Annotated in this window: 60 protein-coding genes (2 of these 60 running past the window's edge); 38 read left to right on the top strand and 22 right to left on the bottom strand. The window is 63.3% G+C overall.

From position 1 onward, the window contains the following. On the top strand, window positions 1-322 hold the 3' portion of the coding sequence (locus tag KUV26_RS14260) for a murein L,D-transpeptidase family protein (protein ID WP_222508834.1). 209 nt of this gene lie to the left of the window's left edge; only the last 322 of its 531 coding nucleotides appear in the window; the start codon falls outside the window, past its left edge; its stop codon occupies window positions 320-322. Between the two features lie 9 nt (window positions 323-331). Here KUV26_RS14260 and KUV26_RS14255 read toward each other — a convergent pair whose 3' ends face one another. Next, window positions 332-700 carry a hypothetical protein gene (locus KUV26_RS14255; RefSeq protein WP_222508833.1) on the bottom strand — a complete coding sequence of 123 codons (369 nt, stop codon included), beginning with the start codon at window positions 698-700 and terminating at the stop codon, window positions 332-334. Between the two features lie 213 nt (window positions 701-913). Here KUV26_RS14255 and KUV26_RS14250 point away from each other — a divergent pair, with 213 nt between their 5' ends. From KUV26_RS14250 to KUV26_RS14235, 4 genes are all read left to right on the top strand, one after another. Further along, a complete protein-coding gene (locus tag KUV26_RS14250) occupies window positions 914-1,888 on the top strand; it encodes a glutathione S-transferase family protein (RefSeq protein WP_222508832.1) in 975 nt (324 codons plus the stop codon). Window positions 1,889-1,996: 108 nt separating this feature from the next. Beyond that, the gene (locus KUV26_RS14245; protein WP_222508831.1) at window positions 1,997-2,959 is read left to right on the top strand and encodes a threonine-phosphate decarboxylase; all 963 of its coding nucleotides are present in this window, start codon (window positions 1,997-1,999) and stop codon (window positions 2,957-2,959) included. Continuing rightward, window positions 2,956-3,867, top strand: coding sequence for an adenosylcobinamide-phosphate synthase CbiB (cbiB, locus tag KUV26_RS14240; protein ID WP_222508830.1), 912 nt, complete (start codon window positions 2,956-2,958; stop codon window positions 3,865-3,867). The genes KUV26_RS14245 and cbiB overlap by 4 nt, the downstream gene beginning before the upstream one ends. Before the next feature lie 46 nt (window positions 3,868-3,913). Continuing rightward, complete coding sequence (locus tag KUV26_RS14235; protein WP_222508829.1) at window positions 3,914-5,083, top strand: lytic murein transglycosylase; 1,170 nt, start codon at window positions 3,914-3,916, stop codon at window positions 5,081-5,083. Here KUV26_RS14235 and KUV26_RS14230 read toward each other — a convergent pair. The 4 genes from KUV26_RS14230 to KUV26_RS14215 form a co-directional block, all read right to left on the bottom strand. Then, on the bottom strand, window positions 5,080-5,424 hold the full coding sequence (locus KUV26_RS14230) for a hypothetical protein (protein WP_315900118.1): 345 nt from the start codon (window positions 5,422-5,424) through the stop codon (window positions 5,080-5,082). The genes KUV26_RS14235 and KUV26_RS14230 overlap by 4 nt on opposite strands. 69 nt (window positions 5,425-5,493) lie before the next feature. Further along, the gene (locus tag KUV26_RS14225) at window positions 5,494-5,961 is read right to left on the bottom strand and encodes a YbjN domain-containing protein (RefSeq protein WP_222508827.1); all 468 of its coding nucleotides are present in this window, start codon (window positions 5,959-5,961) and stop codon (window positions 5,494-5,496) included. A gap of 61 nt (window positions 5,962-6,022) precedes the next feature. Further along, window positions 6,023-9,478 (bottom strand): chromosome segregation SMC family protein, encoded by a 3,456-nt coding sequence (locus KUV26_RS14220; RefSeq protein ID WP_222508826.1) that lies wholly within the window; start codon window positions 9,476-9,478, stop codon window positions 6,023-6,025. Between the two features lie 165 nt (window positions 9,479-9,643). After that, entirely contained in the window at window positions 9,644-10,852 is a 1,209-nt protein-coding gene (locus KUV26_RS14215) for a PLP-dependent aminotransferase family protein (protein ID WP_222508825.1), read from the bottom strand. A gap of 157 nt (window positions 10,853-11,009) precedes the next feature. On the opposite strand from KUV26_RS14215, the gene KUV26_RS14210 reads away from it, so the two are divergent. Further along, entirely contained in the window at window positions 11,010-11,780 is a 771-nt protein-coding gene (locus KUV26_RS14210; RefSeq protein WP_222508824.1) for a FadR/GntR family transcriptional regulator, read from the top strand. Window positions 11,781-11,918: 138 nt separating this feature from the next. Here the strand turns inward: KUV26_RS14210 and KUV26_RS14205 are convergent, their stop codons facing one another. From KUV26_RS14205 to KUV26_RS14180, 6 genes are all read right to left on the bottom strand, one after another. Further along, window positions 11,919-12,476: a F0F1 ATP synthase subunit B gene (locus tag KUV26_RS14205; protein WP_222504852.1), complete on the bottom strand. Its 558-nt coding sequence runs from the start codon at window positions 12,474-12,476 to the stop codon at window positions 11,919-11,921. A 4-nt stretch (window positions 12,477-12,480) separates the two neighbouring features. After that, window positions 12,481-13,029 (bottom strand): F0F1 ATP synthase subunit B', encoded by a 549-nt coding sequence (locus tag KUV26_RS14200; protein ID WP_222508823.1) that lies wholly within the window; start codon window positions 13,027-13,029, stop codon window positions 12,481-12,483. An 89-nt stretch (window positions 13,030-13,118) separates the two neighbouring features. Continuing rightward, window positions 13,119-13,355, bottom strand: coding sequence for a F0F1 ATP synthase subunit C (locus KUV26_RS14195; RefSeq protein ID WP_008553903.1), 237 nt, complete (start codon window positions 13,353-13,355; stop codon window positions 13,119-13,121). A gap of 87 nt (window positions 13,356-13,442) precedes the next feature. Further along, entirely contained in the window at window positions 13,443-14,246 is an 804-nt protein-coding gene (locus KUV26_RS14190) for a F0F1 ATP synthase subunit A (RefSeq protein ID WP_222508822.1), read from the bottom strand. Window positions 14,247-14,286: 40 nt separating this feature from the next. Continuing rightward, window positions 14,287-14,631: an AtpZ/AtpI family protein gene (locus KUV26_RS14185; RefSeq protein WP_261399897.1), complete on the bottom strand. Its 345-nt coding sequence runs from the start codon at window positions 14,629-14,631 to the stop codon at window positions 14,287-14,289. 195 nt (window positions 14,632-14,826) lie between these two features. After that, the gene (locus tag KUV26_RS14180; RefSeq protein ID WP_222508820.1) at window positions 14,827-15,723 is read right to left on the bottom strand and encodes a DMT family transporter; all 897 of its coding nucleotides are present in this window, start codon (window positions 15,721-15,723) and stop codon (window positions 14,827-14,829) included. Window positions 15,724-15,813: 90 nt separating this feature from the next. On the opposite strand from KUV26_RS14180, the gene KUV26_RS14175 reads away from it, so the two are divergent. Then, the gene (locus KUV26_RS14175) at window positions 15,814-16,158 is read left to right on the top strand and encodes an ArsR/SmtB family transcription factor (RefSeq protein ID WP_222504847.1); all 345 of its coding nucleotides are present in this window, start codon (window positions 15,814-15,816) and stop codon (window positions 16,156-16,158) included. Window positions 16,159-16,168: 10 nt separating this feature from the next. Here the strand turns inward: KUV26_RS14175 and KUV26_RS14170 are convergent, their stop codons facing one another. The 3 genes from KUV26_RS14170 to KUV26_RS14160 all read right to left on the bottom strand — a co-directional run bounded on the left by KUV26_RS14170 (window position 16,169) and on the right by KUV26_RS14160 (window position 18,451). After that, window positions 16,169-16,579, bottom strand: coding sequence for a universal stress protein (locus tag KUV26_RS14170; protein WP_222504846.1), 411 nt, complete (start codon window positions 16,577-16,579; stop codon window positions 16,169-16,171). Between the two features lie 100 nt (window positions 16,580-16,679). Continuing rightward, window positions 16,680-17,576: a DMT family transporter gene (locus KUV26_RS14165; RefSeq protein ID WP_222508819.1), complete on the bottom strand. Its 897-nt coding sequence runs from the start codon at window positions 17,574-17,576 to the stop codon at window positions 16,680-16,682. Further along, entirely contained in the window at window positions 17,573-18,451 is an 879-nt protein-coding gene (locus KUV26_RS14160) for a LysR family transcriptional regulator (RefSeq protein WP_222504845.1), read from the bottom strand. Before KUV26_RS14160 ends, KUV26_RS14165 begins: the two co-directional genes overlap by 4 nt. A gap of 119 nt (window positions 18,452-18,570) precedes the next feature. On the opposite strand from KUV26_RS14160, the gene KUV26_RS14155 reads away from it, so the two are divergent. Together KUV26_RS14155 and KUV26_RS14150 are read left to right on the top strand one after the other, a co-directional pair. Further along, the gene (locus tag KUV26_RS14155; RefSeq protein WP_222508818.1) at window positions 18,571-19,152 is read left to right on the top strand and encodes an FMN-dependent NADH-azoreductase; all 582 of its coding nucleotides are present in this window, start codon (window positions 18,571-18,573) and stop codon (window positions 19,150-19,152) included. A 122-nt stretch (window positions 19,153-19,274) separates the two neighbouring features. Beyond that, the gene (locus KUV26_RS14150) at window positions 19,275-20,027 is read left to right on the top strand and encodes an aspartate/glutamate racemase family protein (protein WP_222508817.1); all 753 of its coding nucleotides are present in this window, start codon (window positions 19,275-19,277) and stop codon (window positions 20,025-20,027) included. On the opposite strand, the gene KUV26_RS14145 is transcribed toward KUV26_RS14150, so the two are convergent. Both KUV26_RS14145 and KUV26_RS14140 read right to left on the bottom strand, forming a co-directional pair. Next, the gene (locus KUV26_RS14145; RefSeq protein WP_222508816.1) at window positions 20,024-20,551 is read right to left on the bottom strand and encodes a prolyl-tRNA synthetase associated domain-containing protein; all 528 of its coding nucleotides are present in this window, start codon (window positions 20,549-20,551) and stop codon (window positions 20,024-20,026) included. The two genes, KUV26_RS14150 and KUV26_RS14145, sit on opposite strands and share 4 nt — an antisense overlap. A 139-nt stretch (window positions 20,552-20,690) precedes the next feature. Next, complete coding sequence (locus KUV26_RS14140) at window positions 20,691-22,598, bottom strand: elongation factor G (RefSeq protein WP_222508815.1); 1,908 nt, start codon at window positions 22,596-22,598, stop codon at window positions 20,691-20,693. A 477-nt stretch (window positions 22,599-23,075) separates the two neighbouring features. Here KUV26_RS14140 and ffh point away from each other — a divergent pair, with 477 nt between their 5' ends. The 13 genes from ffh (at window position 23,076) to KUV26_RS14075 (ending at window position 33,715) form a co-directional block, all read left to right on the top strand. Then, the gene (gene ffh / locus KUV26_RS14135; protein ID WP_222504840.1) at window positions 23,076-24,596 is read left to right on the top strand and encodes a signal recognition particle protein; all 1,521 of its coding nucleotides are present in this window, start codon (window positions 23,076-23,078) and stop codon (window positions 24,594-24,596) included. A 243-nt stretch (window positions 24,597-24,839) separates the two neighbouring features. Next, complete coding sequence (locus tag KUV26_RS14130; RefSeq protein ID WP_222504839.1) at window positions 24,840-25,406, top strand: GNAT family N-acetyltransferase; 567 nt, start codon at window positions 24,840-24,842, stop codon at window positions 25,404-25,406. Between the two features lie 61 nt (window positions 25,407-25,467). Further along, window positions 25,468-26,070 carry a GNAT family N-acetyltransferase gene (locus KUV26_RS14125; RefSeq protein ID WP_222508814.1) on the top strand — a complete coding sequence of 201 codons (603 nt, stop codon included), beginning with the start codon at window positions 25,468-25,470 and terminating at the stop codon, window positions 26,068-26,070. A gap of 114 nt (window positions 26,071-26,184) precedes the next feature. Further along, complete coding sequence (locus tag KUV26_RS14120) at window positions 26,185-26,493, top strand: chorismate mutase (protein WP_222504837.1); 309 nt, start codon at window positions 26,185-26,187, stop codon at window positions 26,491-26,493. A gap of 59 nt (window positions 26,494-26,552) precedes the next feature. After that, window positions 26,553-26,921 carry a 30S ribosomal protein S16 gene (gene rpsP, locus KUV26_RS14115; RefSeq protein WP_222504836.1) on the top strand — a complete coding sequence of 123 codons (369 nt, stop codon included), beginning with the start codon at window positions 26,553-26,555 and terminating at the stop codon, window positions 26,919-26,921. Between the two features lie 4 nt (window positions 26,922-26,925). Beyond that, a complete protein-coding gene (bluB, locus tag KUV26_RS14110) occupies window positions 26,926-27,564 on the top strand; it encodes a 5,6-dimethylbenzimidazole synthase (protein ID WP_222504835.1) in 639 nt (212 codons plus the stop codon). Window positions 27,565-27,717: 153 nt separating this feature from the next. Further along, the gene (rimM, locus tag KUV26_RS14105; protein WP_222504834.1) at window positions 27,718-28,221 is read left to right on the top strand and encodes a ribosome maturation factor RimM; all 504 of its coding nucleotides are present in this window, start codon (window positions 27,718-27,720) and stop codon (window positions 28,219-28,221) included. 225 nt (window positions 28,222-28,446) lie between these two features. Next, window positions 28,447-29,256: a tRNA (guanosine(37)-N1)-methyltransferase TrmD gene (gene trmD, locus KUV26_RS14100; RefSeq protein WP_222504833.1), complete on the top strand. Its 810-nt coding sequence runs from the start codon at window positions 28,447-28,449 to the stop codon at window positions 29,254-29,256. Window positions 29,257-29,363: 107 nt separating this feature from the next. Then, entirely contained in the window at window positions 29,364-29,699 is a 336-nt protein-coding gene (locus tag KUV26_RS14095) for a YegP family protein (protein WP_222508813.1), read from the top strand. Between the two features lie 339 nt (window positions 29,700-30,038). Next, complete coding sequence (gene rplS / locus KUV26_RS14090; RefSeq protein ID WP_039186829.1) at window positions 30,039-30,413, top strand: 50S ribosomal protein L19; 375 nt, start codon at window positions 30,039-30,041, stop codon at window positions 30,411-30,413. A gap of 11 nt (window positions 30,414-30,424) precedes the next feature. Then, window positions 30,425-30,646: a 50S ribosomal protein L31 gene (gene rpmE / locus KUV26_RS14085; protein WP_027235636.1), complete on the top strand. Its 222-nt coding sequence runs from the start codon at window positions 30,425-30,427 to the stop codon at window positions 30,644-30,646. 113 nt (window positions 30,647-30,759) lie between these two features. Continuing rightward, complete coding sequence (locus KUV26_RS14080) at window positions 30,760-32,796, top strand: DEAD/DEAH box helicase (RefSeq protein WP_222508812.1); 2,037 nt, start codon at window positions 30,760-30,762, stop codon at window positions 32,794-32,796. 109 nt (window positions 32,797-32,905) lie between these two features. Further along, on the top strand, window positions 32,906-33,715 hold the full coding sequence (locus tag KUV26_RS14075) for a division plane positioning ATPase MipZ (protein ID WP_222504829.1): 810 nt from the start codon (window positions 32,906-32,908) through the stop codon (window positions 33,713-33,715). A 12-nt stretch (window positions 33,716-33,727) separates the two neighbouring features. Here the strand turns inward: KUV26_RS14075 and KUV26_RS14070 are convergent, their stop codons facing one another. Both KUV26_RS14070 and KUV26_RS14065 read right to left on the bottom strand, forming a co-directional pair. Next, window positions 33,728-34,972, bottom strand: a complete 1,245-nt coding sequence (locus KUV26_RS14070; RefSeq protein ID WP_222508811.1) for an adenylate/guanylate cyclase domain-containing protein — start codon at window positions 34,970-34,972, stop codon at window positions 33,728-33,730. A gap of 50 nt (window positions 34,973-35,022) precedes the next feature. Beyond that, window positions 35,023-35,463, bottom strand: a complete 441-nt coding sequence (locus KUV26_RS14065; protein ID WP_222508810.1) for a MarR family winged helix-turn-helix transcriptional regulator — start codon at window positions 35,461-35,463, stop codon at window positions 35,023-35,025. Between the two features lie 71 nt (window positions 35,464-35,534). Here KUV26_RS14065 and hmgA point away from each other — a divergent pair, with 71 nt between their 5' ends. The 7 genes from hmgA (at window position 35,535) to maiA (ending at window position 42,417) form a co-directional block, all read left to right on the top strand. Further along, window positions 35,535-36,890, top strand: a complete 1,356-nt coding sequence (gene hmgA / locus KUV26_RS14060) for a homogentisate 1,2-dioxygenase (protein ID WP_222508809.1) — start codon at window positions 35,535-35,537, stop codon at window positions 36,888-36,890. Between the two features lie 106 nt (window positions 36,891-36,996). Then, window positions 36,997-38,253 (top strand): fumarylacetoacetase, encoded by a 1,257-nt coding sequence (gene fahA, locus KUV26_RS14055; protein WP_222508808.1) that lies wholly within the window; start codon window positions 36,997-36,999, stop codon window positions 38,251-38,253. A gap of 12 nt (window positions 38,254-38,265) precedes the next feature. Next, entirely contained in the window at window positions 38,266-39,216 is a 951-nt protein-coding gene (locus KUV26_RS14050) for an MBL fold metallo-hydrolase (RefSeq protein ID WP_222504824.1), read from the top strand. Between the two features lie 139 nt (window positions 39,217-39,355). Further along, window positions 39,356-40,966, top strand: a complete 1,611-nt coding sequence (locus KUV26_RS14045) for an FAD-dependent oxidoreductase (RefSeq protein ID WP_222504823.1) — start codon at window positions 39,356-39,358, stop codon at window positions 40,964-40,966. Between the two features lie 5 nt (window positions 40,967-40,971). Continuing rightward, window positions 40,972-41,187: a DUF2783 domain-containing protein gene (locus tag KUV26_RS14040; protein ID WP_261398855.1), complete on the top strand. Its 216-nt coding sequence runs from the start codon at window positions 40,972-40,974 to the stop codon at window positions 41,185-41,187. Then, the gene (locus KUV26_RS14035; RefSeq protein WP_222504821.1) at window positions 41,184-41,726 is read left to right on the top strand and encodes a VOC family protein; all 543 of its coding nucleotides are present in this window, start codon (window positions 41,184-41,186) and stop codon (window positions 41,724-41,726) included. The genes KUV26_RS14040 and KUV26_RS14035 overlap by 4 nt, the downstream gene beginning before the upstream one ends. A gap of 58 nt (window positions 41,727-41,784) precedes the next feature. Continuing rightward, window positions 41,785-42,417 carry a maleylacetoacetate isomerase gene (gene maiA, locus KUV26_RS14030; protein WP_222508807.1) on the top strand — a complete coding sequence of 211 codons (633 nt, stop codon included), beginning with the start codon at window positions 41,785-41,787 and terminating at the stop codon, window positions 42,415-42,417. Between the two features lie 24 nt (window positions 42,418-42,441). On the opposite strand, the gene KUV26_RS14025 is transcribed toward maiA, so the two are convergent. Both KUV26_RS14025 and KUV26_RS14020 read right to left on the bottom strand, forming a co-directional pair. Further along, entirely contained in the window at window positions 42,442-43,164 is a 723-nt protein-coding gene (locus KUV26_RS14025) for a hypothetical protein (protein ID WP_222508806.1), read from the bottom strand. Window positions 43,165-43,252: 88 nt separating this feature from the next. After that, window positions 43,253-45,064: a calcium-binding protein gene (locus tag KUV26_RS14020; protein WP_222508805.1), complete on the bottom strand. Its 1,812-nt coding sequence runs from the start codon at window positions 45,062-45,064 to the stop codon at window positions 43,253-43,255. A 502-nt stretch (window positions 45,065-45,566) separates the two neighbouring features. Here KUV26_RS14020 and ettA point away from each other — a divergent pair. From ettA to KUV26_RS13995, 5 genes are all read left to right on the top strand, one after another. Beyond that, on the top strand, window positions 45,567-47,222 hold the full coding sequence (gene ettA, locus KUV26_RS14015; protein WP_222508804.1) for an energy-dependent translational throttle protein EttA: 1,656 nt from the start codon (window positions 45,567-45,569) through the stop codon (window positions 47,220-47,222). After that, on the top strand, window positions 47,219-47,830 hold the full coding sequence (locus tag KUV26_RS14010) for a DMP19 family protein (RefSeq protein WP_222508803.1): 612 nt from the start codon (window positions 47,219-47,221) through the stop codon (window positions 47,828-47,830). Before ettA ends, KUV26_RS14010 begins: the two co-directional genes overlap by 4 nt. Window positions 47,831-48,093: 263 nt before the next feature. Next, the gene (locus tag KUV26_RS14005) at window positions 48,094-48,468 is read left to right on the top strand and encodes a DUF4157 domain-containing protein (RefSeq protein ID WP_222504815.1); all 375 of its coding nucleotides are present in this window, start codon (window positions 48,094-48,096) and stop codon (window positions 48,466-48,468) included. Window positions 48,469-48,604: 136 nt separating this feature from the next. Next, on the top strand, window positions 48,605-48,826 hold the full coding sequence (locus KUV26_RS14000) for a hypothetical protein (RefSeq protein WP_222508802.1): 222 nt from the start codon (window positions 48,605-48,607) through the stop codon (window positions 48,824-48,826). A 156-nt stretch (window positions 48,827-48,982) separates the two neighbouring features. Continuing rightward, on the top strand, window positions 48,983-49,234 hold the full coding sequence (locus KUV26_RS13995) for a hypothetical protein (protein WP_222508801.1): 252 nt from the start codon (window positions 48,983-48,985) through the stop codon (window positions 49,232-49,234). A 34-nt stretch (window positions 49,235-49,268) separates the two neighbouring features. Here the strand turns inward: KUV26_RS13995 and trxC are convergent, their stop codons facing one another. Then, window positions 49,269-49,694, bottom strand: a complete 426-nt coding sequence (gene trxC, locus KUV26_RS13990; RefSeq protein ID WP_222504812.1) for a thioredoxin TrxC — start codon at window positions 49,692-49,694, stop codon at window positions 49,269-49,271. 145 nt (window positions 49,695-49,839) lie between these two features. Here trxC and KUV26_RS13985 point away from each other — a divergent pair, with 145 nt between their 5' ends. Next, entirely contained in the window at window positions 49,840-50,412 is a 573-nt protein-coding gene (locus tag KUV26_RS13985; protein WP_222508800.1) for a L,D-transpeptidase, read from the top strand. Between the two features lie 207 nt (window positions 50,413-50,619). Next, window positions 50,620-50,829: a cold-shock protein gene (locus tag KUV26_RS13980; RefSeq protein WP_027236435.1), complete on the top strand. Its 210-nt coding sequence runs from the start codon at window positions 50,620-50,622 to the stop codon at window positions 50,827-50,829. 52 nt (window positions 50,830-50,881) lie between these two features. Here the strand turns inward: KUV26_RS13980 and KUV26_RS13975 are convergent, their stop codons facing one another. After that, complete coding sequence (locus KUV26_RS13975; protein WP_222508799.1) at window positions 50,882-51,523, bottom strand: arylesterase; 642 nt, start codon at window positions 51,521-51,523, stop codon at window positions 50,882-50,884. Between the two features lie 48 nt (window positions 51,524-51,571). On the opposite strand from KUV26_RS13975, the gene KUV26_RS13970 reads away from it, so the two are divergent. Both KUV26_RS13970 and KUV26_RS13965 read left to right on the top strand, forming a co-directional pair. Next, the gene (locus KUV26_RS13970; protein ID WP_222508798.1) at window positions 51,572-52,276 is read left to right on the top strand and encodes an ABC transporter ATP-binding protein; all 705 of its coding nucleotides are present in this window, start codon (window positions 51,572-51,574) and stop codon (window positions 52,274-52,276) included. After that, window positions 52,273-54,497, top strand: the 5' portion of a protein-coding gene (locus KUV26_RS13965) for an ABC transporter permease (RefSeq protein WP_222508797.1). The gene runs 301 nt beyond the window's last position; only the first 2,225 of its 2,526 coding nucleotides appear in the window; its start codon is at window positions 52,273-52,275; its stop codon lies off the right edge, out of view. Before KUV26_RS13970 ends, KUV26_RS13965 begins: the two co-directional genes overlap by 4 nt.

Below are 54,497 nucleotides of genomic sequence, written 5' to 3'. Positions count from 1 at the left end.
TGCACCGTCAGGCGACAAGGAGCAGGAAGGCGACGGAAAAACGCCTGAAGGCCTCTTCAGGATCGACCGGCGCAACCCCAACAGCGCCTATCACCTGTCGCTGGGAATCGACTATCCGAAGCCCGAGGACCGCGCCCGCGCCGAAGCCGCCGGGCTCAGCCCGGGCGGCGATATATTCATTCACGGGCAGCCGAATTCGGTCGGCAATCTTATCACTTTGCCTGGCGATTGGACCGCCGGCTGCATTGCTGTAAGCAATGAGCAGATGCAAACGCTCTGGCGCCTTGCAGAGATCGGGACAGTGGTGGAGATCCGGCCCTAGGGCGCCGGATCAGATTTTGCCTTGCGACTGGTCGAAGGGGATCAGCCCGGCAGGCCCGTCCGGCGACTTGTAGAAATCCAGGGGCGCCTGGTCCGCGGCCGGGGTCGAGCGCTTGAACTCATAGCGCATCTCACCGCCTTCTTCCTCGCCTGCAACGATCAGGCATTGCGACAAGTGGCGGGCACCGTCGTAGATATCAACCAGCCCGCGCAGCATCGGCGCGGTCTCCGCCTCGACCGAGAAACCGGTCTTCCACAGCCGCAGCACCGGATAGAGCTCATTGTCCGCCATCACCCGCAAACGGCTCTTGCGCCGCATCCCTTGCAGGCGGGCGGAGTCCAGCGCTTCCTGCACGGCTTTGGGTACATAAGTATTCATCGCAGCAGCCTTCCAAATGCTTGGGTTTCCCCGGTCCTTCTCTCAACGGTGCGTCACAAACATATAAAATCAAGTGAACATTTTCGAAAATTTCACGGCCGCGCAATTTTGTTGCTCCTGTGCAGAGGTGCAGAAGGCCTGCGCGCTGGCTTGCATAGGCGCCCGCGCCCGCTCCGCATATGTTTTCCCTGCACAGCAGCAGGAGCAGACGCGATGGGACTTTTGATCGACGGGAAATGGCACGACCAGTGGTATGATACCAAATCCACCGGCGGCGCCTTCAAGCGCAGCGAATCGCAGTTCCGCAACTGGATCACCGCGGACGGCAGCGCAGGCCCGTCGGGCGATGGCGGCTTCAAGGCGGAAAGCGGACGCTACCACCTCTATGTGTCGCTGGCCTGCCCCTGGGCCCACCGCACCCTGATTTTCCGCCAGCTGAAGGAGCTGGAGGATCACATTACCGTCTCCGCGGTGCACCCCGACATGCTGGGCGAAGGCTGGACCTTTGACACCGACGCGCACGGGGCCACCGGCGACTCCCTTTTCGGCAGCTCCCATCTGCATCAGATATACACCCGCGCCGATGCGGAATACACCGGCCGGGTGACGGTGCCGGTGCTGTGGGACAAGGCGAAAGCCACCATTGTCTCCAACGAAAGCGCCGAGATTATCCGCATGTTCAACTCGGCCTTCGACGGGGTCACTGGCAACGGCGACGACTATTGGCCCGAGGAGCTGCGCGAACCGATTGAAGCGGTCAACGCCCGCATTTACAGCACGATAAACAACGGCGTCTACAAATGCGGCTTTGCCACGTCACAAGAGGCCTATGACGACGCGGTCGTGCCGCTGTTCGACAGCCTGGACTGGCTGGAGGATCTGCTGTCGCAGCACCGCTACCTGCTGGGTGAGCGCATCACCGAGGCAGACTGGCGCCTGTTCACCACGCTGCTGCGTTTCGACCCGGTCTACCACACCCATTTCAAATGCAACCGCAAACGGCTGACGGATTACCCCAACCTCTGGGCGTACACGCGCGAGCTGTACCAGTGGCCGGGCGTGGCGGAGACCGTGGGGATGCAGCATATCGTGCGCCATTACCACTACAGCCACGACACCATCAATCCGCACCGGATCATCCCCATAAACCCAGTTATCGGCTGGATGGAGCCGCACGGGCGCGGCTGACGCCATAAATAGGGAGTTCACGCATCGTGCGGCATAGGTTAATACGCGCAGTGCCTCACATGGCAGCCGGCCCCGGGCCGGAGCGAACTCTCACCGGTGGCGACCGCGATGCATGACCTCTCTCTCGACCTAGCGACCCAGCCCCGCGATCATGGCGGCAACCTGAGCGCGGCCATTGCCGAATTCGGCGGCAGCCGCAGCGGCTGGATGGACCTGTCCACCGGCATCAACCCGCACCCCTACCCGCTGCCGGAATTCACCGCCGGCGACTGGGGGGCGCTGCCGGATGCGGACGCCCTGGCGGAAGTGGAGCGGGCTGCCCGCAGGTTCTGGAACATCCCGGATCAAGCGGCGGTTCTGGCGGCTCCCGGCGCTTCGGCCCTGATTGCGGCGCTGCCTGCCCTGGCCGAACCGCGCTGGGTGCAGATCACCAAGCCCACCTATAATGAGCACGCCGCCGCGTTCGAGGCTCGCGGCTGGATTGTCCGGGTGCACGGCCCCGCCGAAGCGCAGGTGGCAGTTCATCCTAACAATCCGGACGGCCGCTTGTGGAGCGAAGAGGATCTTTCTGCGCCGCTGACCATCATTGACGAGAGTTTCTGCGACGTTTGCCCTGATCAGAGCCTGATCCGCCTGGCCGCACGCCCGGGCACCGTGGTGCTGAAAAGCTTCGGCAAGTTCTGGGGCCTCGCGGGCCTGCGGCTCGGCTTCGCCATCGGTGACCCTAGGCTGATTGCGCAGCTGGCGACCTGGCAGGGCCCCTGGGCGGTGTCCGGCCCTGCCCTGCGCACCGGCGCCCTGGCGCTGCGGGATCACGACTGGGCAGAAGCAACCCGCACCAGGCTCCGCCAGGATGCGGCCAGGCTGGACGAGCTTGTGCTCGCCAAAGGGGCCTCGCTTGCAGGCGGCACCGATCTGTTCCGGCTCTACACGGTGGATGATGCCGCGGCCTGGCAGCGCAGGCTGGCCCGCGCCCATATCTGGAGCCGCATTTTCCCCTATTCAAAAACCTACCTGCGACTCGGCCTGCCGCACGCGGAGGGCTGGGACAGACTGGAGGCTGCGCTATGACCACCGCCGGAATGCTCGCTGTTGCCCTGCTGCTGGATGCCGTCTTCGGCGAACCGAAATGGCTGTGGTCGCGGGTCACCCACCCGGCCGTGCTGATGGGCAGGATGGTCAGCCTTCTCGACCGCAAGCTCAACTCCGGCTCCAGCCGCCGCATCAATGGCGTGCTGGCGGCGGCCGCCCTGGTTCTGGCCGGCTTCATCGCGGGCAAGCTGCTGGCCTTGCCCGGCACGCTGGTGGAAATCCTTGTTGCAGCAATCCTGATCGCCCAGCGGTCCCTGACCGAACATGTGGCTGCCGTGGCCAGCGGCCTGCGCAACAGCCTGGAAGAAGGCCGCGAGGCCGTGGCGATGATCGTCAGCCGCGATACAGAGAGCATGACCGCGCCGCAGGCCGCGCGCTCTGCTATCGAAAGCGGCGCGGAGAACCTGTCCGACGGCGTTATTGCGCCCGCCTTCTGGTTCCTGATTGCCGGGCTGCCGGGGCTGATCATCTACAAGCTGGTCAACACCGCAGACAGCATGATCGGCTACCGCAACGACCGGTACCGGGACTTTGGCTGGGCCAGCGCCCGGCTGGACGACCTGCTGAACCTGATCCCGGCCCGGATCACCGGGGGGCTGATCGCCCTGGCCGGCGGCCAGCTGAGGCACTGGGGCGCCATCGCCGAGGATGCCCGCACGCACCGCTCCCCCAATGCCGGCTGGCCCGAGGCCGCGATGGCGCGGGCGCTGGATGCATCGCTGGCCGGGCCGCGGTCTTACGACGGCCAAATGCGCGATTTTCGCTGGGTCCACGCCAGCGGCGTCAAAAGCGCCAGTGCTGAAACCATCACGCGATCGGTTACGCTCCTATGGCAGGCCTGGGCGCTTGCGCTGGCCCTGACGGTTGCCATTGCCGCGGTTTTCTAGCACATAAGACCCCGTGGGAGCGGTAAGACCAAGGAGCGCCAGAACCATGCGCCTAATGCCCTTTGTCCTCGCAGCGGCCCTGCTGCCTGCTGCGGCAGCAGCCCAGTGCGGCGGCGGCTTTCAGAACTTCGTGAAGCTGATGAAGGAAGAGGCCGTTCAGGCCGGCTATGACAACGCCACGGTCAATGCCTTTTTCGCCGCCACCAGCCAGGACCCCCGCGTGCTCAAGGCCGACCGGGGTCAGGGAGTCTTCCAGAAACCCTTTATCGACTTTTCCCGCCGCCTGATCTCGCAGGAGCGCCTGCGGCGCGGCTTGCAGATGTCGCAAAAACACGACGCCACATTCCAGCGGATCGAGAACACCTATGGCATCGACCGCGGTGTTCTGCTGGCCTTCTGGGCGTTCGAGACCGACTACGGCGGATACCAGGGCGATTTCAACACCCGCGACGCGCTGGTCACGCTGGCGCATGACTGCCGCCGTCCGGAGCTGTTCCGGCCGCAGGTGTTCTCCGCACTGGAACTGTTCAAACAGGGCAACTTCGACCCTGAGCGCACCACCGGTGCCTGGGCGGGCGAGATCGGCATGGTGCAGATGCTGCCGGGCGATATCCTGCGGCACGGTGTCGATGCCGATGGCGACGGCAAAGTCAGCCTGAAGACTTCGGCCCCCGATGCGCTGATGTCCGGTGCCCGGATGCTGTCGCACCTCGGCTGGCAGCCGGGCCAGCCATGGCTGCAGGAAGTCACCATCCCCGCGGACCTGGACCTGTCCATGAGCGGCACCGCGAAGAAGAAGTCCGTGGCGCAGTGGCGCAAGCTGGGCGTGGCTGCACGCGAGGGCAATCTGGCAGACCCGTCCCTGCGCGCTTCGCTGCTGCTGCCGCAGGGCCACAAGGGGCCTGCCTTTCTCGCCTATCCGAACTTCGGCGTTTATTTCGAATGGAACCAGAGCTTCACTTATGTGCTGACTGCCGCCTATTTTGCCAACCGGCTGCAAGGCGCCGAGGTCTATGAGGCAGGCAAGCCGGACAGCGGACTGAATGACGCCCAGATGAAGCAGCTGCAGAAGAAACTGCAGGCGCGCGGCCACAACGTGGGCGACATTGACGGTATCCTTGGCGCCCGCACCCGGGTCGCTGTGCAGAAAGAGCAGGTCCGCCTCGGCCTGCCCGCAGACGCCTGGCCGACCCCGGCATTGCTCAAAAAGCTCTAGCGCACCGGAAACCTCTCGCCGTTTTCTGTGATCAGAATGATCCGGCTGCCGTTGCGGACAAACATGTCGCAGCGGCCGAACCCGTTGGTGAAGGCAACACAGATACTGCCGTCTTCAACGATCCGGTAAGTGCCCCAGGCAGTGCCGCCGCCGTTTTCTGCGGAGTATGTGTAGGCATAGGCGCCGCCGCTGCCGTATTGCGACTCGCCGCCGTCAAAAAAGCGGAAGGACTGCCCCGGGAGCGCCTCCAGCTCTGATTGCGCGAAAGGCGTGTCGCCGGGCTTCAGCTTCCAGCTATCAGCGGCGGCGCTGCCGGCCAACAGGCAAAGGAATAGGGGCATGATCCGTCTCATGCCCCCACCCTAGCGTTTCAGTCTGCAACCTGCTGTCACGATCCGGTGACGGCGGGATTACCAACCGATGAATTCCTCGAAATCCTGCACGGCCCGGTTCCATATTCCGACCGCATCGGCAAAGTCATCCGGAGTCATGCCATTATCCCCCAGCAGCAGATCCATCTCGATCCGGGCGGAGCCTTCCTCGGAGACATAGGCACGGGCAAATCGATTATTGGTGTTCCATTCATTGATTTTGGACAGGCGCACGCTGCCGTCAGTCTGGTAGCCGGAGAAGAACTGAATGGCCTCGCAGTCGGTGTTGTTGTCGCAGCCGTAATAATAAACCGAGAAGTCATTGCCGTAGTATTCGACCTTCAGGTTCGGGTCGCCAACGCTGTCAGTGGTCATTTCAACCTCGGCGCCCTCGTCCTTGAAAAAATTGGCGACACTGTCCCCGGTCTTGGCAACAACATTTTCCGCCATTGCGGCAGCCGGCATCACCAGCACAGCAGCCGCAGCAATTGCTTTGAGCGTATACATCTGTCACTCCACAAAATTCGTCTTGTCAAACAGGTCCGGCGCGGTTCCTCCGCGCCGGAAGTCAGGCCACCATCGCCTCTGCCTTCTTGAGGTCAACCGAAACCAGCTGGCTGACGCCCTTTTCCTGCATGGTGACGCCGAAAAGCCGGTCCATCCGCGCCATAGTCACCGCGTGGTGGGTGATAATCAGGAAGCGGGTATCGGTCTGGCGGCACATCTCGTCCAGCAGATCGCAGAAACGGGTGACGTTGGCGTCATCCAGCGGCGCGTCGACCTCGTCCAGCACACAGATCGGCGCCGGGTTCGACAGGAACACCGCAAAGATCAGTGCCATGGCGGTCAGCGTCTGCTCGCCGCCCGACAGCAGCGACAGGGTCGACAGCTTCTTGCCCGGCGGCTGGCACATGATCTCAAGCCCCGCATCCAGCGGGTCGTCGCTTTCGACCATCACCAGATTGGCCTCACCGCCGCCGAACAGATGGGTGAACAGCATCGCAAAGCTGTTGTTCACCTGCTCGAAGGCGGTCAGCAGCCGCTCGCGGCCCTCGCGGTTGAGGCTGGAAATGCCGTCGCGCAGGGTCTTCACCGCGCCTTCCAGATCCAGCTTTTCAGCCACCAGCGTATCATGCTCTTCCTGAACACTGCGCGCGTCTTCCTCGGCGCGCAGGTTGACCGCCCCCAGCGCATCGCGCTGGCGCTTGTAGCGGTCGACGTCATGCTCCAGATCCTCTGAGGACGGCATTTCGTCCGGCGACACGCCCAGTTTCTCGAGCAGCGCCTGCGGGGTGATCTGCTGCGCCTCGATGATCCGGCCAGCGGCCTGTGTCACGGCATCCTTGGCTGCGTCGCTGCGTGCCTCGGAACGGGCCCGGGCCTCGCGCGCCTCGGAGGCCAGCCGCTCGCATTCGCGCTCCTTGTGGACGGCCTCGCGCAGCTCGGCTTCGGCTGCAATCAGTGCCTCGGTGGCGGCCGACTTACGCGCTTCGGCCTCGGAGATCGCCTCATTCAGCTCTTCCCGCTTTTCCGCAATCTCCTCCGGAACCGCGTTGGCCTCTTCCAATTCGACCTGCGAGGCCTCACGTCGTTCGGCCAGTTCCTCGATCCGCGCCTCGGCGCTCTCCAGACGGTGGCGCCAGCCCGACAGCTCCTTGGTGACTTCCTGCGCGCGTTTGGTGCGAGCCTCGCCCTCACGGCGCAGCTCGTCATGACTGGAGCGGTGGGTCAGCATGGTGATCCGCGCCGCCTCCACCGACTGCTTGATGTCTTCCACCGCGGTGCGGGCCTGATCCAGGTCGCCCAGTTCCCCCAGCGCCTTTTGAGCCTCTTTCAGCTGCAAGCTGGCGTTCAGCGCGTCTTCCTCATGACGCGACACCGCAATGCCCAGGGTCTCCAGCTTGCCTTCGGCCAGGTTGCGGTCGGCCTCTGCCCGGCTAAGGGCACGGGCCGCATCAGCCACCCGCTGATCCGCCACACGGCGGGCCTGACGGGCGTTCTGGTCGGCCAGCGTCACCTCTTCCAGCTTGCGCAGCAGCATTTCATGCGCGGCGCGGGCGCCGTCGGCCTTGGCGCTGACACGCTCCATTTCCTGCTTCAGCGCTTCCAGCTTATTGAGCTGCTCCAGCCGCAGGGCTGCGGCACTCGGAGCATCCTCGGCCCAGGCTCGGTAGCCATCCCAGCGCCACAGGTCACCCTCCAGCGTGACCAAGCGCTGCCCCGGCTGCAGCTGTGCCTGCAAGCCCGCCGCGGCGTCGCCGTCCACCAGCCCGATCTGCGCCACCCGGCGCGACAGGGCCTCCGGGCCGGAGACAAACAGCGCCAAAGGCTGTGCCCCCTCCGGCAGCGCCGCGTCGCGGTCATAGCCCGGCAGCGACAGCCAACCGGTCGGTCCGTCCGCATCCGCCAGGGGCGCCCGCAGATCATCAGCCAGCGCAGCACCCAGCGCCTTCTCGTACCCCGGGGCCACGGTCAGCTCATCCAGAACCTGGCCGCCCTCGGCGGTGTCGCGCTCCACCAGCTTGGCCAGTGCAGTCACTTCAGCACGCAGCGCACCCAGCTCGCCTTCGGCCTCGGAACGCTGCGAGCGCGCCTCGGCCTCGCGGCTCTGCGTTTCAGTGCGCGCCTCATCGGCTGCCTCCAGCGCCTCTTCCGCCATCTCCGAGGCTTCGCGGGCCTCTTCCTCAGCCGTCACCGCCGACTCAAACTTCTCGGCCGCCAATTCCAGCGCTTCCCGCGCTTCGCCCTGGGCTGCGCGGGCCTTCTCCGCTTCGCCCTCAGAGCGGCCAAGAGCGCGCTGGCAGTCCTCGACCGCGCGCCGCGCCGACTGGTGGCGGGCCGCGAGGCGGGCCACATCCTCGGTTACTTGCGCCAGATGATCTTCGCGGGCCTGCAGGATCGAACCCGCATCGCGGGCCAGTTCAGCGGCTTCGGCGAGTTTGGCATCATGGCCGTCGCCGGCCTTGGACAGCTCGCGCTGCTCCCATTCCAGACGTTCGATGGTCTCGCCGGCGTCCTTGTTCAGGCCCGCCTCGCGTTCTATGTCGTTGCCCAGCTGCACGATCCGGCTGCTGAGCCGTTCGATGGTTTGGCGCGCCTGCGCCTCCTGATCGCCCAGTGAATCCCGCTGCACCACCAGCCGCTGCAGAATCGCGGCCGCGATGGCCTCTTCCTCGCGCAGGGGCGGCAGCTTTTCCTCAAACGTGCCGCGCTGCGCGGCAGCGGCCCGAACGAGCGCCTCGGCCTTTGACGCCTGCTCGACCCGCACCCGCAGCTCATCCTCGGAGGCCAGCCGCGCCTCATCCGCCTCGCGCCAGCGCCGGTACAGCAGCATGCCTTCGGACAGCCGCAGCTTCTCGCCGATCTCGCGGTAGCGCTGCGCCTGCCGCGCCTGCTTGGCCAGCTGCGCCAGCTGAGCCGCCAGCTGTTCGATCACGTCATCAACGCGCAGAAGGTTGGCCTCTGTGTTCTTCAGCTTCAGCTCTGCCTCATGGCGGCGCTGATAGAGGCCGGAGATCCCCGCGGCCTCTTCCAGAATGCGCCTCCGCGCCTTGGGCTTTGCGTTGATCAGCTCAGCAATCTGTCCCTGCCGCACCAGCGCAGGCGAATGCGCCCCGGTAGAGGCATCGGCAAACAGCATCTGCACGTCCCGCGCCCGTACATCCTTGCCGTTGGATTTATAGGCACTGCCCACATCCCGGGTGATACGCCGAACGATCTCCAGGATATCGCTGTCGTTGAACCCGGACGGCGCCAAACGCTCGGAGTTGTCGATCTGCAAGCTCACCTCGGCGAAGTTGCGGGCGGGCCGCGACGAGGTGCCTGCAAAGATCACATCCTCCATGCCGCCGCCGCGCATCGCCTTGGCGCGGGTCTCGCCCATCACCCAGCGCAGAGCCTCGAGAAGATTGGATTTGCCGCAACCGTTTGGACCCACAACCCCTGTCAGCCCATCGGCTATGACCAGTTCGGTAGGATCAACAAAGCTTTTGAAGCCGTTCAGCCTGAGCTTGGAAAACCGCAAAGCTGCCCCTTCGTGATTCCGTATCGAGAAAGTTCAGCGGTTCCTACCCCCTGTGTCAACGCTCCGCACCCCCAAATCGGGGCGAATTCTGTGCAAACCACACCATATCTTGTGGATAACCCGCAGGATCCGGCGGTGTTTTGCCTAGCAGAAGCCTGTCGGGCCTCAAACGGACCGCAACAACCGCCCCAGCCGGGCAATGCCTTCCTCGATGGCCGTATGGTAGGAATTGGAGAAGCTCAACCGGATCGTGTTCTGGCCGCTGCCATCGGCAAAGAACGCCTGGCCGGGGACAAAGGCCACCCGTTCCGTCTCCAGCGAACGCGCCAGCAAGCCTGCCCCGCTCATGCCATCCGGCAGGGTCACCCAGATGAACATCCCGCCCTCTGGCCGGGTCCACTCCACGCCCTCCGGCATATGTTCCGCCATGGCCGCAAGCATCACGTCCCGGCGGCGCTGATAAACCGCGCGCAGCTGCTCCACATGGGCGTCGAAACAGGTCTCTGCAACGCCATGCACAGCCATCTGGTTGATCGACGCCGTATGCAGGTCTGCCGCCTGTTTCAGCAGCACCATCTGCGCGATCACCGGTTTGGCCGCAACTGCCCAGCCGATCCGCACCCCCGGCGCCAGGGTCTTGCTGAAGGTGCCGCAGTAAACCGTCCGGCAATCCTCGATCGAGCCCTTCTGTTCAATCTCCAGCGCCAGCACCGGCAGCACGGGTTCGCCGTCATATCGCAGCGACTGATAGGCCGCATCCTCGATAACGGCGCAATCCAGCTTGTCCGCCAGTTCCAGCAGCCGAAACCTCCCGGCGCGGTCCAGTGTCTCTCCGGTCGGGTTGGCAAAGTCCGGCGACAGATAGGCGAATTTCACCGTACTGCCGGCCTCTGCCGCGCCTTCGGCATAGCTCTCCGCGGTGCGGTTCCCGTTCAGCGACAGCCGGTCATAGCGCGGCTCATAAGCGTTGAAGGCCGCCAGCGCGCCCAAGTAAGTTGGCCAGCCGACCAGCGCGGTATCGCCCGGCGAGAGGAACAGCTTTCCCAGATAGTCCAGCGCCTGCTGCGAACCGGAGGTAATCAGCACATTCTCCGGCTCGCAGACGATGCCAATCTTCTTCATCTCCCCCACGATCCACTGGCGCAGCGGCAGGTAGCCCTCGCTAACGGAATACTGCAGCGCCTGCGCCTGCCGGTCCGGCGCCAGCGCAATGGTGAAAGCCTCGGCAAAGTCGTCCGCGGGGAACAGCGCCGGATCCGGAATGCCACCAGCAAAAGAGATAATGTCCGGCTGATCCAGCAGTTTCAGAAGCTCGCGGATCTCCGACGCCTTCATCCGCGCATTCCGGCTGGCAAAGTTCTGATCCAACTGCATGGCCCTCTCCTGGCGTGTGATCTAGCGGAACGCTAGGCGATCGCAAATTAAAGTCAACAATACTGACCTATTGTTACAACCTTCGTGAAGCCACTCACCCTTGCAGCCAGGGCCGCCGCGTGGTCATATATCTTGACCAATCCGTCAGAGCTTCCAGATGCCCTTCCAGAAAGTTCAGCCCGAGAAACTCTCCGTCTCCGTCGTTAAGCAGATCGAGCAGCTGATCCTGCGCGGCATCCTTTCACCGGGCGAGCGGCTGCCGGCCGAGCGGGAGTTGGCCGAGCGGCTGGGCGTTTCCCGCCCCTCCCTGCGCGATGCCATCGGCGAATTGCAGGAACGCGGCCTGCTGGCGTCCAAGGCCGGTTCCGGCGTATTTGTGGCCGATGTTCTCGGTTCCGCCTTCTCCCCTGCCCTGATCCGGCTATTCGCCACCCATGACGAGGCGGTGTTCGACTACCTTTCCTTCCGCCGCGACATGGAAGGGCTGGCGGCTGAGCGCGCCGCCCGGTTCAGCTCGGATTACGACCTGCAAGTAATCCAGACGATTTTTGACAAAATGGAGGCGGCCGGCAATCCCGCTGTGTCCGAGGAGGCGGCCAAGCTCGACGCCCAGTTCCACTCCGCCATCATGGACGCCAGCCACAACGTGATCATGCTGCACATGATGCGCTCGATGTTCGATCTGCTGCGCGAGGGCGTCTTCTACAACCGCCGCATCATGTTCCAGCAGCACACCACTTATGAGGCGCTCTTGGAGCAGCACCGCGCCATCAACGCCGCCCTGCAGGCCCGCGACCCGCAGGCCGCCCGCACCGCGGTGGAGGCGCATCTGGACTATGTGAAACAGGCCCTCACCGACCACCAACGCGCTGAGCGCAACGCTGAAGTGGCAAAACAGCGGCTGGAGCATGAGACGGGCAAGGGCTAACTCTAACCGGTGGGCAAAATACCCACCCTACAGCCATGCCAGCCCCGTTGGGTGCGCAGTTCCGCCCACCAACTGCGGACACAAAAAAACCCGGCCACTCGGACCGGGTTCTTTTAACTTGTCTGTATCAGCCAAAGCTTAGTGCAGCTTGGCGTCCACATCCGCGATGGCGGCGTCGATCAGCTTGTTGGCCTCAGCGGCGGTCATCTGCTTGGAGATCACCTGATCCGCGGCGGCAACAGCGATGCTGATTGCCTGGTCGCGCACTTCCTTCACAGCCGAAGCTTCCGCCGAAGCGATCTGCTCCTGGGCAGCTGCCAGACGGCGGGCGATGGAAACCTCCAGATCGGCCTTGGCCTGCTCGGCTGCGCGGGCAGCGTCGTCACGGGCGGCGGCCACGATCTGGTCGGCCTGGGCCTGAACTTCCTGCTGCTTGCGCTCATAGGAGGCCAGAACCGTCTGGGCCTCTTCACGCAGGGCGCGGGCTTCGTCCAGTTCCTTCTGGATGCCTTCGGCGCGGTTGTCCAGCTGAGCGGCGATCAGCGAGGGCACCTTGGCAAACAGCAGAATGCCGATGAACAGAATGAACGCCAGTGCAACAACCAGGTTGGTGTTGGACAGGTCCATGCCGCCGCCGGCCGCAAATGCAGGGGAAGCCGCGCCAAGGGTCAGGGCAAGAGCGAGAATATTGCGCATGACCTTATCCTTTCGTCCGCTCGGCAACTGCCGCGGCAATTGCGTCTTTGTCTGCCGAACCGCCCAGTGCAGCGACCAGCGCCTCTGCAGTGTCGGTTGCAACCGCCTTCACGCTTTCCAGCGCGCCGGCCTTGATCTCGGCGATCGCCTTTTCGGATTCGGCAGCCTTGGCAGCGATCTGCTCGTCTGCTTTGGCGATGGCCTCATCCAGCCCGGCCTGGATTTCGGCGCGAGTCTCGGCAGCGATGCGCTGAGCCTCGGCACGGGCATCCGCCAGAGCTTTGTTGTATGCGTTTTCGGCCTCGACAGCCTTGGCTTTCAGGTCTTCAGCCGCGGCGAGGTCGTTGGTGATGGTCCCCTGACGCTCGGCCAGCACCGCAGCGATGCGGGGCAGCGCGACGCGCGACAGAATGAGGTAGATCACGACCAGGGCGACCACGAGCCAGAAGATCTGGTTCCCGAAGGTCGAGAAGTCCAGCTGCGGCATGCCCGGAGCAGACCCGTGCGCTGCGTCTGCCGCGCCGTGTGCTGCGTCTTGCGTATTAGATGCCATGTCGTCCTCCTTGGGAACTTGCCGTTACACCGGGCAGTGCAGGTTTAAAGCCGCACTGCCCGGCCGTAAGGAAATAGGTTCCTAAGGTCTTAGACGGCGAACATCAGCAGCAGAGCGACCAGGAACGAGAAGATGCCCAGTGCTTCTGCAAATGCGATGCCGATGAACAGGGTTGCGGTCTGGCCGGCGGCTGCCGACGGGTTACGCAGAGCGCCTGCCAGGAAGTTGCCGGCAACGTGGCCCACACCGATTGCGGCTGCGCCGGAACCGATTGCTGCCAGGCCTGCGCCAACGAATTGACCGAGTTGTGCGATATCGCCTTCCATGATGTCTCTCCTTACGATGGAATGTGGTGATTTCTAGGGTGGGGCGCCCCTGCGGGGCCGCTCCCGGTAAGCTTTCAGATCCTGGCCTTAGTGGCTCGGGTGCAGTGCGTCCTTCAGGTACACGCAGGTCAGGATGGTGAACACGTAGGCCTGAATGAAGGCCACCAGAACTTCGAGTGCGTAGACCGCAGTGATGGCAAAGATCGGCAGGAAGCTGAACATGCCCAGTGCTGCGGCAAAGCCTGCGAACACTTTCAGAACCGCGTGGCCCGCCATCACGTTACCTGCAAGACGGATGGAATGGCTGACGGGGCGCACGAAGTAGGAAATCAGTTCGATGACCGCCAGGATCGGGCGGAGCGCCAGCGGCGCGCTCGACACCCAGAACAGGCCCAGGAAGTCGGCGCCGTTCTTGACGAAGCCCAAGATGGTCACGGTCAGGAACACCAGCGCCGCCAGCACCGCGGTCACCGCGATATGCGAGGTGGTGGTGAAGGAGCCGGGGATCAGGCCCAGGAAGTTGGCCATCACGATGAACATGAACAAGGTCATGATGTAGGGGAAGAACTTGACGCCGTCCTTCCCGGCCACGTCCTCGACCATCTTGTAGATGAAGCCGTAGGCGAGTTCCGCAACCGACTGGGTGCGGCCCGGCACGATGGCGCGGCGCGAAGAGCCCAGAACCAGCAGTGCGAACACGGCAGCAACGGCCAGCGCCATCCACAGGGTCACGTTGGTCGGGGTGTACCAAGAGATTTGGTCACCGCCGAACAGCGGCTGCACGATGAACTGGTCCATCGGGTGGATTGCCAGCTTTGCTTCCGCCGGAGCGAAAATCAGACCCGACACAACTACCAGTGCCAGAGCTGCGAAAAAGAAAATTTTGCCCATCGGTCCGCTTCTCCTGTCGCCGGTCGCCAATCCCGTCGGATCAATCCCGGTCTTGCGCATTTTTTTCGGCCTCATCGGCCAGTTTCTGTTCCTGGATCTCTTGCGCGGTGCGAAGCATCGTCTTCACCCCAGCCGCCAGGCCCAGCATAATAAACAGCACCATGAAAATGGGCAGGGTTCCAAACAGGTGGTCCAGCCCGTATCCGATGCCAAAGCCGATCGCGAGACCGGCCACCAATTCGATCACCATCCGCCAGGCCTGATTGGCCAGTGAATAATGCTCATCCGCGCGCGGCTTGGGCTCCTGGGCCTTACGCGCCGCCGCCAGCCGCTCCTCCAGCTGCGCCATGCGCTGCTTTTGGTCGTCATCGGTCACGGGCGCCATCCTCACGCGAATTTCTATGCAGGGTGCTAAGGCCACGAGGCGCAGGAGTCAATTACAAGGATTGAAGATTCAAAATACGACTAAGGTATTGATTTTTAACAAATTTATAACATTCGCCTGACGCCGGAGGACTATGCCGCAGCTGCCGGTAGCGCCAAACCGCACCGGATTCCATATTCAACCGAAAGGTTGATTTTACCGGACGGGCCGATTTGCCAGCCGCCAGCGGACAATCCGCCCGTCGATCAGCAACAACCCCAAGAGGATCGCTGCCATGCCCCACAGATGCTCTGGCAGCAGCGTCTCACCCAAAATGTAAGTGCCCAGGAACAAGGCCGAGACCGGCGCGATCAGCGTCGGCATGGTGATATTGGTCGGCCCCACCTTGGGCAAAACCCAGTAGAAGGCAATGAAGGCCGCCGAGGTCAGCACAAAGCCGATCACGAACAGCGACGCCCAGGTCTCCACCCGCGTGATGTGCGGCAGCCCTTCGCTCCAGACGGCCAGCGGCGTGATCGCGGCGGTGGCTCCAGTCAGTGCAATAGCCACCAGCACCACCGGCTCCATATCCTTGAAGCTGCGGGCGATATTGACCGAAAAGGCGTAGCACAGCGGCGCGCACAGGGTGATCAGCACCGCCCAGGCCTCGGAAGACTGGCCGCCCTGCAACAGCGGCAGCGACAGCAGTACGATGCCCAGGAAACCGCAGATCACCCCGAGCGATTTCATCACCGTCGCCCGTTCGCCGCCGGGCCAGAAATGCGACACCACGACCGCCAGTGCCGGCGTAGTCGCATTGACGATCCCTGCTACGCCGCTGGCGATATCCTGCTGGCCCAGCGCGTAGAAGGCAAAGGGCGCGGCATAGCTGAGAGCACCGAATCCGAACAGCGCCAGCCAGCGCCCCGGCGCCGCGGGAACAGGCTTGCGCGCTGCCAGCACATAGATCCAGCAGCCCAGCGCGCCGAACCCCACCCGCCCCATCGAGACAGACAGCGGCCCCAGCTCGCGCAGCAGGATGGCGTTGAACATGAAAGACATGCCCCAGCCGATGCCCAGAATGAAAATCACCGCCCAATACCGCAAAGCCATGCCTGCTGCCCCCTCGAAATGCCTTCCCTCGATCCATCGCAGCTTTTGCAGGATTGTCGACCCGGTTCTTGCCCTTTAGGACTGTCAGGCATGAGCGACACCCTCGACACCGTCTTTGCAGCCTTGGCCGATCCGACCCGCCGGGCGATCCTGACCATGCTATTGGAAGACGACATGGCCGTGACCGATGTGGCGGAGCCTTTCGAGATGTCATTGGCGGCTATATCCAAGCATCTCACGATCCTGACACGCGCGGGCCTCATCGCGCAGGAGAAGCGCGGCCGGGTCAAATGGTGCAAGCTGCAGCCCGACGCGATGCGGGCGGCCTCAGTCTGGATGCAGGGCTTCGGTCAGTTCGAACCGGTCAACCTGGATGCCTTTGAACGTTTCCTGGAGGCGGAGCACCTGTCCGAGGACAGCCAGACCGGCGGTTAAGGTCAGCGTCTCAGCGGACGACAAACACCGAGATTTCGGAGTGCAGCACCAAATGGCTGGCGTGAGACGAGAACACATAGTCCAGGATGCCGGGCATGTGCGTGGCGATCACGATCAGGTCAGCCTGCAGCTCCTTCGCGGTCCGGGTCAGGATGGAGTCGATCTCCGACCCGACATCGACCGAATGGATCGGCAGCGCCTCAACGCTTGCGCCGCTGCTTTCCGCCATTTTGCTGGCCAGTGCGGCCAGTTCCTCGCCGGACGACCCCAGGGTATGCGCGCCTTTGACCTGCTGGTCCGTCACGTGAACCAGCGTCACCCGCGAACCGTGGCTGCTGGCGAAATCCGCCGCGACGTCCAGGGCTTTCACAACCGCCGGGGGCATGTGCAAGTCGACGGGCACCATGATGTGTTTGAACATTCCTCCCTCCTTTTCCTGACGCGTCCCTCAGGACCAGTATAGCGGAAAACAAGGGCGATTTGTTGACTTGCCGCAAGTGCGCACGAAGGGCGGCGCGCGCTCAGGCGCGCACCGGCCTGGCGTCGCCCTCCAGCAGCATCACCAGTGCCACGACCGACATCACCACCCCGATCAGCACCATCCCCGGCGGCGCGCCGCGGCCCAGCGCGATCTCCCACAGGATCACCCAGCTGGGAGTCAGATAGGTATAGGCCATCACCTTGGCCGAGGGCAGCCGCAGGGTGGCGTACTGCAGCAGCACAAAGGTGGCGGAGCTGGCAAAGACGGCGAGATAGACCAATCCGATCCAAACGATGCCCGGCAGGTGCATCCAATCGGTGGCCAGAATGTCCCGCCAGCCGAACGCCGCCAGCAGCGCGCCGCCTGCCAGCAGCATTCCGAAAGTGAACACCACTGCGGGCTCGCCCCGGTTCAGCTTGCGCACCATTGGCGTATAGACCGCGTGCAGCACGCAGCCCCAGAAATAGATGATCTCGCCCTGGCCTATCTGGAACGCCGCCAAGGCGCCCAGATCACCGCGCACGATTACCCACATTGCTCCGGCAGCCCCGATCGCCAGCGCCAGTGCCATCCAGCGGGTCGTCACCTGCCGCAGCAGCAGCCAGCCGAAAACCGCGCTCATCACCGGCACCAGCGTGAACACCGCCGCCGCGCTGACCGCCGCAGCCGTTTTCAGCCCGTAGAACATCAGCACGAAATAGCCGCCGAACAGCCCGCCCAGCATCGCAAACCGCCAGGGCGCCTGGAAATGCGACCGCCGCATCCCGGTGGTGGCCGCAGCGGCGATACCGATCACTACCGCGGCGATGCCGAACCGCGCTGCGTTCAATGCCGCCGGCGCGATTTCATTCGCGACCATCACGCCCAGCGAGAAGGATCCCGCCACCAGCGCCGAGAAAAGGAGCATCGCCAGATGCCCGCGCATTGCCTCACTCACAGCTGCCAGCCCTTTGCCTGTTCCTTCAGAAACTTCAGGAATGCCTGCACTTTTGTGGTACGGTGCAGATCCACATGGGTCACCAGCCACAGTGTGCCTGACCATTCGTCCTCCGGCGCCATCATCTCCACCAGATCCGGCTGCTGGCGCGCCTCCCAGGCCGCCATGAATCCGATGCCGGCACCGCTGCGGACCGCATTCTGCATGGTGAACCCGTTCGAGCACCGGAAGGAGATCGCCTCGGACGGCGCATTCGCCCGCAGCCAGCGCGAAAACGGAGCGCGGCTGTTCTCGTCGTCGTTGCCGATGAACCGGTGGTTGGCCATGTCCTCGGCACCCTGCAGAACGCCGTATTTTTCCACATAAGCCTTGGAGGCATAAAGCCCCACCTGCTGCTTCATGAAAGGCTGCACCACATTGTCCGGCTGATCCGGCGCATTGCCCGCACGGATGGCAACATGCGCCTCCCCGTATTCAAGCCGGAACAGCCTGTCGCCGGTCAGATAGCGGATGATCAGCCCCGGGTGCATGTCCTGAAACTCTTTCAGGGCCGGCACCAGCATCGGCGCAAAGGACGCCAGCGAGGTCACCACCAGTTCACCGGAGACATCATCGCCCTGCCCCTTCAGCCGCCCGACCAGCTGGCTGAACTGGTCATCCGTGGCCTGCGCCACCCGCAAGAGGTCCTGCCCGGCCTCGGTCGGCGTATAGCCGCGGGCATGGCGCTGGAACAGTTTCACCCCAAGCCGCGCCTCGATCGCATCGATGTGGCGGATAACCGTTGCATGGTGCACACCCAGCACCTCGGCCGCGCCGCTGACCGTCCCCATGCGGGCCACCTGATAGGCGGTGCGGACTTCATCCCAGTTTTCCATGCCAGTCTCCTTGCCAGCAAAACTGCGCGAAAATGCACAAATGTTGTGATTTTATCGCCGTTGCGTTCAAATTTGCAATACCCCAAATTTCTGTCAGCAACAAGCACAGGAACATGAAAATGACCCGCACCGTTCTGCACATCGACTCTTCCGCCCGCACCGAAGGTTCGGTCACCCGGGACCTCTCCGCCCAGATCATCAGCCGCCTTGGAGCCGGCAGTGTGATCCGCCGCGACCTGGCCGCGCCGCTGCCGCTGTTGGACGGCGCCTGGGTCGGCGCAAACTTCACCCCGGCCGACCAGCGCAGCGACGAGCAGAAACAGCTGCTCGCCCTTTCCGACTCGCTGGTCGAGGAGCTGAAGCAGGCCGACACCCTTGTCATCGGCTCGCCGGTATACAACTTCTCGGTGCCCTCCACTCTGAAGGCCTGGATCGACCTGGTCGCCCGCGCCGGCCTCACTTTCCAATACACCGAAAACGGCCCGATCGGCCTGCTGGAAGGCAAACGCGCCATCATCGTCATGGCCTCGGGCGGCACCCAGGCCGGGTCGGACATCGACTTTGCCACCACCTACCTGCGCCACGTGCTGGGCTTCATCGGCATCACCGAGGTGGAGATCGTGGCCGCCGACGCCATGTCCATCGATGCCGACGGCGCCCTGGCAAAGGCAAAAACCCAGATCGAAGCGCTGGCGGCCTGACCCCCTGCTCTGCCCTGCGCGCCTGCCGTCAGCCTTCTCCGGCTGGCGGCTTTTTACCTTTGGCAGCACGGCCGGGCTTGTGCCAGTCTGCCGGCATTCGCGTTCAGAGCACAGGCATTCCCATGAAGAAGATCGGCATTCTCGGCGGCGTCGGCTGGGCCTCCACCATCGACTACTACCGCGCCATCTGCGAAGGCGCCGGGCGGTTCTTTGCGGACCGCAGCACAGGCTCTCCACTGCCGGTGCCGCCCATCACCATCGAATCCGTGGTGCAGGCGCAGACCCGGTCCTTGCGCGGCCGCCCGGGGGATGAGGCCAGCTGGGCCGCCTTTGACGCCGTCTTCCGCGAGGCGATGCTGACGCTGGAGCGTGCGGGCTGCGACTTCGCCCTGATCGCCTCCAACACCCCGCACGCCCGGCTGCATGCGATACAGGAGAGCGTGACGATGCCAATCCTCAGCATCTTCGGCGCCACCGCCAAGGCCACCGCCGCAACCGGCGCCACGCAGGCGCTGGTGCTGGGCACTGCCGTCACCATGCAGGCCCGCAATTATGCCAATGTGCTTGCCGAACACGGTGTCAGCGCCAACGATCCCCTGCCGGAGGCTGAGATCGCCGAAATGCAGGCCATGATCGACGAGGATTTCTACGGCGGCGCGTCCAGTGGCGCGCAAGCCCGCCTGCTGCGCTTCTGCACGAAACACGCCAAACCCGGCACCGCCATCCTGCTGGCCTGCACCGAGCTGCCGCTGGCCTTCCCGGACCGCATCGACGACGTCAGCTTCGAGGCCGGCGGCTTCCTGTTCGTGAACCCCTCCGCCGCCCATGTGGCCGCGGCGCTGGATCTGGCGCTGGAGGAGGAAAGGCGTGGTTAGACCCAGTTCACCGCAACGCCGGTTTTCTCAAAGAACGCCATCACATCGGCCCGCTTCATCGCCACGGTGCGGTCATTAACCAGCGGGTGCATATAGATCACGTCGGCCTCCTGCGCCTGCGCGTCCATATAGAAGGTCACGCCCTTTTCCGCGCCGGTGATCATCGCCAGCGGGCTGACCGCGCCCGGGCGGATGCCGAGGTTCTCCAGCAGCCGGTCGGCCGAGCCGAATGACAGGTTGCCGATGCCCAGCGCCGCGCCCAGGCCTCTCAGGTCGATCTCGCGGTCCTGCTGCAGCGTCACCAGATAGTTCCGCTTCTTCTTGTCCCGCAGGTACAGGTTCTTCAGCCGCAGCGCGTTTTCGCCCGGCACCATGAACTGCTCCTCGACGCCCTTGGCGTCCTCCACCGTGCGCAACGGCACATGGGTGTGCAGCCGGTAGGCAATGCCCCAATCGTCCAGCTGCTTCAGCAGCGCATCCGAGGAGACAGGCAGGCTGTCCTGATAGGCCGATGAGGCATCCATGATCTTTCTCCGCAAGTCCGTGCCGGGTTGCTGCGCAGATCACAGAAAACATCCGCGGGGCGCAAGAGGTGTTCCGCCCCCTGCGCCCCGTTTTGCGCCATCGCACCGCGGGGCGGGGCTTCCGCCCGCCCCGACCGGTTCATGCCTCGGCAAAGTCCGCCCGGCGCGCCTCCTCGTAGTGGTCGAAATCGGTGCTGAACCAGCCTGTGCCGCGGGTGGCGCTCGCCAATGTGCTGCACAGTTCATCCTGCGCTGACATCGGCAGCAGCGTCTCGAAGACATCCCAGCCCACGGCCCCCTCCTCGGCTTCAAAGCCCAGGATCTGGCCCTTCATGCCGCTCACCACCGGCACCAGCCCGCCGGTGAACACGGAAGGCACATGGATATGCACCCGCATAATCGGCTGCAGAAGGGTCAGCCCGGCCTCGCTCAGCGCCTCCTTCACCGCATTCTTGCCAGCTGTCCGGAAGGCATAGTCGGAACTGTCGACCGAATGGTGCTTGCCGTCCTTCAGGGTCACGCAGACATCCACCACCGGATGCCCGTTGAGGCCCTGCGCCAGCGCCTCGCGCGCGCCTGCCTCGACCGAGGGGATGTAGTTCTTGGGCACCGCGCCGCCCTTCACCGTCTCCTCGAACACGAAACCGCTGCCCCGCGGCAAGGGCTTCACCTCAATCACCACGTCGGCGAACTGGCCCGCACCGCCGGACTGCTTGCGGTGGCGGTGGTGCACTTGCACCACTTTCTTTATGGTTTCGCGCAGCGCCGGCGGCACCGGTGCCTCGTCCACTTCGACGCCGAATTCATCCTTCAGGGTCTCCTTGATCCGGCGCATGTGCTGCGGCCCCTGCAGATTCAGCAGCACATGGCCGCTGGCCTCATCCTGGCCCACTTTAAGCCCCGGATCGATTTCCGCCAGCCGCTCCAGCGCTCCGGACAAGCGGGCGTCGTCGCGCTCATTCACCGGCGTGATCACCCGCCTGAAGGTCGAGGGCCGCGGTTGCGCCCACTCAGGCAGCGGCGCGGCACCGTCCGGTCCGTAGGCAAAGCCCAGGTTCAGATGATCCGATTTCACCGCCTGCCCCAAATCGCCGGGCGTCAGCCTGGTGTTCGCCTGCGATCCGATCCCGGTCAGCGAGCCGACCGCGGCACCGCCCACCGAAGCTCCATTGCCGACGCTGCCGTCCAGCGCCCGCACCATCACCGTCTTACCCAGATGCTTGACCAGATCCGCCATGCAGCCAACCGCCAGCACGCTGCCGTCCCGCGACAGCCGCTCCAGCGCCGCCACCACATCCGGCGCCTCGTGGCGCAGCGACTTCATCAGCCGCATGATCCCGTTCTTGTGCTCTGCCGATCCCAGCAGCGCCGGGATCAGATCGTTGTGCTGCAACACCTTGGTGGCTACCTCATAGGCCTCCTCGGCCATCACCTGCTGATCCTCGATCAGCTCCTCCAGGAGCGTGTCGTCAAAATCCGCAAGCGCCTCCAGCAACTCGGTGCGGGCCTCCTGCTCGCGGGCGTACATCGCCACCGGAAGTTCGATCAGCGCCGAAGGCTTGCCCTCCTGATACTGCCAGGCCCGTTCGGAAATCAGATCCACAGCACCCACAACCTGGCCGTCCTCACGGATCGGCACCTGCCGCAGGATGATGTTGTGGCTGCAATAGGCCTGAAGCGCGGCGACGATTTCCGCCACCCGGTCCGCCGCCTGGTCCATGCGGTTGACAAAAATAAAGGCGGGGATGCCCGCCTCCTCCAGCTTGCGCAGGTACGGCGCGCTTAGCACCGCAGCGCCGGCATCAGCCGGAACGCAGAGGACGGCAGCGTCACTGGCGGCCAGCGCCGGCCCCGCCTGTGCCAGATTGTCGGCCCCGCCCGCGATGTCGATTGCGGCCCAGTCCTCTCCCATAAATGAAAAAGGCTGCAAAGCGGCGACGCCTGCAACCTCCTGCCTTTTGCCAGCGGCACTGTCCAGATTGGCCAGCGCCGTTGCCAGCGTTGATTTGCCGGACTGCGACGGTCCCAGAATAGTGAAAACGCGCATGTTCTCAGATCCTCCCTTAGCTGATGCGGCTGCCCGCCAAGGACCGCGGACCCTGAGGTTCGCGTTACATGCCTGTCCTGAAAAATCTGCCTCGGTGCTCCCTTGAGCAGGCCCGGCCGGTGAGTGAGCGGCGGCAGGCCAGCCATCCGATGTTGGCCAAGCCACCCCCGCCGTGTCAAGCGTGCAGAGGGCGTAGCAGTCCCCGACAGCCGGGACCTGAAGCAATGGCCGCAGCGGTTGACGGACATTAATGCTGCACGGCTGTCGGGGGCTGGCCCCGCAACGGTTGACTCCGGCCCCCAATCCGCGTAACGCCTGCCCCAACATCCGGAAGAACCCGAGTCTTCCGGTCCCTGCCCGTGCCAGGGATCGCCCCCCACCAGCGTGTTACGCCCGTGGGGGCATTTGCGCATGGTTCGCTTGTCCCCTACATACGGGGGCGCCACACGTTGAAACCGGCATTAGGAGGCCGCAGGCATGTTTGAAAATCTATCCGAACGCCTTTCCGGCGTCTTTGACCGGCTCACCAAACAGGGCGCCCTCAACGAAGAGGACGTCAAATCCGCCCTGCGCGAGGTGCGTGTGGCGCTGCTGGAGGCCGACGTCTCGCTGCCGGTTGCCCGCGATTTCGTCAAGAAAGTGCAGGAACAGGCCACCGGCCAGGCGGTCACCAAATCGGTGACCCCGGGCCAGCAGGTCGTCAAGATCGTGCATGACGCGCTGGTCGATGTGCTGCGCGGCGACGAGGATCCCGGCAAGCTCAAGGTCGACAACCCGCCCGCCCCCGTCCTGATGGTCGGCCTGCAGGGTTCCGGTAAGACCACCACCACCGGCAAGCTCGCCAAGCGGCTCAAGGAGAAAGAGGGCAAGAAGGTCCTGATGGCTTCGCTCGACGTCTACCGCCCGGCGGCGATGGACCAGCTGGCCGTCCTCGGCACCCAGATCGGCGTCGATACCCTGCCGATCGTGCCCGGCCAGAAACCCGTCGACATCGCCAAGCGCGCCAAGCAGCAGGCGACCCTTGGCGGCTATGACGTCTACATGCTCGACACCGCCGGCCGCCTGCACATCGACGAGACCCTGATGCAGGAGGTCGAGGACGTCCGCAACGTGGTCTCCCCGCGCGAGACCCTGCTGGTCGTCGATGGCCTGACCGGCCAGGTCGCCGTTGAGGTGGCCGAGGAATTCGACGCCAAGATCGGCATCTCCGGCGTGGTCCTCACCCGGATGGACGGCGACGGCCGCGGCGGTGCGGCGCTGTCGATGCGCGCCGTCACCGGCAAGCCGATCCGCTTTGTCGGCCTGGGCGAAAAGATGGACGCGCTGGAGACCTTCGAGGCAGACCGGATCGCCGGCCGCATCCTCGGCATGGGCGACATCGTGGCGCTGGTCGAAAAGGCCCAGGAAACCATCGAGGCCGAACAGGCCGAGAAGATGATGAAGCGCATGATGAAGGGTCAGTTCAACATGAACGACCTGAAGATGCAGCTTGAACAGATGCTCCAGATGGGCGGCATGGAGGGCATGATGCAGATGATGCCCGGCATGGGCAAAATGGCCAAGCAGGTGCAGGATGCCGGCATGGACGACAAGGTGCTGAAGCGCCAGATCGCCATGATCCAGTCGATGACCAAAAAGGAACGCTCCAACCCCGCCCTGCTGCAGGCCAGCCGCAAGAAGCGCATCGCGGCCGGCTCCGGCATGGAGGTTTCCGACCTCAACAAGCTTCTGAAGATGCACCGGCAGATGGCCGATGTGATGAAGAAGATGGGCAAGATGGGCAAAGGCAAAATGCTGAAACAGGCCATGAAGGGCATGTTCGGTAAAGGCGGCATGCCGGATATGGGTGGCATGGACCCCAGCCAGATGGACCCTAAGGCACTGGAAGCGGCGGCAAAGGCGATGGGCGGCAAAGGCGGCCTGCCCGGCGGCCTCCCCGGTCTTGGCGGCGGCATGGGCCTGCCCGCGGGCCTCAGCGGATTTGGCAAGAAGAAGTAACCTGATGCCGCAGTTCGTTCACGATACCTCCAACCGCTCCGGCCTTGCCCCGATCCCAGGTTCGCGCCAGGCCCGGGAGGAGTATTGCGTATGATCTGCCATCTGTTCCGCCCCCGACAAACAGCCGGCGTCTCCGCAGTCCTCGGCCGCTTAACGGAAAATTACGCAGTCTCCCCGATACTCCTTCACCGGGTGGGTGAAGAAGGCACTGGGCGGTCCCCCGCCCGGGCGATGGGGTATGACATGAAAGACGCGCAAAGTCGGTATCCAAGGCTGGTTTCCAAGCGGCTGATGCTGATTTCTCCGGCCGATCCGGAGTTTGATGCCAACGCAGCATTCCTGGCACCCGGCGCGGCGCGCTTCATAAATGCGGCGGAAGATTCCGATTCGCTGTGGTGGTCGGTTGCCACCATCATCGGCCACTGGCACCTGCACGGTTACGGACTGTTTGCAGTGGTGGAGCGCAGCACCGGGAACACTGTCGGTTTGGTTGGCCCCTGGTTCCCAAAGGGCTGGCCGGAGCCGGAACTGTCCTGGCACCTGATGGAGACCGGCGCAGGCAAGGGCTATGCCAGCGAAGCCGTGCAGTGCGTGCTCGACTGGTTGTTCAACGCGGCCGGCTGGGACACCATCATCTCCTACGTGCCGGAGGAGAACGAACCCTCGATCGCGCTGGCCCGCCGTATCGGCGCCAAGCCGGAACGGCTGGTGTCCTTCCCCCTGCAGCCCGCGGCCGGCCTGCGCCGCTGGCGCCACATGCCGCCCGCTCATGTCTCCGGCCCCCAGGCTGCCCGGGGCCTGCTGCACTGATGCGTTTGCTAGTGTTCATATCCCAGCGCCGCCGCGCCCTTCCTACGGAAGGAGCGCGCTGATGCCGTTTGACATCCCGGTGATCGAAACAGAACGACTGATGCTGCGCGGCCCTGAGGCGCAGGATTACCCTGACTTCAAGGCCACTTTCAGCTCCTACCGCTCCCGCTTCATGGGCGGGCCGCTGAACACCTATGAAGCCTGGATGCTCTATGCCGCCGAGATCGGCCACTGGCATGTGCGCGGCTTCGGCATGTGGATGATCCACGACAAGGACAGCGGCGAGACCTACGGCATGGCCGGAGGCTGGCAGCCCGCAGGCTGGCCAGAGCGCGAGATCGCCTGGATCATCTGGCCCGGCGCCGCAGGAAAGGGCTATGCGCTGGAGGCGGCGCATGCCGCCCGTCAGCATTTGTATTCAGAACTGGGCTGGGAGACCGCGGTCAGCTATATCGACCCGAAGAATCTCGACTCGATCCGGCTCGCGGAACGGCTCGGTGCCAAGAAGGACCACGAGGCCGCCACCATCGACGGCAATGACGCGGTCTATCGCCACCCCGCACCGGACACCCTGAAAAGCAGCCAGGCAGCGCATGGCATCGACATGGAAATCGCCCATTACGCCGACCCGCTTTTCAAACCAGAGGGCTGGACCATTGACTGAATCGCGCGCAAATACCGCGCCGCGGCACTGCGGCGGCGCACAAGTGGTGCACGCCCGCTGCACGGGCTCCCCCCACTCGATGACACCTTTGCCTGCTGCAGTGCGGAGACCCTGATGACAACAGATATCCAAGATCCCGTCGCCCGCGCAGCGCAGCTGCTGAAGGGCCACCGCGAAAGCATCGACCGTCTGGATGCGATCCTCGTCTACACCCTGGGCGAGCGGTTCAAGCACACCCAGGCGGTAGGCCGGCTCAAGGCCGAACACGACCTTCCCCCGTCCGATCCCGCCCGCGAAGCGGCACAGATCGCGCGGCTCGAAGACTTGGCGCAGCAGGCCGATCTGGACCCTGAATTCGCCAAGGCATTCTTGAACTTCATCATTGATGAAGTCATCCGCCACCATAAGAAACACCAAGAATAAAAACGACAACAGGACAACCGGGGCATACCCCGGACAACGCCATCAAAGGAGATGTACCCATGGCAATGAAAATCCGTTTGGCCCGCGGCGGCTCCAAAAAACGCCCCTTCTACCGCATCGTGGCCGCTGACAGCCGCATGCCGCGCGACGGCCGCTTCATCGAGAAGCTGGGCACCTACAACCCGCTGCTGCCGAAAGACTCGGAAGACCGTGTGAAAATGGACCTGGAGCGCGTGCAGCACTGGCTGGACCAGGGCGCGCAGCCGACCGATCGTATCGCCCGCATGCTGGAAGCCGCCGGTGTACGCGCCAAGGCCGAGCGCAACAACCCGAAAAAAGGCACCCCGGGCAAGAAAGCCCAGGAGCGCGCCGAAGAGAAAGCTGCAAAGGCCGCTGAAGCCGCCGAAGCAGCAGCAGACGCGGAATAATTCCGTGGAGCTGCGGGGCGCTTTTCCCGAGGAGTTCCGCAGCCAGCTTGATCTGCTGATGCGGCTCCGGCGCGATGTGCGCCGGTTCCGCAGCGATCCGGTGGAGGAGGCAGTGCTGATGCGCTGCCTCTCTGCCATTCCGCTCGCCCCTTCGGTGGGCCTGAGCGAACCCTGGCGCATCCTGCGGGTGGAGAGCGAAACCGCCCGCGCCGCCGCCTTGAAGAATTTTGAAACCGCCAATGCCGAAGCGCTGGCCGGCTATTCCGGCGAGCGTGCCGAGCTTTATGCCGGGCTGAAGCTCTCCGGCATGCGCGACGCCCCGGTGCAGCTGGCGGTCTATTGCGACGACGAAACCATCCAAGGCCACGGCTTGGGCGCGGCCACCATGCCGGAGATGCGGCGTTATTCAGTGGTCACCGCCATCACCCTCTTCTGGCTCGCCCTGCGCGCCGAGGGGCTGGGGCTGGGCTGGGTTTCGGTACTCGACCCGGAGCAGCTGAACCGCGATCTGAACGCGCCGGAAGGATGGCGGCTGATCGGCTATTTCTGCATCGGCTACCCGGAACGGCTGTCGGACACGCCCGAGCTGGAAGAAACCGGCTGGGAAAGCCGGATGGCGGACCTGCCGCTCGAATCCCGCTGAGACCACCGATGGGACGGTTGATAAGGCTTGTGTTTTTTGTTGCAGTGGCCTTTACCGCGGGCATCTTCTTTGAACGCAACCACCAAGTGGAGCTCTGCGAACAATCCGGCGGCCAATGGCTGCGGGCGGGGTTCTGTGCAAAGGACTGACACCATGAGCGATCTGATCTGCGTAGGCGCAATTGCCGGATCCTTCGGGGTGCGCGGCGAGGTGCGGCTCAAGAGCTTCTGCGCGGTCCCGGAAGAGATCGAGGACTACTCGCCGCTCAGCAATGAGGACGGGTCCAAGACCTACTCCCTGACCATCACACGCCCCATCAAGAACGGCTTTGCCGCGCTGCTGGGCGGTGTGGAGACCAAAGAGGACGCCGACGCCATCAAGGGGCTGCGCCTGTTCGCCCGCCGAGATCAGCTGCCGCAGCTGCCGGATGACGAGTTTTACCATGCCGACCTGATCGGTCTGGAGGTCTATGACACTGGCGGCACGTTGCTGGGCTCGGTGAAATCTGTGCAGAACCACGGCGCTTCAGACCTGCTGGAAATCCACGGCCCCGGCCTGAAGGCCACGGTACTGCTGCCCTTTACCCTGGAAGCGGTGCCGACCGTGGACCTGAGCCAAGGCCGTATCGTTGCCGACCCGCCTGAAGGCCTGTTCTGAAACGTGCAAGTCGGGCATTGCGCTCTCACGCCATTGGCCGGGTATTGCCCGTTCGGGTCTGAATTGCCCTCTGAGCCGTTTCCAGGCCTCCCCTCTCCGCCCGGATAATTCCTGACGGATGAAAACTGGCCCCTTGATCATCTGGCCGCAAATATCCCGGAGCGCGAGGCAGAGCCTCGCATAACTTCGCTTTCTTCGCAGCGCACCATCGCCTATGAGAACGCCATGACAGATACGCCCTCCCGCTCTCACGGCCGCAAGGCCATCCGCCCAACCCTGAAGCCGCGCGAGCTGATGACGCCGACACCGGATCTGGCGGGCGTGTGGAAAGCCAAGATCATCACCCTGTTCCCTGCCGCCTTTCCTGGAGTGCTGGGCGAAAGCCTGACCGGGAAGGCGCTGCAGGAAGGCTTGTGGCAGCTGGAAACAACAGACTTGCGGGAATTCGGCGTGGGCAAGCACCGAAATGTGGATGACACGCCCGCGGGCGGCGGTGCCGGAATGGTCCTGCGCGCCGACGTGCTGGGCGCAGCGATCGAGCACACGATGGAAGGCACCCGCGGCAACTGGCCCCTGATATACCTGTCCCCGCGCGGGCGCCGGATGGACCAGAAGATGATGCGGACCTTCGCGCAATGCGATGGCATCACCCTGCTGTGCGGCCGGTTCGAGGGCGTCGATGAACGGGTGCTGGAGCACTACGGCATTCAGGAGGTCTCACTGGGGGACTTCGTGATGACCGGCGGCGAGCTAGCGGCCCAGGCGCTGATCGATGCCACGGTGCGGCTGATCCCCGGCGTTCTGGGAAACCAGGCCTCGACCGAGGAGGAGAGCTTTTCCTCCGGCCTGCTGGAACATCCTCAGTACACCCGCCCCGCCGAATGGAAAGGCCGGGAGATACCGGAGGTGCTGATGTCCGGCCATCACGGCAAGATCGCCGAGTGGCGGCACGGGATGAGCGAGGAGATCACCAGGACCCGCCGACCGGATCTCTGGGAGGCCTACAGCCGTGCCAAGGATGACGGCAACCCCTAGGGCAACTGATGCGGCAGTCTGGTTTTTCCCCGGATGGAAGCCGTTGCCGCAATGCGAAACCCGTGTTTTACTGATTCTGCATAAGTTAAATGACAGGAGACAGCAGGGTGGCTGGGAAATTTGAACTCTACACCGACAATGCGGGAGAATTCCGCTTCCGCCTGAAAGCAGGCAACGGCGAGAACATCCTTGCCAGCGAAGGCTACAAGCAGAAGGCCAGCGCCGAGAACGGCATCGAGTCGGTCAAGAAGAATGCTGGCGATGACGCGCGCTACGAGCGCAAGGAAACGTCTTCCGGCAAGCACATGTTCAACCTCAAGGCCACCAACGGCCAGGTGATCGGCACCTCGCAAAGCTATGCCAGCGCTTCCGGCCGCGATGGCGGCATTGAATCGGTCAAAAAGAACGCGCCGGGCGCCGCTGTCGACGATCAGACAGCCTGAGCGCCTGAAGCCCGGGCCTGCGGCCTAATGTTTTCCATGAAAGACGGGGCAGGAGTTAATAGAAGACTCTTGCCTATTGTGCGGCTGGGCTCTTGTTTTGCAGGGCTGCCGGACGTATACAGCGCCGGTCTGGATTCGCTTTTGCGGCTCCGGGCCGCTGGCTGTTGGATCTATCACCTGAAAATCTTCTTCGGTTTTCTCCGGGATCTGCCTGCCAGCTGCAAGGAACAGACGGCGTGATCTCTGGCGGGCGCAGCTGCGGACCCGGTGAAGACCAGGAGCTCTCATGACGGCACAAACCTCTGCGGAATGAACCGCAGGCAGATTAGGAGAGTTGCGATGGACCTGATCGCACAGCTGGAGGCGGAACAGATTGCCGCCCTGGGGAAAGACATCCCCGACTTCAAAGCCGGTGACACTATCCGTGTCGGCTACAAGGTGACCGAAGGCTCGCGTTCGCGCGTGCAGATGTACGAAGGCGTTTGCATCAGCCGCAAGAACGGCTCGGGCATTGCCGGTTCGTTCACCGTCCGCAAGATTTCCTTCGGCGAAGGCGTGGAGCGTGTGTTCCCGCTGTTCTCGACCAACATCGACTCAATCGAAGTTGTCCGCCGTGGCCGCGTCCGCCGCGCCAAGCTGTACTACCTGCGCGCGCGCCGCGGTAAATCGGCCCGTATCGCAGAAGATGCGAACTACAAGCCCAAGAAAGCCTGAGGAGTGGTATCATGAAAAAAGACACCCATCCCGACTACCACTTCATCGACGTCAAAATGACCGACGGCACCATCATCAAGATGCGCTCCACCTGGGGCAGCGAAGGTGATCAGCTGGCGCTGGACATCGACCCGACCGTGCACCCGGCCTGGACCGGCGGCACCTCGCGCCTGATGGATGCCGGCGGCCGCGTGTCCAAGTTCAAGAAGAAATACGAAGGCCTGGGCTTTTAAGCCTTCCGCCGTATTTCGGAACACCTCCCGAAGGCTGCCCCGGACGGGCAGCCTTCTTTCATTTCTCCTGACGCTGGGGCCGGATGCAGCCCCGCGGGAAAGACAGCCCCCTCGTGAAACAAGCCCTGGCCAACGCACTGCAAGAGCGCGGATATGAAACCCTGACCCAAGTGCAGGAGGCTGTGACCCAGCCGGACGTGGAAGGGCGCGACCTGCTGGTGTCTGCTCAGACCGGGTCGGGCAAGACCGTTGGTTTCGGCCTGGCACTGGCCAAGGACCTGCTGGGAGAGAATGAGGCATTTGCAGAGGCCGCGGCGCCGCTGGCGCTGGTAATCGCCCCCACCCGCGAGCTGGCACTGCAGGTTAAACACGAGCTGGGCTGGCTTTACCGTGAAGCAGGCGCCGTGATTGCCTCCTGCGTAGGCGGCATGGACATGAGGGATGAGCGACGGGCACTGGCCCGCGGCGCCCACATCGTGGCGGCCACCCCGGGCCGGCTGCGCGACCATATCGCGCGCGGCTCCATCGACCTGAGCCAAGTGCGCGGCGTAGTGCTGGACGAGGCCGACGAAATGCTGGACCTTGGCTTCCGCGAAGACTTGGAGTTCATCCTGGGCGAAGCGCCCGATGACCGCCGCACCCTCCTGTTCTCCGCCACCGTCCCGCCGGCGATTGCCAGCCTGGCCGAGACTTTCCAGCGCGACGCGATGCGGATCAAGACCGCCGGCGAGACCAAGCAGCACGCGGACATCGAATACCGCCTGATGAGCGTGGCGCAAGCGGACGCGGAAAACGCCATCATCAACGTGCTGCGCTACTATGAGGCGCCCAGCTCCATCGTTTTTGCCAACACCCGCGCCGCGGTGAACCGTCTGGCAGCACGCCTGACCAACCGCGGCCTGCCGGTTGTGACCCTGTCAGGCGAGCTGTCCCAGACCGAGCGCAGCCACGCACTGCAAGCGATGCGCGACGGGCGCGCCCGCGTCTGCGTGGCAACCGATGTGGCGGCCCGCGGCATCGACCTGCCGGGGCTGGAACTGGTGGTCCATGCGGAACTGCCCTCGAACCACGAAACCTTGCTGCATCGTTCCGGCCGGACCGGCCGCGCGGGCCGCAAAGGCGTCAGCGCCCTGATCGCCCCGCCCAAGGCCCGCAGCAAGGCGCTGCGGCTTCTCAAATGGGCCAAGCTGACTGCCGAACATTGCGAGGCCCCCTCTGCCGATGATGTGCTGGCGCGTGACGAAGAAAGAATGCTGGCCGATCCGGTCTGGCAGGAGCCGGTTGCCGAAAATGAGCAGGCCGGTGTTCAGACCTTGCTGGACAGCTTCACGCCCGAGCAGATCGCCGCCACCTACCTGCGCCTGTTCCGCAGCCGCCACTCGGCGCCCGAGGACCTGCGCCCGGCGGACACTCCCGAGCCGCGCAAAGAGCGCAAGGAACGCAAAGCCTTCGGCCCTTCCGTCTGGTTCTCCCTGTCCGGTGGCCGCGAGGCAGGTGCCGATCCGCGCAAGGTGTTACCGATGCTGTGCAAGGCCGGCAACATCGACCGCGACGCCATCGGCGCGATCCGGGTGCAGGACAACGAAACCTTTGCCGAGATCAGCGAAGGCGCCGTTGAGGGCTTCCTGAAGGCGCTGGACGGCAAGACCGAGCTGGAGCCGGGCGCCGTGCTGAAGCAGCTGGCCGAAGCTCCGGAACTGGCCCCTGCCCCGCGCCGCGGGCCCGGCGGGCCGAAAGGTAGCTTCAAGGGCGACCGCAAGCCCAAGCCGCACCGCGGCAAGGACGACGGTGCGAAGCCGTACCGCGCCAAATCCGAGCGCTCCGAGGACAGCCGTCCACCGCGCAAAGAGTGGAAGGACAAACCGGCCCGGGAAGAGCGCCGCGAGCCGCGCAATGACGCCCGCCCCAGCAAGCCCAAGCCTGCGGTGACCGCCAAGCCCAAAGGCGCATCGGATCCGTCAAAACGGATGACCAGGCCCGGCGCGCCCGCGGCCAAGCCGTTCAAAGCCAAGGGCCCCAAGCCGCCGGTTGGCAAGCCCAACAGCAAGAAGAACAAGGCCCGCGCAGCGGCAGCCTTGCCGGCAAAGGGCGGCAAGGGCGGCGATGCCCGCCCCAAGCGCAAGCCGGCGGGTCCTGCAAAACACAGGTGATACACTAAGTTTACCAGCCTGCCCGCGCGGCTTTTCTTGACAGAATCCAGAGCCTATACAGGGGCCAAAGCGAAAGACGTGTGCAAAGCACGAGCGAAGGGACCTGTACATGGCGCATATCATTGTCGTCGGAAACGAGAAGGGCGGCGCGGGCAAATCCACTGTCTCCATGCATGTGGCAACCACCCTGGCCCGTCTGGGCCACAAGGTGGCGGCACTGGATCTGGATTTGCGGCAGCGCTCGATGGGGCGGTACCTTGAAAACCGCAAGGAATTCTGCGCCAAGGCCGGTCTGAACTTGCCGATGGTGGAAATCCATGAGCTGCCGGAGATCGATCCTGCCGGACTGCAGCCCGGCGAGAACATTTACGACCACCGGCTGTCGGCTGCGGTTTCGGCGCTGGAGCCGGGCCATGACTTCATCCTGATCGACTGCCCCGGTTCGCATACGCGCCTGAGCCAGGTGGCGCATTCGCTGGCCGACACGCTGATCACGCCGCTGAACGACAGCTTTGTCGATTTCGATCTTCTGGCCCATGTGGACCAGAAAGGTGAAGCCATCACCGGCCCGTCGGTCTATTCCGAAATGGTCTGGAACGCCCGCCAGCTGCGGGCGCAGGCGGGCCTCAAGCCGATCGACTGGATCGTGATACGCAACCGTGTGGGCACCCAGCGCATGGTCAACAAGGAAAAGATGGAACGCGCTATTAAGATGCTGTCCAAACGCATCGGCTTCCGCATAGCGCCGGGCTTTTCCGAGCGGGTGATCTTTCGCGAGCTGTTCCCGCGCGGGCTGACGCTTCTGGATCTCAAGGACATTGGCGTCAAGCAGCTCAACATCTCCAACATCGCGGCGCGGCAGGAGCTTCGCGACATGATGAAGGAAGTGAATCTGCCGGGGGTCGAGGTCAGCCTCTGACCCCCGGTCAGCTCACTGTTCGCCGGCGCAGGCGGCCACGCAGTTTTTTCCGTAAATGGTATAAAGCTCAATCGGCTCCGCCACCCCGCGCAGCATGTAGCGGCCCAGCGACACCAGGTCGTGCCCGGTCCCCTCAGCCGCATTCTTGACAACTTCGGAGATAATAAAGCTCTGCCCGACGGACCGGTGCATGTCGGCAATTCTGGCGGTCTGGTTCACTGTCTGGCCGATAACGGTGAAATCCAGCCGGTTCTCGGCCCCGATATTGCCGTACAGGATGTCGCCTGCGTGCAGCGCCAAGGTATAGGAAGCCGTCGGCAGCCCCTCGGCTTCGCGAGCGGCGTTGAAGCTCCGCACCTTGCCGCACAGCTCATTTGCCGCCGCCAGCGCGGCGTGGGCGTCTTCTTCAATGCTTCCCAAGTTGAACATGGCCAGCATACCGTCGCCCATGAACTTGAGAATGTTGCCGCCGTGCGACTGCACACTCTCCACGGCCAGTCCGAAGTACCCGTTCAGCATGTCGATCAGCTCAGCGCCCGGCAGCCGCTCTGACAGTTGGGTAAACCCCTTGAGGTCAAACAGACAGATCACCGCGTCGATCTGCTGCGAGGATCCGCGCTGAATCTCCCCTGACAGCACCCGGCGGCCGGCATCGCGGCCCAGATAAACCTGCAAGAGATCGCTGGCCATCTGCCGGTTGGAGGAAGACTTCAGCGCCAGGCCCAGATGCGGCAAGGTCGTGCGGATCAGGTCCAGTTCGCGCGATGAGAAGCCGCCCTTTCGGTCGGTGGACCAGGATGCCAGCATTCCCTCGTGCGGGCTGAGCGGGTTGTTCGGACCGGCTTCCGGCGGGGCAAAGCGCACGCCTGCCGCGAAGTAATCCGTCGCGCCGCGGCCGTGCAGCTCCCCCAGCAGCGGGAAGCGCTCCGGTGCACCGCCTTCAAGGCGCTCCCGGTATTCTTCCAGATCCTGTTCGAGAATGTAGAAGAACGGGCTGCGCAGCCATTCCTCGCGCGGGGACTCGCGGTACTCATAATGTTCGTGCCGGATGCCCTCTTCGCGGGTCCACCAGAAACCGAGACCGCCAAACTTTGGGTGAAATGCACGCTGCGCTACGGTAAAACGCCACAAGGGCACCCCCGCTGCCACCAGCCGCTGGCAATACCCCTGCAGCAAATCCTGCTGCGGCGCGCCTTGCAGCCCCTGCTCCATCAGCCAGGCAATCAGCGGCCCCGAATTGACATCAATCTGTATCATCGCTTCACCTATAATCCCGCGCTTTATCTGGGGGCTGAGCGGCCTAATGTCTATGGCTCGATCCCTGCTAAATTGCGCAGCATATACCGCAAAATCGCAACCTCGCCGCTGGTGAACCGGGCGCAAATCTGAGTATCGAATTCCAGCGCATGTTCGCGCAGGTCCTTGTAGGCGGCTTCTCCCGCCGGGGTCAGCGCAAGATGCTCCGCACGGCGGTCGCTTTCATCCCGTGTCCGGGTCACAAAACGCTTTTCCGCCAGCTTTGCCACGGCCCGGCTGATCTTGGTCTTGTGAATCTTGGCGCGGCTTCCGATCTCCTTGGCTGTCATCTGGCCATAGTTGCCCAGATGGAACAGCACCCGCCATTCAGTGCGCAGCATTCCATAGCGGTTCTTGTAGTGTTTCTGGAACCCCAGCGAGCTTTCCTCTGCCGCGCGGTTCAGCAGGTAGGGCAGGAAATCCTGCAAAGCGAAATCATCTTTTTCGTCCATCTTCGTCCCCTTTCCCTTGTTAGTTACAAAAACAACTAATATCCCGCAAGCAGCAAGAGGAGAAACGCGCGATGAATCGGCCAGCCGATCCCCATGAGATGATCCAGGCCCCCTCTCTTCAGGGGCCGCATGAGGGCTACATGCCCGGCTTTGCAAATGACTTTGAAACCGAGGCGCTGCCCGGTGCGCTGCCGCAGGGCATGAACAGCCCCCAGAAATGCAATTACGGCCTTTACGGCGAGCAGTTGAGCGGCACCGCCTTTACCGCCGATGTGCCGGAGCGAACCTGGTGCTACCGCATCCGCCCGTCGGTAAAACATTCGCACCGCTATGAAAAAATCGACCTGCCGCATTGGAAGTCTGCACCCTGCGTCGATCCGGACGTGATCTCACTGGGCCAGTACCGCTGGGACCCGGTGCCGCATTCCGATGAAGGCCTCACCTGGCTCACCGGCATGCGCACCATGACCACCGCTGGCGACGTGAACACCCAGGTCGGCATGGCGAGCCATATCTATCTGGTCACCGAGACGATGGAGGACAGCTACTTCTTCTCCGCTGATTCCGAACTCTTGGTGGTGCCTCAGGAGGGCCGGCTGCGCTTTGCGACCGAGCTGGGCATCATCGACCTGGCGCCGCAGGAAATCGCCATCATCCCGCGCGGGCTGGTGTACCGGGTGGAAGTGCTGGAAGGCCCCTGCCGCGGCTTTGTATGCGAAAACTACGGCCAGAAATTTGAGTTGCCGGGCCGCGGACCCATCGGCGCCAACTGCATGGCCAACCCGCGCGACTTCAAGGCGCCGGTGGCAGCGTTCGAAGACCGTGAGACGCCTTCGACCGTGACCATCAAATGGTGCGGCCAGTTCCACGAGACCAAAATCGGCCACTCGCCGCTGGACGTGGTGGCCTGGCACGGCAACTACGCGCCCTACAAATACGACTTGACCACTTACTGCCCGGTGGGGGCGATTCTGTTCGACCACCCGGACCCGTCGATTTTCACCGTGCTGACGGCCCCGTCGGGCGTGCCAGGCACCGCCAACATCGACTTTGTGCTGTTCCGCGAGCGCTGGATGGTGGCTGAGAAAACCTTCCGCCCGCCGTGGTACCACAAGAACATCATGTCGGAACTGATGGGCAACATCTACGGACAGTATGACGCCAAACCGCAAGGCTTCGTGCCTGGCGGCATGAGCCTCCACAACATGATGCTGCCGCATGGTCCGGACAAGAACGCCTTTGAAGGCGCGTCGAACTCCAACCTCGGACCCGAGAAGCTTGAGAACACCATGTCCTTCATGTTTGAGACCCGCTTCCCGCAGCATCTGACGGCATTTGCAGCCAAGGAAGCGCCGCTGCAGGATGACTATATCGACTGCTGGAGCGACATCGAAAAGAAGTTCGATGGCACGCCCGGCCTGAAATGAAATGGTTAGGGGGCGCTGCCCCCTCTGGCCCCCATGGGGTCCACTCACCCCCGGAGTACTTCCGGAAAGATGAAAAGGATCTGCGGATCCGGAAACTGGAGACACGATGCCTCTGCTGAAATCCTGGGTGGCCTCGGCCAATGATGCAAACCACCCGTTCCCTCTGAACAACCTGCCATATGGCGTATTTTCCGTTGACGGCGATGACCCGCGCTGCGGTGTGGCGATCGGCGACCTGATCCTGGACATGCAGACCGCCGAAGAGGCCGGGCTGGTGCAGTTGAGCGACGCGCCGCTGTTCGATGTGCCCTATTGGAATGACGTGATGGAGGAAGGCCCGGCCGTCTGGGCAGCGCTGCGCGAGCGCTTGACTGCCTTGCTGGCCGAGGGCGCCGCGGAGAAGGACAAGGTCAAGCCGCATCTGGTGGCGCAGGCCGATGCTGAGCTGCACATGCCCTTCGCGGTCAGCGAATACACTGATTTCTACGCGGGCAAAAACCACGCCTTCAACGTCGGCACCATGTTCCGCGGCCCGGAAAACGCGCTGCCGCCGAACTGGCTGCATATCCCCATTGGCTATAACGGGCGGGCCTCCTCCGTCGTGGTTTCGGGCACCGATGTGCGCCGCCCTTGGGGCCAGCTGAAAGGCGCGAACGATGACAAGCCGCGGTGGGCGCCCTGCGCGCGCTTTGATATCGAGCTGGAGATGGGCGCCATCGTAGGCACCCCGTCTGATGGACCGATCACCGTACAGGAAGCCGATGACCACATCTTTGGCTACGTGCTGCTGAACGACTGGTCGGCGCGCGACATCCAAGCCTGGGAATACCAGCCGCTGGGGCCGTTTCAGGCAAAGGCAGCCGCAACCTCGATCTCCCCTTGGATCGTGACCAAACCGGCGCTGGAGCCGTTCCGCTGCTCCACACCGGAACGCGAGGTGGAACTGCTGGAACACCTGAAGGACTGCGGGCCGATGCTCTATGACATTGATCTGGAAGTCACCATGGCGCCGACAGGCAGGGAGGCCACCACCATCGTGCGGACCAACTACAAGGAAATGTACTATTCCGCCGCGCAGCAGTTAGCGCATCATACCACCTCGGGCTGCCCGATGAACGCGGGCGACCTTCTGGGCTCCGGCACCATCTCCGGCCCGGTGAAGGAAAGCCGCGGCTCGCTCTTGGAACTCAGCTGGGGCGGCAAGGAGCCGCTGACGCTGGACACCGGCGAGGAGCGTTCCTTTATCGCCGACGGCGACACGCTGACCCTGAAGGGCGCGGCCAAGGGCGACGGCTACACCATTGGCTTCGGCGACTGCACCGGCACCGTCCTGCCCGCGCTCGAAGACCCCTACGCAAGATAAGGAAGATCCACCATGGCAAAAGCTTTTGCGTCCCAAGGGGACCTGACCGAAAAGAAGATCACCTTTGATGAGATCGGAGAGGGGCTTTATGCATTCACCGCCGAAGGCGACCCGAACTCCGGCGTGATCATCGGCGATGACAGTGTGATGATTGTCGAGGCGCAGGCCACCCCGCGGCTGGCAAACAAGGTGATCGAATGCGTGCGGTCCGTGACCGACAAGCCGATCACCCATGTGGTTCTGACCCACTATCACGCTGTGCGGGTGCTGGGCGCCTCCGCATTCGACGCACAGCAAGTGATCATGTCAAATGCCGCATACAACATGGTGCTGGAGCGCGGGCAGGAAGATTGGGACAGCGAGTTCCAGCGTTTCCCGCGCCTGTTTGAAGGCCATGAAAGCATCCCGGGGCTGACCTACCCCACCACTACTTTCACCGATCAGATGACTGTCTTCCTCGGCAACCGCCGGGTCGACATCAAACAGATCGGCCGTGCCCACACCGCGGGCGACGCGGTGATCCACGTACCGGACCAGAACGTGATGTTCACCGGCGACATCGTCGAATACCACTCGGCCTGCTACTGCGGCGACGGGCATTTCGCCGATTGGGGCCAGACGCTCGACAACATCAAAGCCTATGACGTGGACGCGATTGCCCCGGGCCGCGGCGATGCGCTGGTGGGCAAGGAGATGGTCAACGCCGCCATCGAGAACACCCGCGACTTCGTCGAAAGCACCTACCGCCCGGTTCAGCGCATCGCTGCACGCGGCGGTTCGCTGAAAGAAGCCTGGGATGCTGTGCGTGCCGAATGCGATCCGAAGTTTGCGGATTATGCGATCTACGAGCATTGCCTGCCCTTCAACGTCGCCCGCGCCTATGACGAGGCCCGCGGCATCGCGCACCCGCGGATCTGGACCGCCCAGCGCGATCTGGAGATGTGGGAGGCCCTGCAGGGCTGATTTTGCAACCGGGGCGATTTGATCCAGATCGTATCGCCCTGGCAGAACCTGTGAGACGCTAGACCATCCTCCCGGCGTGCCCATGCCGGGAAACAGGGAAGCTGTGCCTAAGGGCACCCGGAAATTGGGAGGAGACCTGATGAACAAGATCTTTGAAGTCCCGTTGTACCCCTATGCCCGCCATGCGGATCAGGATGCCCCTGCCCCGGTTCGCCGCACGGTGGTCGTGATCGGGGCCGGCCCCGTCGGCCTGGCTGCCGCCATCGACTTGGTGCAGCAAGGGGCCGAGGTCGTGGTGCTGGACGAAAACGACAAGGTTAGCTTCGGCTCACGCGCGATCTGCTTTGCCAAGCGGCCCTTGGAGATCCTCGACCGGCTGGGCTGCGGCCAGCCGATGGTGGACAAGGGCGTGCAGTGGAACACTGGCAAGGTGTTCTTTGACGACCGTCAGGTCTATGACTTCAACCTGCTGCCGGAAGAGGGCCACAAGCGCCCCGCCTTTATCAATCTGCAGCAGTATTATTTCGAAGAATACCTGGTGAACCGGGTCCGCGAACTGCAGGAACAGGGCGCACCGATTGAGATCCGCGGCCGCAACAAGGTTTCGGCCATCGGCACCCATCCCAGCCATGTGACGCTGGAAGTCGACACGCCCGAAGGCCCCTACAATCTGGAAGCCGACTGGCTGATCGCCTGCGACGGCGCCGGCTCCCCCACCCGGCAGATGCTGGGGCTGGATTTTGTCGGCCGGGTGTTTGAGGACAACTTCCTGATCGCCGATGTGATCATGGAGGCGGATTTCCCGACCGAACGCTGGTTCTGGTTTGACCCGCCCTTCAACAAGGGCCAGTCGGCCCTGCTGCACAAGCAGCCCGATGGCGTCTGGCGGATCGACCTGCAGCTGGGCTGGGACATCGACAAGGAGCGCGAAAAGCGCCCCGAGAATGTGATCCCGCGGCTGCAGGCCATGCTGGGCGAAGATGTGAAGTTCGAGCTGGAGTGGGTGTCGATCTACACTTTCCAGTGCCGACGCATGGAAAAATTCCGCCACGGCCGGGTGATCTTTGCAGGCGATTCCGCACACCAGGTGTCACCGTTCGGCGCCCGCGGCGCCAACTCCGGCCTGCAGGACACCGATAACCTGTGCTGGAAGCTCAAGCTGGTGATGGACGGCAAGGCACCGGAGTGCCTGCTGGACAGTTATGACGTGGAACGCGTCTACGGTGCCGACGAGAACATCCTGAACTCCTCACGCTCCACTGACTTCATCACCCCCAAGTCGGAGATGAGCCGGGTGCTGCGCGACGCTGTTCTGGACTTGTCCGAACAGTATGAATTCGCCCGTCCTTTGGTGAACTCCGGCCGCCTGTCTGTGCCCTGCACTTATGACGGCTCGCCGCTGAACTCAGCCGATGCGCTGAACGGGCCGGAGCGCACCCGCCCGGGTTCTTCCTGCCCCGACGTGCCGCTTGGCGACGGGTTCCTTCTGGACAAGCTGGGCGGCAAGTTCACCCTGCTGACCATCGACGCCGACGCCCCCGACATGTTCGAGGAATCCGGCATCGAGGTCACCCGCCTGGCGCTCTCCATCAAAGACGACAAAACACTGGCGCTGAAGGAACGCTACCTGGGAAGCGCCGAAAGCGGTGTCTACCTGATCCGCCCGGACCAGCATGTCGCCGCCCGACGCCCCAGCTATGACGAAAACCAGTTCCGGCACGCTGTCCGCCGGGCCATCGGCAAGGAATGATCAAGATGACCGAAGACCAACTGATCCTGACCGCCAACCTTGAGCGGGCCGACGATTTCTATGCCGATCTGCTGGCCGCGCACGAGGATCTCAGCAAGGCTGAAAGCGATGCGCTCAACGCACGCCTGGTTCTGGTGCTGGCCAACCACATTGGGAAACGCGCGATCCTGAAACAGGCGCTGGCGGCTGCCGCGCTGAAAACTGGGGAGGACTCCGCTTGAAAATCGAACAGATCCACCACGTCGCCTACCGCTGCAAGGACGCCAAGCGGACGGTGGAGTGGTACAACAAGATGCTGAACATGGATTTTGTCCTGGCGATTGCCGAGGACCATGTTCCATCGACCCATGAACCCGATCCCTACATGCATATCTTCATGGATGCAGGCAACGGCAACGTCCTGGCCTTCTTCGAACTGCCGACCAAGCCGGAGATGGACCGCGACCGCAACACGCCGGTCTGGGTGCAGCACATCGCCTTCAAGGTGAAGGACCGCGAAACCCTGATCCAGTTCAAGGACCATCTGGAGGCCAACGGCGTCGAGGTGCTGGGTGTTACCGATCACTCGATCTTCCACTCGATCTACTTCTTCGATCCGAACGGCCACCGGGTGGAGCTGGCCTGCCCCGACCCGGAAGAAGAGGCGCTGCTGCAAAAGCTCGACTCGGTAAAATGGGAAATGCTGGAGGAATGGTCCAAGACCAAGAAGGCCCCCAAACATGCCGAGTGGCTGCACGCCAAGGAATTGAACAAGGCCTGATTGGATCAGGCCGGCAAGGCAGCCCGCCGGGCTGCCTTTACTGTAATGGAGGACGCCGATGGGCAGCACCATCCTTTATGATTACTGGCGCTCATCGGCCAGCTACCGGCTGCGCATCGCGCTGAACCTGGCCGGGATCGAATACACTTCGGTCCCGGTTGATCTGGTCAAGGGCGAACACAAGAGCCCGGAACATCTGGCCCGCAATCCGCAGGGGTTCGTGCCGGTGCTGGAGATCGACGGGCTGCGCCTGACCCAGTCGCTGGCGATCCTCGATTATCTGGATGAAACCCGGAACCTCGGCCTGCTGCCCAAGGACCTTGGCCAGCGCGCCAAGGCACGGGCACTGGCTCATTCCTTGGCAGTGGATGTGCATCCGGTTTGCAATCTGCAAGTCGCCAAACATGCCACCACACTCAGCAGCGGCGCGCCGGATATGCCCAAGGCCTGGATGCAGCATTTCATCCGCCCCGGCCTGCAGGCGTTTGAAACTCTGCTGAAAGGCTTCAGTCAGGCGCCCTATTGCACCGGTGATGCTCCTAGCCTGGCCGACATCTGCCTGATGCCGCAGCTTTACAATGCTCGCCGCTGGGAGGCGGATTTCTCAGACCTGCCGCGGATCTGTGCAGTAGAGGCGGCCTGCACCGCCCACCCTGCCTTTGCCACCGCCTGCCCTGAACAGCCCGGCTGACCGGGCCGGGGGGGGACCGCCGCGTCACGACGATCGCAGCAGAACCTTGCTGGAATTCAGCGCCTGGGCGATCCGCTGGTAATGCAGCGCCACATCGCTGTTGCCCTCCGCCGAGCGCAGCAGAACGGTTGTGGTGTCTTCCAGAATCGCCAGCGCCTTGGCATTGGTTTCAGCCACCGTTTCCTGCTTTACAGCCGCCACCGGGCGGCGCTTGGTCTCGCTATCCGCCTGAACAGTGATCCGCAACCGGGGCTGGCTGTTGTCCCGGTTCTGCCGGGACAGCCTGCTCAACTCGTCCGAAGCAGTCGCCAGCGCCTCGCGGGCAGCTGCGTATTCGCCCTCGGCAGGCAATTTCTTGACCAGCGCCCGCAGTTCATTGGCAAGACAATCGGTCCGGTAGGCCGCGCCAACCGCCTCGCAGGCCGCCGAGGAGATGCTGATCTGGGCAACAACAGCAGCGGTGACAGAATTTGTGACCGACGCCGGCCCGACCAGTGCCGCGGTGCTGGTGCTGGAACTTCTAACACCATCACTTTCCGCTGCATCGCCGCCGGTCTCGCCAATGCCACCACCGAACTGCGACGCCGACGGGGAGCCGCGCACCTGCGCCTTGTGCACATAGACCGCAGCGTTTTCCCGCAATGCGGCCCGGCCTGTCATCGCGGCGGCTTCTGCCACCGCCGGCGAAAGCAATAGTGCCGCCGCCAAAGGCAATCTCAGCACCGCCTTGCTCTTGTTGCTGTTCATTGAACCCTCTTTTTTGCCCCTGCCTGCGCAGAATTTAGCACCAAAATGCCCGTGCCTGGCCAGCCAGGCAATTCCGAACCTATCTTGGTTACATTCCAACGGGACCACCGGAAATCCCGATAATATGTTCCGAGGTCAACCCTGTGGCGTCGAGAAGAAGAATCTCGAAGTCCAACTCTGTTTCACTGCTGTCCATTGCTCCGATGAACAGGCCATCATCGTGGCCGTCAATGAAGAGGGTGATGTCAAAGAAATTGGCCCCATTGGATGGTGTCAGTTCAAAATCACCGTCGTCGAGGGATATGCCGATATAGGCATCCCCCGAAGTGAGAGAGCTGAAGTCAATCCGGTCCCGGGTAACGTCGAAGTCCGAGATCACGTCCAGGAAATCGTCCCCGGCACTGGCCTCATCAAAACTGCTGAAGACAAAGACATCCGCACCCGCGCCGCCGCTGAGGAGATCGGTTCCTAGTCCACCAGTCAGGGTATCCGAACCGCCTCCCCCTGACAGCTCATCATCTCCCGCACCGCCATCAAGCAGATCAGCTCCCCCGCCGCCATCCAGCTCGTCCGCCCCCGCATTCCCAAACAGCGCGTCATTGTCCGAGTTTCCTAGCAGGTCGTCATTTCCGGCACCGCCGCTGAGAGTATCCTCACCGGACCCGCCATTCAGCGTGTCATCGCCCGAACCGCCTGTCAGGCTGTCCTCATCATCTCCGCCCGCCAGAAAATCAGCGCCATCGCCTCCAAAAAGAACATCGTTCCCGGCGCTTCCAAACAGCTGATCGCCGTCAAGGCTGCCATTCAGCGTATCACTGCCGGAACCGCCTTGTAGCGTGTCATCGCCCGAACCGCCTTGCAGCGAGTCGTCATCCGATCCGCCCTGCAAAATGTCATTGCCTGTGCCGCCTTGCTGTGTATCGTTACCCCTGCCGCCTTGCAGCATATCATCTTCGGAACCGCCCAGCAGTGTGTCATTTCCAGACCCGCCAATCAGGCAGTCATTTCCAACCCCGCCATCAAGAAAATCTGCGGCATAGCCGCCATCCAAAGTATCGGAACCGCCTACACCAGCAAGCGTGTCTTGCCCTATGTTCCCTCTCAGATCATCATTGCCGCTGCCGCCAAACAAGCTGTCATTACCTGACCTGCCTTCGAGCGTATCAGCGTAATCACCCCCATACAGAGTGTCACTGCCATCGCCTCCGAAAAGGGAATCCCGGCCGCGACCTCCGAACAAAACATCATTACCGTTTTGCCCGCGCAGAACATCGCTTTCGGATCCGCCATACAAGGCGTCAGAACCATCTCCGCCACCCAACCAGTCACTGCCCGCCCCGCCGTACAAAGTATCTGCGCCAGCTTGACCGAACAATGTATCCTGCCCGTTGCCGCCTCCTAGCCGGTCCGACCCAGTGCCGCCCTCCAATTCATCATTACCGGAACCGCCATATACAGAATCCGCGCCTATGCCGCCAAACAGCTGGTCATGGCCGCCGTTGCCCCTGATCAGGTCCGCGCCGGACAAGCCTCTGATGCTGTCATTCTGGCTAGAGCCGTTGAAAATATCGGATCCGCCGTAAAACAGCTGCAGAAAGTCTTCGGACGTGATGTTTGGATCTGAAACAACGCTCCCTGCGTCCAGCGAAAGGCCTGTCACGGTATAAACCGGCTCTGTGACGCTGTAGGGCTGGTACTGGTAGTAGGATTCGATCGTGCCGGTGACTGTGAAAGAATTGTCTGCACCCACAATGAACTGGAACGCCTCCGCAGGAGCCGATCTGTATTCCGCGCGAAACCCGTCAGCACCCACAAACAGGATACTTTCGGCAGAGACAAAGAACTCGGCTTCGATCTCGGTGCCGATAACAAAGGGTTCGTAAAATGTAATCGTCGCCATCGCGGCCTCATCAGGATAAATTCAGGCGGTTCAATGAAGCCCGTCACTTGTCTGCTGTCCACCGCAGCCTAGCCGTAAAGAAGAACTCACCAGCGTACGCCCAACCGTTCCGGGTAATTTTAGCGTAACAGGCCAGTCGCCTCCAGACCGTCCCGCCCGCTGCATCCAGACATCATGCAACAGATGCAAATTGGCACCGGGTGTAAGCGGCGCGGCCTCCAGACCCGCAGATGTGCCTATGTTTCGCCTGGTTGTGGAGGTCCAAGCTGCGAATTGGATGCGACTGCCCCGCCAAGCCACCAGCCATCCCCCAGTGAAACGGGTCGGCACTTGCTGCTCTCCGCCGGTGCGGTCTCGGACAGGCAGTCACAACCGTTGCAGATAGCGCTGTATCGGCAGAGCACGTCTTGCTCGCCATCTGCAACTGCATCCCGCATTGCCCCGCCTGCGCCCATCGGGTATCACACCTGCCAGCGAATTCCCCCCATCACGGAGCGACATAATGGCTTCTTACCAGTACGTTTACCACATGCAGGGTGTCTCCAAGACCTACCCCGGTGGCAAGAAATGCTTTGAAAACATCCACCTCTCCTTCCTGCCCGGCGTGAAGATCGGTGTCGTCGGCGTGAACGGCGCCGGTAAGTCGACCCTGATGAAGATCATGGCCGGCCTCGACAAGGATTACACCGGCGAGGCCTGGGCCGCCGAGGGCGCAAAGGTCGGCTACCTGCCGCAGGAGCCGCAGCTCGACGAGAACCTCACCGTGCGTGAAAACGTCATGCTGGGCGTGCAGGCCAAGAAGGACATCCTCGACCGCTACAACGAGCTGGCGATGAACTACTCGGACGAGACCGCCGAGGAGATGGCCAAGCTGCAGGACGAGATCGACGCCCAGAATCTCTGGGACCTGGACAGCCAGGTGGACGTCTCGATGGAGGCGCTGCGCTGCCCGCCGGACGATGCTATGCCCGCGAACCTCTCCGGCGGTGAGCGCCGCCGCGTGGCGCTGTGCAAGCTGCTGCTCGAAGCGCCCGACATGCTGCTGCTCGACGAACCGACCAACCACCTCGACGCTGAGACCATAGCCTGGCTGCAGCAGCACCTGATCGACTACAAGGGCACCATCCTCTGCGTCACCCACGACCGTTACTTCCTGGATGACATCACCGGCTGGATCCTGGAGCTCGACCGCGGCCGCGGCATCCCCTACGAGGGCAACTATTCCGCCTGGCTGGAGCAGAAAGCCAAGCGGCTGGAGCAGGAAGCCCGCGAGGACAAGGCCAAGCAGAAGACGCTGGAGCGCGAACTGGAGTGGATGCGCCAGGGCCAGAAAGCCCGCCAGGCGAAATCCAAGGCCCGTATTGCCGCCTATAACGAGATGGCGTCGCAGTCCGAGCGCGAGAAGGTCGGCCGTGCCCAGATCGTCATTCCGAACGGCCCGCGCCTCGGCTCCAAGGTGATCGAGGTCAACGGCCTCGCCAAGCACTACGGTGATAAGCAGCTGATCGAAGGCCTCGACTTCTCGCTGCCGCCGGGCGGCATTGTCGGCGTGATCGGCCCCAACGGCGCCGGTAAATCGACCCTGTTCAAGATGCTGACCGGCCAGGAGCAGCCCGATGTTGGCTCGGTGGAATACGGCGACACCGTGAAGCTGTCCTATGTCGACCAGTCGCGCGATGACCTGAATGACAACGACACCGTGTGGGAGGCGATCTCCGGCGGGGCCGAGATCATCGAGCTGGGCGACGCGCAGGTGAACTCCCGCGCCTATTGCTCCTCCTTCAACTTCAAGGGCGGCGACCAGCAGAAGAAACTGTCGCTGCTGTCCGGCGGTGAGCGCAACCGCGTGCACATGGCGCGGCTGCTGAAAGAGGGCGGCAACGTGCTGCTGCTCGACGAACCGACCAACGACCTGGACGTGGAGACCCTGCGGGCGCTGGAAGACGCGCTGGTCGATTTCGCCGGCTGCGCCGTGGTAATCTCGCACGACCGTTTCTTCCTCGACCGGATCTGCACCCATATCCTGGCCTTTGAGGGCGACGCCCATGTGGAGTGGTTCGAGGGCAACTTCGAGGACTACGAAGAAGACAAGAAGCGCCGCCTGGGTCCCGACGCGCTGGAGCCCAAGCGCTTGAAGCACAAGAAGTTTGTGAGGTGAATTGGCTGAAGCGGCTTTTGGCAGGAGATCAATTGATCCTGCCGAAGCCAACAATCCGGGAGACAGATTTTCTGTCTCCCGAAACCGACATCGAGTTGAGGATCGAAGATTATTACGACAGGCTTCTCGGGGGCTTTGCCTCAGAAGAAATCTGGGCTGCCCTAGATGCCTACAAACTGGATTCGTTAAGGGAATTGGTTGCCAAGGGGCTGTTGACCGAAGGGCAGATGACCTTCTTCTGCTTGGAGTACTTCCGCGCCCAGATCTTGAACGGAGGTTTCCTGCAATTCATGGGAAACGCAGCATTCATGTCAGCCGACGTTGTATTTTGCCTGAGGAAACTTAACCAAACGGAAATAGCGGACGATGTGAAGCGCGTCGCTAGTGAAATCATCCCTATTCTTAGGCATCTGGATTCGGTTCCTGGGGACGCGCGCAACAGTGAATTTCGCTCGGCAATGAGACGCGCCAATACCGAAATGAAAGATGCAATGCTGAGTTCCACAGCCGGTCAACGCTTGGAAGCCGGGACTTTTGAACCCGGTTTAGTACTCCAAATGGTCAAATATGTTGAGAGAAACCCCGAAGAATTCTGCAAAGCCGGTTAACTAACCATCTAAGACTGCGCCTGGAATGCTTCGCTAAACTGTTTGTGAACGTACTAACTCGCTTGCAACCCCCGTGGCGCAACCCAAGGCCCTCGCCTGACCAAGGGGAAGGTCAGGCGAGGGCCATGCCGCTGTGCGACACGGCCCAAAAAAGAAAAGCACTCGCCGCGCCCGCCAAACTCGCAATTTCCCAGATTTGCGCTATCCTCACCTCAGGCGCCCAGCGCCCCGATATTGTTTGAAGCGTTGAAAGGGACCTCCCCATGGCTATTAAACCGGACGACGTGAAGGCGCAGGTCGAGGCGCTAGGCGGCAAGAAGGCCAAGCGCAAGAAGCTGAAGACGGAGCCGGAAGGCACCAAGGGCAAGAAGCTGCCCGGCGACGTGCGCAAGGGGCTGGAGGCGCATTTTTCCAAGGCCAAACTGGCCAAGGTGCAAGTGCATTCGGGCGGCAACGCCAAGGATGTCTGCAAGGAGCTGAAGGCCAAAGCCTTCACCTATGGCAACGACATCTACTTTATGAAGCCGGGCGACGCCAAGAACCCCGAACTCTTGGTGCATGAACTGGCGCATGTGCTGCAGCAGGGCAAGGGCCGGATGCCCAAAGCCAAGGACGGGGTCGCGCTGACCTCGAAGTAACCGCAGCTCGCCAGTTATTTACGCAGGTTTGCCTCCGCCGCCGCAATCTTAACCTTTTTACAACACAGTTGGCCGGATGATGGGAGAGAGGCAGCGGGACACTCGGGTCCGGGCTGCGCGGAGATGTGGAGGTGTCATGGCCTGGGCAGGTATTCTTCTGGGTATGGTGACGGGACTGTGCGCCGCCGTGGCGGGCTATGCCATTGGCGGGCTGCCGCTGTGGGCCTGTCTGGTGATCTATCCGGCAGCAGGTGCCGCGGTGGCGCTGCTGGCTGTTGTCCTGATGTACTGGCACAGAGAATGGACCGGCGGCCCCGGCGGCAGTCGTCCCCCGGGCGGCAGGCTGGCGGCCGCCTGACCCCGTTCGCAGCGCATCCGGGCGGAGGCCGTGCGAACCGCCTGCGGCAGAACGGATACCGGGCCGGTCTCGCGCATATCTCTTATGCACGGTTGCCTGCTCGCGCACCGCACTCTACCCTGCGTTGGCAGGGGACTTGAGGGGGGAACGGGCTGTATGGCCTGGATCAGCGCAATTTTCGGTGCATTCGGAGGCCTTGTTCTGGCCATAGCAGCCAGCGTGATCGGCGGCTGGCCCGTGTGGCTGGTGGTGCTGCTTTACCCTGTTGCAGCCGTGGTTCTGATGCTGGGCATGCTGGCCTTTCAGCTGTGGCACTGCAGCAACAATGACCGCCGGGAACACAGCGCCGGCCCGGAAGGGGGCCGCGGTCCCAAGGTTCTAAACCTCAGGGGATTGGACCAGCTCTGACACGAAGGGCCCAAGGGAAAGAACAGCCGCCGGATCAGCCCCGCAGCCAGGCGGCAATCTGCCCTGCCCGCATTGCCCCGGCCTGGCGTTTTTTCTCCTTGCCGCGCTCGAAGGCGACCAGAGCGGGGATGCCGCGGATCCGGTAGCGGGCACCTGTGGACGGGTGGGCCTGGGTATCGAGCTTGACCAGCCGCGCCTTGCCTGCCAGCGCTTTGGCGGCCTTGGCATATTCCGGAGCCATCATCCGGCAGGGGCCGCACCAGGGCGCCCAGAAATCCGCCACCAGCAGAACATCGTCATTTTGCACAGCCTTTTGCAAAGTCGCCGGGTCGACATCTACTGGCTGGCCCGGCATCAGCGCGGCGCCGCAGCTGCCGCATTTTGGCCCGCTGCCCAGCTTCTCTTCCGGCACCCGGTTGAGCTGGGCGCAGGTCAGGCAGGTGAGTGTCTTGGCGCCCATGACGGCTCCTGTAGCTGTTTGCCCCGGTATACCGGCCGCGGCCTGCTGTGCAACAGTTTGCATTGCTTGGGTCAAAACCCGTTGACCGCCTGCGGCCGGGTCCGGAAGATGAAGAGAGATAAAATTGAAGTTCGGAGGTTTGGCCATGTTTTCACGCCGGAAAATTCTGACCACGGGCACCGCAGCTGCTGCGGCCGCGCTGCTTCCCTTACCCGCACTGGCCCGGAAAAAGGAGCCCGCTCCCTTCGACCCGACACCGCAGGAGGTGCGGATCCGGAAAGACTTTGCTCCGGGGCAGATTCTGGTGCTGCCGCGCTCCTACTACCTCTACTTCGTGACCGACAAGCGCAAGGCGATCCGATATGGCGTTGGCGTCGGCAAGGCGGGGCTTGAATTCACCGGCAGGGCAGTGATCGAACGCAAGAAGGAATGGCCGACCTGGCGCCCGACCGACGAGATGATCGAGCGCGACCCCAAGGCCTATGCCAAGTTCATCGATAACGAGTACATCCAGCCGGGCGGGCCGGACAATCCGCTGGGTGCGCGGGCGCTGTATCTGTTCCAGAACGGGGTCGACACATATTTTCGCATTCACGGCACAAATCAGCCCCAGACCATCGGCCATTCGGTGTCAAACGGCTGCATCCGCATGATGAACGAGCATGTGGTGGACCTGTACGAGCGCGTGCCGCTGGGCACTGTGGTGACGGTCCTTTAGGCGCACAATTGCCTGAATCTGCCCAAGAACCCGGCGTCACGGCGCATTTTTCTTGCGCTGAAGGGGATTCGCACCCAATTCTGTCACGGCGATGTTACGCGAATGCCATCACTGTACCCATTACGGCACGGTCATGATCATCTGCAAACCTTGCCGGACTGCCGCATAAGCGGGCAGAGAACTGAGACGACTTAGGAGTACACGACGATGGCCACTGGCACCGTCAAATGGTTCAACACCACCAAAGGCTACGGCTTTATTGCACCCGAAGAAGGCGGCAAGGATGTTTTTGTCCATATTTCCGCTGTTGAGCGTTCCGGGCTGACCGGCCTGGCAGACAATCAGAAAGTGACCTATGAGCTGCGCGCAGGCCGCGACGGCCGCGAATCCGCAGTGGATATCGCGCTGGTCTCCTGACCCTCTGATCTGTACCGAAATTTTCAAACAGCCCTGACGGCCGGGGCTGTTTTCAGCCGTCTATGGCCGCCACCAGCTGCAGCGCAGCCGGGCCGATCGCAGCCACATTGAGCGCAACGCCGCGGGCGTTGGGGTGAATGCCATCATCCTGCATGAACGCCTGCGCCGCTGCGGGGTCGTTGCCCGCCTCAGCCGCGATGCCGGCAAAGGCGTCCGGGTGCAGCACCGTGCCGTATTCAACCGCCAGCTCCGGATAGATCGCGTCAAAGGCCTGCTTGTATTCCGGGCCGTAGTTGCGCGGCGCCTTCATGCCGATCAGCAGAACGTCAATCCCCTTGGCCTGTGCCGTCTGCAGGATCCGGGTCAGATTGGCGCGCGCTTCCTGCGGGTCCAGCCCGCGCAGCATGTCATTGCCGCCCAGCAGAACGATCAGCCCGTCCGGATTATCCGACAGCGTCCATTCGGCGCGCTCCGCACCGCCAGCAGTGGTGTCGCCTGACACACCTGCGTTTTGCAGCACCACCTCGGCACCGTTTTCATTCAGCCAGCGCTCCAACTGTGGCACCAGGCCCTGTCCCTGCGGCAGCCCGTAACCATGCACCAAGCTGTCGCCCAATACGGTGATCCGCAGCGGCTCTGCCCAGCCGGGGGTTGTAGAAAGCAGCAAACTCAGCAGTGCCAATGTCTTGCGCATCACTGCAAACACTCCATATCCGTTAGGTGCGTCCAACAGGCAGGCCCAATGACCAATCAAAACAGCCCCGTTCTGCATCTTTTAGATGCGAGTTTGACCCTGAATAGCAATACCGGCCCGGTGGAGATTTTGCACGGCATCTCGCTGGACGTGCGACAAGGGGAGACACTGGGGCTGGTGGGACCGTCCGGGTCCGGCAAATCGTCGCTCTTGATGCTGATGGGCGGGCTGGAACAGGCGACCGGCGGCACGGTGACCGCCCTGGGCCAGGATCTGACCGCAATGGACGAGGACGCGCTGGCGCGGTTCCGCCGCAATAACATGGGCGTAGTATTCCAAAGTTTTCATCTGATCCCGACCATGACGGCGCTGGAAAACGTTGCGACGCCTCTGGAGCTGGCGGGCGTCAAGGATGCCTTCCCCCGCGCCCAGGCTGAGCTGGAAGCGGTGGGTCTGGGCCACCGGGCGGGCCATTTCCCGGCGCAGATGTCGGGCGGCGAACAGCAACGGGTGGCGCTGGCGCGCGCCCTGGCGCCGCGGCCGTCGATCCTGCTGGCGGATGAGCCCACAGGCAACCTGGATGAGGCCAATGGCGCCGCGGTGATGGACCTCTTGTTCGGGTTGCGCGACCGCTACGGCGCGACGCTGGTGATGGTCACCCATGCACCGGAGCTGGCAGCGCGCTGCGACCGGGTGGTGCGGCTGCGAGACGGGCGCGTGGACGACGCGGCGGCGCGCGAGGCCGCGGAATGAATGCCGCCTATATCCGCCTCGCCTGGCGATTTGCCCTGCGGGAGCTGCGCGGCGGGCTGAAGGGATTCCGCATCTTTCTAGCCTGCCTTGCCCTGGGGGTCGGAGTGATTGCCGCCATTGGCTCCATCCGGGCCTCTATCGAGGCCGGGCTGTCGCAAGAGGGCGCGACGATCCTGGGCGGCGATGCCGAACTGAATTTCACCTACCGGTTTGCCAATGAGGACGAGCGCGCCTGGCTGGACCGGACCGCGCTGCGGTATTCCGGGATTGCCGAGTTCCGGTCCATGGCCACGGTTGGCGAGGAGCGCGGGCTGACCCAGGTGAAGGCGGTGGACGGTCTGTATCCCTTGAAAGGCGAGATGAAGCTGAGCCCGGAAATGCCGCTGAAGACGGCGCTGGCAGGCGCTGAGGGCTTACCCGGCGGGGTGATGGACAGGGTTCTGGCGGACCGGTTGGGATTGCAGCCGGGGGATGTTTTCCGGCTGGGCACCCAGGATTTCCGCCTGACGGCGATGATCGCGCTGGAACCGGATGCCGCGGCCTCCGGCTTTGAGCTGGGGCCGCGCACCATGGTGCGGACGGCGGATCTGGGAGAGTCCGGACTGCTGGAGCCCGGCACACTGTTTGACACCAAGTACCGGATGGAGCTGCCTGCGGGCAGCAACCTGAATGCCCTGCAGGCAGAGGCCGAGGGGCTGTTTGAGACCACCGGCATGCGCTGGCGCGATGCCAGGAACGGCGCGCCGGGGATCACCTCCTTTGTTGAGCGGCTGGGCGGTTTCCTGGTGCTGGTGGGCCTGTCCGGCCTGGCGGTCGGCGGCGTCGGCGTCTCGGCCGCCGTGCGCGCCTATCTGGCGACCAAGACCGCGACCATCGCCACCCTGCGGACGCTGGGGGCGGAGCGGCAGACGATTTTCCTGACCTACTTCCTGCAGATCGGTGCGCTGACGCTGATCGGCGTGGGCATCGGGCTGGTTCTGGGCGGACTGGGGCCGCTGCTGCTGGGGCCGTTGATTGCGGCGCAGCTGCCGTTCCCGGCCGTGTTCTCGCTCTACCCCTCGGCATTGGCGGAGGCCGCTGTCTATGGCGTGCTGACTGCCTTCATCTTTGCCCTGTGGCCGCTGGCGCGGGCGGAGCGGATCCGCGCGGCCTCGCTGTTCCGGGATGCATTTGCCAGCCGCACAAGGCTGCCCGCGCCGCGTTATCTGCTGGCGACCGGGGTGGCGCTGGCGGCGCTGGTGGGGCTGGCGGCGTGGTTCAGCGGTTCGGCGCAGCTGACGCTGTGGACCGCGGGCGGACTGATGGGGGCGCTGATGGTGCTGCTGCTGGCGGCGCTGGCGATCGGTTTTGCGGCGCGGCGCGGCACCCGGGCGTCGCGCGGGCGCCCTGCCCTGCGGTGGGCGCTGTCGTCCATTGGCAGTGCCCGCGATGGCGCCGTGCCTGCGGTGCTGGCGCTGGGTCTGGGCCTGACGGTGCTGGCCGCCATCGGCCAGATCGACGGCAACATGCGCCGGGCGATCGCGGGCAACCTGCCGGATGTGGCGCCGAGCTATTTCTTTGTCGACATCCAGCGCAGCCAGATGCCTGCCTTCCTGGAGCGGGTGGAGAACGACCCCTCCGTCACCCGGGTGGAGAACGCGCCGATGCTGCGCGGGGTGCTGACCCGGATCAACGGACAGCCCGCGACAGAGGTCGCAGGCGATCATTGGGTGGTGCGCGGCGACCGCGGCATCACCTACGCCGCTGCGCAGCCAGAGGCGACGGAGGTCACGGCGGGAAAATGGTGGCCGGAGGATTATTCAGGCGCCCCGCAGATCAGCTTTGCCGCCGAGGAGGCAGAGGAACTCGGCCTCAAGCTGAGCGACACGCTGACGCTGAACATCCTGGGCCGTGACATCACCGGTACCATCACCAGCTTCCGCAACGTGGATTTCTCCACCGCGGGCATGGGGTTTGTGATGGTTCTGAACGAGGCCGCGCTGGCCGGCGCGCCGCACAGCTTCATCGCCACCGTCTATGCCGAGGAACAGGCAGAGGCCGCGATCCTGCGCGACCTGGCGCGGGAGATGCCGAATATCACTGCCATCCGCATGCGCGACGCCATTGACCGGGTGTCGGACATCCTGCGACAACTGGCGGCGGCCACCGCCTATGGCGCCGCGGCGACGTTGCTGACCGGGTTCCTGGTGCTGCTGGGCACTGCAGCCGCCGGAGAACCTGC

Source organism: Leisingera daeponensis (genome assembly GCF_019801465.1).
Taxonomy (GTDB): domain Bacteria; phylum Pseudomonadota; class Alphaproteobacteria; order Rhodobacterales; family Rhodobacteraceae; genus Leisingera; species Leisingera daeponensis_A.
Note: the sequence above shows the minus strand (reverse complement) of the source record. Positions and strands in the feature narration are given on the sequence as shown.

Excerpts from the sequence above, each read along its gene's own strand:
- KUV26_RS14255 (WP_222508833.1), bottom strand. The coding sequence starts at position 700 with ATGAATACTTATGTACCCAAAGCCGTGCAGGAAGCGCTGGACTCCGCC.
- KUV26_RS14250 (WP_222508832.1), top strand. The coding sequence starts at position 914 with ATGGGACTTTTGATCGACGGGAAATGGCACGACCAGTGGTATGATACC.
- KUV26_RS14245 (WP_222508831.1), top strand. The coding sequence starts at position 1,997 with ATGCATGACCTCTCTCTCGACCTAGCGACCCAGCCCCGCGATCATGGC.
- cbiB (WP_222508830.1), top strand. The coding sequence starts at position 2,956 with ATGACCACCGCCGGAATGCTCGCTGTTGCCCTGCTGCTGGATGCCGTC.
- KUV26_RS14235 (WP_222508829.1), top strand. The coding sequence starts at position 3,914 with ATGCGCCTAATGCCCTTTGTCCTCGCAGCGGCCCTGCTGCCTGCTGCG.
- KUV26_RS14230 (WP_315900118.1), bottom strand. The coding sequence starts at position 5,424 with ATGCCCCTATTCCTTTGCCTGTTGGCCGGCAGCGCCGCCGCTGATAGC.
- KUV26_RS14225 (WP_222508827.1), bottom strand. The coding sequence starts at position 5,961 with ATGTATACGCTCAAAGCAATTGCTGCGGCTGCTGTGCTGGTGATGCCG.
- KUV26_RS14215 (WP_222508825.1), bottom strand. The coding sequence starts at position 10,852 with ATGCAGTTGGATCAGAACTTTGCCAGCCGGAATGCGCGGATGAAGGCG.
- KUV26_RS14210 (WP_222508824.1), top strand. The coding sequence starts at position 11,010 with ATGCCCTTCCAGAAAGTTCAGCCCGAGAAACTCTCCGTCTCCGTCGTT.
- KUV26_RS14205 (WP_222504852.1), bottom strand. The coding sequence starts at position 12,476 with ATGCGCAATATTCTCGCTCTTGCCCTGACCCTTGGCGCGGCTTCCCCT.
- KUV26_RS14200 (WP_222508823.1), bottom strand. The coding sequence starts at position 13,029 with ATGGCATCTAATACGCAAGACGCAGCACACGGCGCGGCAGACGCAGCG.
- KUV26_RS14195 (WP_008553903.1), bottom strand. The coding sequence starts at position 13,355 with ATGGAAGGCGATATCGCACAACTCGGTCAATTCGTTGGCGCAGGCCTG.
- KUV26_RS14190 (WP_222508822.1), bottom strand. The coding sequence starts at position 14,246 with ATGGGCAAAATTTTCTTTTTCGCAGCTCTGGCACTGGTAGTTGTGTCG.
- KUV26_RS14185 (WP_261399897.1), bottom strand. The coding sequence starts at position 14,631 with ATGGCGCCCGTGACCGATGACGACCAAAAGCAGCGCATGGCGCAGCTG.
- KUV26_RS14180 (WP_222508820.1), bottom strand. The coding sequence starts at position 15,723 with ATGGCTTTGCGGTATTGGGCGGTGATTTTCATTCTGGGCATCGGCTGG.
- KUV26_RS14175 (WP_222504847.1), top strand. The coding sequence starts at position 15,814 with ATGAGCGACACCCTCGACACCGTCTTTGCAGCCTTGGCCGATCCGACC.
- KUV26_RS14170 (WP_222504846.1), bottom strand. The coding sequence starts at position 16,579 with ATGTTCAAACACATCATGGTGCCCGTCGACTTGCACATGCCCCCGGCG.
- KUV26_RS14160 (WP_222504845.1), bottom strand. The coding sequence starts at position 18,451 with ATGGAAAACTGGGATGAAGTCCGCACCGCCTATCAGGTGGCCCGCATG.
- KUV26_RS14155 (WP_222508818.1), top strand. The coding sequence starts at position 18,571 with ATGACCCGCACCGTTCTGCACATCGACTCTTCCGCCCGCACCGAAGGT.
- KUV26_RS14150 (WP_222508817.1), top strand. The coding sequence starts at position 19,275 with ATGAAGAAGATCGGCATTCTCGGCGGCGTCGGCTGGGCCTCCACCATC.
- KUV26_RS14145 (WP_222508816.1), bottom strand. The coding sequence starts at position 20,551 with ATGGATGCCTCATCGGCCTATCAGGACAGCCTGCCTGTCTCCTCGGAT.
- KUV26_RS14140 (WP_222508815.1), bottom strand. The coding sequence starts at position 22,598 with ATGCGCGTTTTCACTATTCTGGGACCGTCGCAGTCCGGCAAATCAACG.
- ffh (WP_222504840.1), top strand. The coding sequence starts at position 23,076 with ATGTTTGAAAATCTATCCGAACGCCTTTCCGGCGTCTTTGACCGGCTC.
- KUV26_RS14130 (WP_222504839.1), top strand. The coding sequence starts at position 24,840 with ATGAAAGACGCGCAAAGTCGGTATCCAAGGCTGGTTTCCAAGCGGCTG.
- KUV26_RS14125 (WP_222508814.1), top strand. The coding sequence starts at position 25,468 with ATGCCGTTTGACATCCCGGTGATCGAAACAGAACGACTGATGCTGCGC.
- KUV26_RS14120 (WP_222504837.1), top strand. The coding sequence starts at position 26,185 with ATGACAACAGATATCCAAGATCCCGTCGCCCGCGCAGCGCAGCTGCTG.
- rpsP (WP_222504836.1), top strand. The coding sequence starts at position 26,553 with ATGGCAATGAAAATCCGTTTGGCCCGCGGCGGCTCCAAAAAACGCCCC.
- rimM (WP_222504834.1), top strand. The coding sequence starts at position 27,718 with ATGAGCGATCTGATCTGCGTAGGCGCAATTGCCGGATCCTTCGGGGTG.
- trmD (WP_222504833.1), top strand. The coding sequence starts at position 28,447 with ATGACAGATACGCCCTCCCGCTCTCACGGCCGCAAGGCCATCCGCCCA.
- rplS (WP_039186829.1), top strand. The coding sequence starts at position 30,039 with ATGGACCTGATCGCACAGCTGGAGGCGGAACAGATTGCCGCCCTGGGG.
- rpmE (WP_027235636.1), top strand. The coding sequence starts at position 30,425 with ATGAAAAAAGACACCCATCCCGACTACCACTTCATCGACGTCAAAATG.
- KUV26_RS14075 (WP_222504829.1), top strand. The coding sequence starts at position 32,906 with ATGGCGCATATCATTGTCGTCGGAAACGAGAAGGGCGGCGCGGGCAAA.
- KUV26_RS14070 (WP_222508811.1), bottom strand. The coding sequence starts at position 34,972 with ATGATACAGATTGATGTCAATTCGGGGCCGCTGATTGCCTGGCTGATG.
- KUV26_RS14065 (WP_222508810.1), bottom strand. The coding sequence starts at position 35,463 with ATGGACGAAAAAGATGATTTCGCTTTGCAGGATTTCCTGCCCTACCTG.
- hmgA (WP_222508809.1), top strand. The coding sequence starts at position 35,535 with ATGAATCGGCCAGCCGATCCCCATGAGATGATCCAGGCCCCCTCTCTT.
- fahA (WP_222508808.1), top strand. The coding sequence starts at position 36,997 with ATGCCTCTGCTGAAATCCTGGGTGGCCTCGGCCAATGATGCAAACCAC.
- KUV26_RS14050 (WP_222504824.1), top strand. The coding sequence starts at position 38,266 with ATGGCAAAAGCTTTTGCGTCCCAAGGGGACCTGACCGAAAAGAAGATC.
- KUV26_RS14045 (WP_222504823.1), top strand. The coding sequence starts at position 39,356 with ATGAACAAGATCTTTGAAGTCCCGTTGTACCCCTATGCCCGCCATGCG.
- KUV26_RS14040 (WP_261398855.1), top strand. The coding sequence starts at position 40,972 with ATGACCGAAGACCAACTGATCCTGACCGCCAACCTTGAGCGGGCCGAC.
- maiA (WP_222508807.1), top strand. The coding sequence starts at position 41,785 with ATGGGCAGCACCATCCTTTATGATTACTGGCGCTCATCGGCCAGCTAC.
- KUV26_RS14025 (WP_222508806.1), bottom strand. The coding sequence starts at position 43,164 with ATGAACAGCAACAAGAGCAAGGCGGTGCTGAGATTGCCTTTGGCGGCG.
- KUV26_RS14020 (WP_222508805.1), bottom strand. The coding sequence starts at position 45,064 with ATGGCGACGATTACATTTTACGAACCCTTTGTTATCGGCACCGAGATC.
- ettA (WP_222508804.1), top strand. The coding sequence starts at position 45,567 with ATGGCTTCTTACCAGTACGTTTACCACATGCAGGGTGTCTCCAAGACC.
- KUV26_RS14005 (WP_222504815.1), top strand. The coding sequence starts at position 48,094 with ATGGCTATTAAACCGGACGACGTGAAGGCGCAGGTCGAGGCGCTAGGC.
- KUV26_RS14000 (WP_222508802.1), top strand. The coding sequence starts at position 48,605 with ATGGCCTGGGCAGGTATTCTTCTGGGTATGGTGACGGGACTGTGCGCC.
- KUV26_RS13995 (WP_222508801.1), top strand. The coding sequence starts at position 48,983 with ATGGCCTGGATCAGCGCAATTTTCGGTGCATTCGGAGGCCTTGTTCTG.
- trxC (WP_222504812.1), bottom strand. The coding sequence starts at position 49,694 with ATGGGCGCCAAGACACTCACCTGCCTGACCTGCGCCCAGCTCAACCGG.
- KUV26_RS13985 (WP_222508800.1), top strand. The coding sequence starts at position 49,840 with ATGTTTTCACGCCGGAAAATTCTGACCACGGGCACCGCAGCTGCTGCG.
- KUV26_RS13980 (WP_027236435.1), top strand. The coding sequence starts at position 50,620 with ATGGCCACTGGCACCGTCAAATGGTTCAACACCACCAAAGGCTACGGC.
- KUV26_RS13975 (WP_222508799.1), bottom strand. The coding sequence starts at position 51,523 with ATGCGCAAGACATTGGCACTGCTGAGTTTGCTGCTTTCTACAACCCCC.
- KUV26_RS13970 (WP_222508798.1), top strand. The coding sequence starts at position 51,572 with ATGACCAATCAAAACAGCCCCGTTCTGCATCTTTTAGATGCGAGTTTG.